The organism is Serratia sp. HMSC15F11, from assembly GCF_001808215.1.
GTDB lineage: Bacteria > Pseudomonadota > Gammaproteobacteria > Enterobacterales > Enterobacteriaceae > Serratia > Serratia nevei.
The window spans coordinates 1-54,113 of sequence record NZ_KV792402.1 but is presented as its reverse complement, the minus strand read 5'-3'; the positions used below and the strand labels follow the sequence as shown (position 1 = coordinate 54,113).

The window sequence follows — 54,113 nt, the reverse complement described above, 5'->3', positions numbered from 1 at the left end:
CCCGCCATTGCGTGGCGCGAAGTCAGCGAAGGCTGAAGCACGAGATGAAACGGGCTTTTCATGCAATATGCGATCTTTATCGCAAAATGAAATGTTTCTTCTGTAATGTGATTTTATGAAAAATATATTTGTTTATAATCGCTTCACGTTTCAGGTTGTCGACTTCGTGAGCAGCGGGCATCGCCTGCTCAAGATAATAGCTGCCGCCGCGTAACACAAACACGGGATTGTCGGCTCGGCGCGAGCCCTTTCCGGGGCGGCCCTCAATCTAAAGGGGGAGTAAATGGGCAAGATCAGGCTAACCATGGCGCAGGCGCTCGTCAGATTTCTCGATAACCAGTATCTGCTGGCCGACGGCGTGGAAACCAAATTCGTCGCGGGCATTTTCGCGATTTTCGGCCACGGCAACGTGCTGGGGCTGGGGCAAGCGCTGGAACAGGATAGCGGCGAGCTGCGGGTACATCAGGGCCGCAACGAGCAGGGCATGGCCCACGCGGCGATCGGCTTTGCCAAACAGAAGCTGCGCCGGCAGATCTACGCCTGCACCTCATCGGTCGGCCCCGGCGCCGCCAACATGATCACCGCCGCGGCCACCGCCACCGCCAACCGCATTCCTTTATTGCTGCTGCCGGGTGACGTTTACGCCTCCCGCCAGCCGGATCCGGTGCTGCAGCAAATCGAGCAGCCTTACGATCTCAGCATCAGCACCAACGACGCGTTCCGCGCGGTGAGCAAATACTGGGATCGCATTGTGCGGCCGGAGCAGCTGATGAGCGCCTGCATCAACGCGATGCGCGTGCTGACCGATCCGGCGGATACCGGCGCGGTGACGCTGTGCCTGCCGCAGGACGTGCAGGGTGAAGCCTACGACTATCCCGACTATTTCTTCCAAAAACGCGTGCATCGGCTCGATCGCCGCCCGGCGACCGACGGCATGTTGGCGGACGCGCTGGCGCTGCTGACCGCCAAGCGCAAACCGCTGCTGGTGTGCGGCGGCGGCGTGAAATACTCGCAGGCCGGGCGGGCGCTGCGCGAATTTGCCGAGCGCTTCGGCATTCCGTTTGCCGAAACCCAGGCTGGCAAAGGCACGGTGCCGAGCGACCATGAATTCAACCTCGGTGGCATCGGCGAAACCGGCTGCCTGGCGGCCAACACGTTGGCCCGGCAGGCCGATCTGGTGATCGGCGTCGGTACCCGTTACACCGATTTCACCACCTCGTCCAAATGGCTGTTCCAACACCCGGACGTCAGCTTCCTCAATATCAATGTCAGCGCCTTTGACGCCGGCAAGCTCGACGGCGTGCAGGTGCTGGCGGATGCCCGCGAGGCCCTGAACGCATTGGGCGCGCTGCTGGTGCAGGCTGACTACCGCGCCGGCTGGGGCGACGCCATCGCCGCGGCGCGCGGTGCCCAGCGTGAAGAGACCGCGCGTGTTTATGCGGTGGAATACGGCGGCGCGGGTTTTGTACCGGAGATCGACGATCACCTCGATCGCGAGCGGGTGTTCGCCGAATTTATCGCCCAGACCGATTCCGCGCTGACCCAGAGCCGCGTGCTGGGGGTGCTGAACCGCGAGCTGCCGGCGGACAGCGTGATCGTCGCCGCCGCCGGCAGCCTGCCGGGCGATCTGCAGCGGGTGTGGCACAACCGCGGCGAGCACGGCTACCACGTGGAATACGGCTACTCCTGCATGGGGTACGAGGTGAACGCCGCGCTGGGGGTCAAGCTGGCCGAGCCGCAGCGCGAGGTGTACGCAATGGTGGGCGACGGCGCGTTCATGATGCTGCATTCCGAACTGGTCACCTCGATTCAGGAAGGCTGCAAGATCAACGTGGTGCTGTTCGACAACATGACCAACGGCTGCATCAACAACCTGCAGATGGAACACGGCATGGACAGCTACACCACCGAATTCCGCTTCCGCAATCCAGAGGGCGGCAAGCTCGACGGCAAGCTGGTGCCGGTCGATTTTGCCATGCTGGCGGCGGCTTACGGCTGTAAAACCTATCGCGTCACCACCGAGCAGCAGCTGCTCGACGCGCTGGCCGACGCCCGCAGGCAAACCGTGTCCACGCTGCTGGACATCAAGGTGTTGCCGAAGACCATGGTGCACAAGTATCTCAGCTGGTGGCGCGTGGGCGGCGCTCAGGTGGCCGACAGCGAGAAAATCGTCGAAGTGGCGCGCAAGCTGCAGGAAAACATCGATAAGGCGCGCGATTACTGATTCGTTTTCATACATAAATCTCGAGGGTAGCGAAAATGACATTGAACATTGGGGTTATCGGCACCGGCGCCATCGGCCGCGATCATATCCGTCGCTGCAGCAAAGTGTTGCAGGGTGCCCGCGTGGTGGCGGTAAACGACATCAACCGCGACAACGCCGCCAAGGTGGTGAGCGATCTGCAGCTGGATGCGCGGGTGTATGACAACGGCCACGATCTGATCAAGGCCGCCGACGTGCAGGCGGTGCTGGTCACTTCCTGGGGGCCGAGCCACGAAGAGTTCGTGTTGGCGGCCATCGCCGCCGGCAAACCGGTGTTCTGCGAGAAGCCGCTGGCGGTGACCGCGCAGGGCTGCAAAAACATCGTCGATGCCGAAGCGAAACACGGCAAGCGGCTGGTGCAGGTCGGCTTTATGCGCCCTTATGACCAGGGCTATCGCGCGTTGAAACAGGTGCTGACCAGCGGCCAGATCGGCGAACCGCTGATGCTGCACTGCGCGCACCGCAACCCGACGGTCGGCGAGGCCTACACCACCGATATGGCGATCACCGATACCCTGATCCACGAAATCGACGTGCTGCGCTGGCTGCTCGATGATGACTACGTGTCGGTGCAGGTGGTGTTCCCGCGTAAGAGCCCGAAGGCGTTCCCGCACCTGAAAGATCCGCAGATTGTGCTGTTTGAAACCGCCAAGGGTACGCGCATCGACGTCGAAATCTTCGTCAACTGCCAGTACGGCTACGACATTCAGTGCGAAGTGGTGGGGGAAACCGGCATCGCCAAACTGCCGGAGCCGTCCTCGGTACAGATGCGCAGCGGCGCCCGCCTGTCGACCGAAATCCTGACCGACTGGAAAGATCGCTTTATCGACGCCTATGACGTCGAGCTGCAGGGTTTCATCAACGATGTGGCCGCGGGCAAGCTGACCGGGCCTTCCGCCTGGGACGGCTACGCCGCCGCGGTGACCGCCGACGCCTGCGTGGCGGCCCAGCTCAGCGGCGAGATTGTGCCGGTGACCTTGCCGGCGCGCCCGGTGTTCTACAACAAATAATTGGCTTGTCCCCCATACCTACGATTGCAGAGGAGTGACCATGAAGATCGCTTTTGATGTCGACGTTATACGGGATTTGGGCGTGACCAAAATGGTGCAGCAGGTGGCAGACTGGGGCTACAAATACATCGAGCAGTCGCCGCACCCGCAGATCAACCCGTTTTACAAGCATCCGAAGGCCAGCCGCGAAATCATGGCGGAGTATAAAAACGCCCTGAAAGCGGCCGGCGTGGAGATCTCCTCATTTATCGTGGTGTATCGCTGGTCCGGGCCGGGGGAAGATCGCCGCCAGGCGGCGGTCAAAAACTGGCGGCGGATGATCGAAATCGCGGTGGAAATGGGCGTGCAGGTGATTAACACCGAACTGGCGGGTAACCCCAACGAACCGGAGATCTGCGAGGAGCTGTGGTATCGCTCGATGGAGGAGCTGCTGCCGATCGTCGAGCGCGAGGGTATCCGTATGGAGATCCAGTCGCACCCGTGGGACTTCTGCGAGCTGAGCAACGAAACCGCCGATCTGGTGAAGTCGCTGCGCAGCGACCACGTCAAATACCTCTACAGCGTGCCGCATACCTTCTACTACGACAAGGGGCAGGGTGACGTGGCCGGCATGCTGCAGTACGCCGGGGACGATCTTTCCCACGTGCTGATCGCCGACACCATGAATCACACCAAGCATTGCCGTTATATCGTCAACCCGCCGGGCGTTGACGCCGCGGTACATCAGCACGTCGGCATCGGCGAAGGCGAGGTGAATTTCGACGCCCTGTTCCAGACGCTGCGCGACATGGAATTTGCCCACCGCAGCTTCAAGGTCGGCGGCGAATCGATCATCTGCACCTCGCTGTTCGGCTACCCGGAAAAGATGCCGAGCCAGGCGGTAGCGACCAGAGAGCGCATCGAAAGAGAGCTGTTGGGCAAATAATCTTATTCGGCTCGCCGGCGGCGTTTGCACCGGCGGCCCTCCAAGGACCGAGGCAGACCATGAATAAAGACAACGTGAAATTGGCCATTGCGCCAATCGGTTGGACCAACGACGACATGCCCGATCTGGGCAAGGAAAACACCTTCCAGCAGTGCGTCAGCGAAATGGCGTTGGCCGGCTTCACCGGCAGCGAAGTGGGCAGCAAATACCCGCGCGATCCGGCGGTGCTGAAACCGATGCTGGATATTCGCGGCATCCAGATCTGCAACGCCTGGTTCAGCACCTTTTTCGCCGACGGCCAGAAAGACAAAACCATCGATGAATTTATCAACCACATGAATTTCCTGCATGCCATGGGTGCCAGGGTGATCGGCTGCTCCGAGCAGAGCAAGAGCATTCAGGGCACCACCAAAGGCGTGTTCGAAGAGAAGCCGTACTTCAGCGATGAAGAGTGGCAGCGCGTGGCTGACGGTTACAACGAGCTGGCGAAGATCGCCGCCGGCAAAGACATGCAGGTGTGTCTGCACCACCACATGGGCACCGGCATTCAGAGCACGGCCGAAATCGATCGCTACATGAGCATGGTCAACGACGACGTCTACCTGCTGTTCGATACCGGCCACGCCTACTATTCGGAAGGCAGCCAGCAGGCGATGATGGCGATCCTGGAGAAGTATCTGCCGCGCATCAACCACGTCCATCTGAAGGACGTGCGCGATGAGGTGGTGGCGGAAGTGAAAGCCAACAAGCTGAGCTTCCTCGACGGCGTGAAGAAGGGCACCTTCACCGTGCCGGGTGATGGCGTGATCGACTTCAGGCCGGTGTTCAAGCTACTGGACGAGCGCGGTTACAAAGGGTGGATGGTGGTGGAGGCCGAGCAGGATCCGGCGCTGGCCAATCCGTTCGAGTATGCGGTAAAAGCGCGCCGTTATATTCGGGAAACCGCCGGCATTTAAGCGGCGAGGGTTAATCATGATTAAGGGGCGCCAGCGCCCCTTTTTTGTTTCACGATGACTCCAGCCCGGTAGTTCGCTGGACTGCGACGTAGCCCGATACAGCAGGTTTATCAATAGCTTACGCGCTTCCATCATATGCCGGTGCTTTCTGAAACTTGACCCGGTTCTCCCTCGCGCCGCTCCTATCTGGCTCCTGGAATCCGGGTCGTTCCAAGGAGTCATCATGGCAAAGATCAAGCTCACCAAGACCGCCGTAGAGTCGGCGCAACCCCAGGCGAAGGACATCGAACTACGGGATACCGTCGTGCCCGGCTTCCTTTGCAAGATTACCTCGACGGGACGCCGGGTGTTCATGCTCCAGTACCGCACGAACTCTGGCCAGCCCCGCAAGCCCTCGCTGGGACTCTACGGGGAGCTAACCGTCGAACAGGCGCGGGTCAAAGCGCAGGACTGGCTGGCCGAGGTTCGCCGGGGTGGTGATCCCGGCGGTGCCAAGGCCGAGGCGCGCAAGGCGCCCACGATGGCCGAGTTGTGCAAAAAGTTCATGGAGGACTACTCCAAGAAGCGCAACAAGGTCAGCACGCAGGACGGCTACCAGGGCGTCATCGACCGCAACATCATCCCGCTGCTGGGCCGCAAGAAGGTGCATGACGTGAAGCGGCCCGACATTGCGGGGCTCATGGAAAAGCTGGCCTACAAGCCGACCGAGGCCAACAAGACCTTCGGCGTGCTGCGCAAGATGTTCAACTTGGCCGAAGTCTGGGGCTTCCGCCCGGACGGCACGAATCCGTGCCGCCACGTCCCGATGTACCCGCCGGGCAAGGAAACCCGGCTCATCGTGGACGAGGAAATGGTGCGGATCTTCCGCCAGTTGGAGAAACTGGAGGCGGAGGGGCTGGAGAACTACGTCATCCCGTTGGCGATCCGGCTGCAATTCGAGTTTGCGGCGCGGCGCTCCGAAATCTGCCCGCTCGAATGGAGCTGGCTGGACTTCGAGAACCGGCGCGTGGTGTGGCCCGACAGCAAGGTTGGCGGCATTTCCAAGCCCATGAGCGAGGAAGCCTATCGGCTGCTTTCGACGGCGCCGCGTCTGGAAGGCTGCCCTTACGTCCTGCCGTCGCCGAACGACCCGGCCAAGCACCTGACCTTTGGCGAGCACTATGGCGGCTGGTGCCGGACGCTCAAGGCCGCCAGCGTGCCGCACGTAGGCACGCACGGCATCCGTCATCGCTCGACCACCGACATTGCCAATTCCGGTGTGCCGACCAAAGTGGGAATGAAGCTGACGGGCCACAAGACCGTGGCGATGTTCATGCACTACGTCCACACCGAGGACAAGCCGGTGCGCGAGGCGGCCGAGCTGGTGGCCAGCCGCCGCCAAGCCATCACGGGCGCGCGGCAGCTTGCGGAGGCGGTGGCATGAACGGGCGCCGGCCATCAGCAGCATCGCTCGCAGCGCCCGCGGCGCTGCTGGGCGACATTCGGGCACTGATCGAGGCGGCGCGCTTGCGCGCCGCCTCGACGGTGAATAGCGAGCTTACGATGCTCTACTGGCGCATCGGCCAACGCATCCACACGCAGGTCTTGGACAGGCGCCGGGGCGCCTACGGCAAGGAAGTTCTGCCCACCTTGGCTGCGCAGTTGGTGGAGGAGTACGGCAGCAGCTTTGCAGAGCAGAACTTGCGCCGCATGGTGCAGTTCGCCGCCACCTTCCCCGACGAGCGAATTCTCGTATCACTGATACGAGAATTGAGCTGGACGCACTTCATCGCCCTGATGCCGCTGAAAGACCCGCTCCAGCGGGACTACTACGCACAGATGGCCAGCACCCAACGCTGGAGCGTGCGGACGCTGCGCGAGCGTATCGACTCGATGCTGTACGAGCGCACGGCGCTTTCCCAAAAGCCGGAAGAAACCATAGCGCAGGAGTTGGCGACCCTGCGCGATGCGCAGCGCATGTCGCCGGCCCTGGTCATGCGCGACCCGTACATCCTCGACTTCCTGGGCCTGCGGGACACTTGGCAGGAAGGCGACTTGGAAGCGGCGATCATCCGTGAAATGGAGTCCTTCCTGCTGGAGCTGGGCGCGGGCTTCTCATTCGTCGCCCGGCAGAAGCGCATTCCGATCGACGACGAGGATTTCCACCTTGACCTTCTGTTCTACAACCGCAAGCTGCGGCGGCTGGTTGCGGTGGAGTTGAAGGTAGGTGACTTCAAGGCGGCCTACAAAGGGCAGATGGAGCTTTACCTTCGGTGGCTAGACAAGCACGAACGGGAGCCGGAGGAAGCCTCGCCGCTCGGGATCATCCTTTGCACCGGCAAGAAGCGCGAGCAGATCGAATTGCTGGAGCTGGACAAGTCCGGCATCCACGTTGCCGAGTATCTGACCGCCTTGCCGCCGAGGGGCGTGCTGGTGGAGCGGCTGCAACAGGCAACGCAACGGGCGCAGTTGCAAATCGAGCAGCGCAAGACGGACAACGAGTAGTCCTGTCCCAAGCAGTCGGGCGTCCCGGCGTGCCGCCGTCGCGCTGTCGTGCTGCGCATCGAGCTTCGCTGCGCGAGTCTCGCCCCTGTCGGGCTTCCATCACTGACGCCTCCGTCCCGGCTCGTTGATCCGGGCCTGCGCGCTCCGCTTGCCAAAAATCGACTCTGTGCAGTGGGCGGGTGTGGGCGGTCTTGCTGTTCCCTTCACCGTATCACGGCGTTCTCGCCGTCAAGGGCGGCGCGCGCCATGCGCGCTTGCGTCCTGGCGGCCGTCTGCGACCCCTGACTGCTTGCGCTGCGCCGTGCTGCCGCCGGTTCCGGGCAATTCCGCCCGAGCAACCGGAGCACGATCATGTCGCAACTGTCCTTTCCCTCGTTCGATTCCTGTCTGCTGGTGCGCGACGCGCACGGGCGCTATCTACCGGCATCGGCCGACGACATTCTGGAAGCTGCGCGCCAGGTCATTGACCGGAAAATGCGGCGCGGAGCAGAGTTCACTTCGCCGGCGGCGGTCAAGGAATACTTGCGTACAAAGTTGGCCAGCTTCGAGCATGAGGTGTTCGTAGTGCTGTTCATGGATACGCGCCATCGTCTGATCGAATACAGGGAGATGTTCCACGGCACTATTGACGGTGCGTCGGTGTATCCGCGCGAAGTGGTCAAGGAGGCGCTGCGGCTCAATGCGGCGGCGGTCGTCGTTTCGCACAACCATCCGAGCGGAAACCCCGAGCCGAGCGCGGCTGACCGGGCGCTGACCCAGCGGCTCAAGGAAGCGTTGGGTCTGGTGGACGTGCGCGTGCTCGATCACATCATCGTTGCGGGCAACGAAACGGCATCGTTCGCCGAGCATGGGCTGATCTAGCCCAAGGGGCTTCGGCCCCTTTTTGCTGCGCCTGGTGGCATAGCTATGGCCCTCGCGGCCTGATGCTCAGGCCGTCGCAACCTGAATCATCTCGTCGTAATGTTTCTTGTCCACCTCTTCCAGCCACTGGAAGATGTTCCCGATGACGCTGTGGCTTTCGCCTGCCAAGTTTTCTGCGGATTCCTCTGTTATCTCAATAACGTCGCTATGTGAATACTTATTGATAAAGCGGTAGATTTTTTCTTTAAGCTCTGGTGTCGTGATGGTGCAATCTTTTAGGCCAGCCTCCATCAATTGACTAATGTCGCTTCGACGCCTTGGATATTTGAAGGTGAAAAACGATTCAACAAGCTTTCGGGCGAGGTTGGCGGTCAAGAACGCCTCATCTCGATTGAGTGTTGTGTGCGCCCTATATTCGTAGAGCTTCTTGAAGATATAGTGGTACTCGGAACCGTAGTTCTTGAGTGAGTCGTCGGCATCCACAAGTAGGGAGTGACGAGGGGAGCCAGGTGGCGCATCCAGGCGATAAAAGAAGCAATTCTCGGCGTTGCCTTTTTTGACTCGATTCCTATTGGTGCCAGTGAACCAGTCTCTCACTAGCTTAAAGTAAGTGAAGTTGTGAGTCAGCACAAAAAGTTGCTTGGCTTCAGTGCATTGCGTTCTCAAAAACGAGTAGGCGTGAAACAAGTGATTAGAATCAAAGCTTGAGACCGGATCGTCAACGACGACGATCGTATCCTTGATGTTATTTCCATTTTCTTTGAGCTTCGTGATGAAATAGACAAATGCAATCGCAGTTTTCTCACCTTCGCTCAAATTCCCATCGTGCTCACCAACCCCGTTTCTGATGATCTCATAGCCTTTCTTCTTCTGATTGAAGTTCAGGCAAAGCTCAGAGCGGCCAATGAAGCGATGCAGGATGTCATTGAACTCCTTTGCCCCGACCGTTTCATTCGAGAGCGCCGCTTCTATGGCTCCGACCTCTAGACTAATTTTTTCAATTTCCTTATGGTCGTTCTTTGCTTCTGACTCAAGGTCATTGCACTTCTTCTCACTTCCAGCATAGTCAAACTCTTGCACCTCAGCCGCAGCAAAGTGAAGCTCCAGTGCCACCTTGCTTTTTGAGGTCTCAGATTTGAAATTTGAAGTCTTATTGTTGTGCTTTCCAACGAGAGCAACAATCGATTTCAGGATGTCATTGAAATTGGTGACATCGTCTTCAACCACATCCGAGATCTGAATGTCTGTCTTCCCAGGGTCTGTGATCTTGGCCTTCAGGGCTTCCCGCCAGGCGTCGATTTGCTGGTCGATCTTTTCAGCAGCAGTTGCGTAGTCCTTTTGAAGCTTCTCTGCCTCGGCCGATAGTTCTTTATAAAACTCGGTCGATGCGGGAAACTGATTAGCTGGAGCGCCTTGAGATTCAATCCATGTCGCCGCGTTCTGAAGTCGGCTCTGAAACTCCGTGAACTCCTTGCTGAAGTGGGCAGCAAGCGCCTCGGCACGAAGCTGGGCGAACGGAGAGCCGCAGAACTCGCAGGATTGCGAGTCGTGGTTTTTATGGATTTCCAAGCCTGCTTGAACCCATTCGCGGATTTCCGGGTTATCGGTCAGCCGCTGGATTGCTTGATTGACCGCCGTAGTCCCAATCAAATCTCTGATGCGGCCCGCCGCTTTCTTAAAGTAGTCCGGCTCAATGGCCGTTGAGGCGAAAGCAATGCTTGGAAGCTGATCTGGCTTGGCGGCATTCGTAAGGTCGATAACCCTCTCATCTGGAAGAACCGACTCCGCCTTGATAATTGTCTCGCCGTTATTCTGTATGAAGTTGAAGAGCTTGCGGCGGTCGTAATTCAAGTAATAACTGTCGCTCGTATCAATCGCCTGAAGTCCAAGCTTCATTTTCTTGGCAGCATTGGTCAGGAACTTCTCTAATGCCTCACGCTGCTTCTTGATATCGCTTTGCTTGTCGTCGTGAGCCTTCTTTTTCGACTGAAGCTCGCTCTTCAGCTTCTCCAGCTTCTGCAAGTCATCAATCTTCTCTTTCGCAATAAGAAGGATGCTCTTTACGGATTTGTCCCAATCAATGTTCTCATGCACGAAGCGTTGATTGAAAACATGAATATTCAATTGGGATGAGTGGAGTGTGGATTCCGTGATCGTTGAGCCATCCTCCAGAACTACTGAAAATTGGCCCGTGCTGAAGCGGGGAACCATCGAGCGAAGCTCAAAGCAAGAGAATAGATTCGATAACGTTGACTTGCCTGTTCCATTCCAACCATAGACCAGGTTGTACCGGCCGAACTTTTGGATCTTCGTTCCATTGAAGTCGCTGAAGATTCCGAACTGTTTGAGGCGGTTGATGCAGACAATCATCTCTATATCTCCGTGTTCTTGCTTTCCCATCATTTGCTTGCGAAACAAATGGTAAACGAAGAGTCCTCTTGCGTCTCCGCTTCGCGGATCGCGCTGCTCCAGGTTCGCTAGTCGCTCATCCCTGGCGGGACTGGCTTCGCCAGCCTTCCGCATCGCTGACGCCTACGGCCCGGCTTCCAGCTTCGGGCCTGCGCGCTTCGCTTGCGTGCGGTCAGCACAAAGGGATGGCCGTTGCCTTGTCCAGCCGTCTCCCCTGACTTCATCACCTTACCCGCGACCGTAGCCCGCGACCGTGTGCCGTCAAGGCGCGCAGGGCCGTGTCCTCGGCTGCGCCTGCGGGCCGCACCAACCCTGCGCTTGGCTCCTTGACGGCCCCCGTCCGCGCGCTCCTTTGGGCGCGGGCGATGAACTCAGGAAAGACGGTGGCAACAGGGCCAACCGGGTTCCTCGTGCCGACCGCACCAAACAGCCGAAAGGCTGGGCTCCGAATCTAGAAATCCGGTGTGCGGTGTGAACAGCAAACCTCTTTTGTCAGGAGAAAGACCATGCAACTCGCATCCCGTTTCGCTTTCCGCTCCCCCTCGCTGCGCAGCGATTACCCGCTGTCCGACGACCAGATTCACCGCGTGGCCCCGTCCATCTTCGCGGATGCCCCGCACGAGAGCCGTTCGCAGCGGTACGCCTATATCCCCACCGCCGCCGTGCTGACCGAGCTTCGCAAAGAAGGCTTCCAGCCTTTCATGGTGACGCAAACCCGCGTGCGCGACGAAGGCAAGCGCGAGCACACCAAACACATGATTCGCTTGCGCCATGCCAGCCAGATCAACGGCGCGGAGGCCAACGAAATCGTGCTGCTGAACTCGCACGACGGCACCAGCAGCTATCAGATGCTGGCCGGAATGTTCCGGTTCGTGTGCAGCAATGGCCTTGTCTGCGGCAACACCGTGGCCGATGTGCGAGTGCCCCATAAAGGCGACGTGGCCGGTCTGGTCATTGAGGGGGCTTACGAAGTCTTGAGCGGTTTCGATCGGGTGAAGGAATCGCGCGATGCCATGCGCGGCATCACCTTGGACGATGGCGAATCCGAAGTGTTCGCCCGCGCCGCGCTCGCCCTCAAGTACGACGACCCCGACAAGCCCGCGCCCATCACGGAATCGCAAATCCTGATGCCGCGCCGCTTCGACGACCGCCGCCCCGACCTGTGGAGCGTGTTCAACCGCACCCAAGAAAACCTGACCCAAGGCGGGCTGCGTGGCCGCAGCGCCAACGGGCGCCGACAGCAAACCCGCCCGGTGCAGGGCATCGACCAAAACATCCGACTAAATCGCGCCCTCTGGCTGCTGGCCGATGGCATGCGCCAGTTGAAAGCCTGAATCCCCACGCGGCAGGGGCAGGCAGCAGCCCTTGTCGCTTTCTTCGCTGCTGCATCCCTGAACCGATAGGAGTTATCACCATGAACGCCGTTACCCAAACCGAAGCCCGCGCCATCAACACCGCCGCCGCTATCCCGCTGGAAGCCGCTGATCCGACCAAGAACCTGATTCTGGTTCCGCTGTCGCGGCTGGTGTCGCGTCCCACTGGCCGCAACGTGCGCAAGACCCCGCGCATGTCCATTCCCGAACTCGCCGCCAGCATCCAGCGTGTCGGCCTGCTGCAAAACCTCATCGTGATTGCCGCCGCCGATGGCGAGCATTACGAGGTCGTGGCCGGTGACCGTCGCCTCGCAGCGTTGAAGCTGCTGGCGAAAAAGCACCGCATTAGCAAGGAATGGGAGGTGCCTTGCCTGCTGGTGGCCGATGGCACCGCCCGCACGGCCAGCCTCACCGAGAACGTGCAGCGCGAAGCCATGCACCCCGCCGACCAGTTCGAGGCGTTCGCCGCGCTCGTGGCCGAAGGCCGCAGCATCGAGGACATTGCAGCGGATTTCAGCGTCACGCCGCTGGTGGTGCAGCGCCGTCTGAAACTCGCCAACGTGTCGCCGCGCCTGCTGGCCGACTACCGGGCCGAGGCCGTGAGCCTTGACCAGTTGATGGCCCTCGCCATCACCGACGACCATGCTGCGCAGGAAGCCGCGTTCTACGATGCGCCCACATGGCAGCGCGGCCCGCACAACCTGCGCGACCGCCTGACCGAACGCGAAATCGACGCCTACCGGCATCCGCTGGTGCGCTTTGTCGGGCTGGACGGCTACGAGCAGGAAGGCGGTGGCATCCGCCGCGACCTGTTCGCGGAGGGCGACAAAGGCGTGTATCTGACCGATGCCGCACTGCTGGAACGGCTGGCGCAGGACAAGCTGGCAGGTATCGCCGCCAAGGTGCAGGCCGAGGGCTGGGCGTGGGTGGATGCCACGCCGGGCATGACCCATGCCGATCTGCAAGCCTTCCAGCGTGCGCCAAGGGAACGCCGCAGTCCGAACAAGCGCGACGCGCAGCGCATCGAGAAGCTGCAAACCAAGCTGCACGAACTGGCCGAGGCGGTGGATGCCGCGCTGGACGACGAGGACGAGGAAAAGGCCGATGCCTTGCAGGAAGAAGGCGAACGCCTGGGCGAGCAGTTGCAGGCGCTGGAAGATGGCTTGCTGGACTATGCGGCCAACGTGAAGGCCGCAGCCGGTGCCATTGTCACCATCGACCGCGACGGGCAGGCCGCGATTCATCGCGGGCTGCTGCGCGAAGCGGAGGCCAAGGCACTGCGCACGCTGGAGCGGCTGCGGCAGGGTTTCGGCAGCGAAGGCGAAGCCGCGAACGAGGACGCAGGCGAGGACGACGAGCAGCCCAAGACCGCCGCCATGTCTGACCGACTGGCGCAGCGGTTGAGCGCGCACCGTACCGCTGCGCTGCAAATCGAAGTTGCACGGCATCCGCAAGCAGCGCTGGCCGCCGTGGTGCATGGCATGGTGCAGACCGTCTTGCAGGAAAGGCACTACGGGCACGACCTGCCGCTGGGTGTGCGCCTCACGGTGCAAGACCGGCTGGAAGGCATGGCCCCGGACTGGCCGGAATCACCCGCCGCCGTGGCGCTGCGCGAACTGCAACAGGTGGCAGGCGAAACCTTGCCGGAGGACAGCGCCGAACTGTTCGCCGCGCTGCTGGCGAAATCACAGGATGAACTGGTGCGGCTGTTGGCCGTGTGCTTAGCTTCCACGGTGGACGTGGTGACGCCTCGCGCCACGCCGCACCAGCCCGGCGCGGAACTGGCGCAGGCCGTGGGGCTGGATATGGCCGCGTGGTGGCAGCCCACCAATGAGGGTTACTTCCGGCATGTGCCGAAGGCCGCGATTCTGGAAGCCGTTGGCGGGTTCGCGCCCTCGCACGTCACCCGACTGGCGAAGTTGAAGAAGGGCGACATTGCCAGCGAAGCCGAACGGCTGGCCGCTGGCACCGGCTGGATGCCCGCCATCTTCCGCTCCGAAGGCCCGCAGCAGACCGGGCAGGACGCGCCGGCGGATGGCGAAGCCGAAGCACAGGAAGAAGTGGCCGCCGTGGCGGATGACCAGCCGCAGGCCGAGGCTTTGGCCGCGTGACTTCGCACCGTAGATAGCGCCCCGGTTCCGGCCGGGGCGCTTCATGTTGAGGATGCCTGCCATGACCCACCAACCCGCAAACCGCCCCCGCATAGCTGCGACCTATGCCTCCGGCACGGTGCGCGCCCGCCGCTGGCACGGCGACGGCGACGTGCGCGGCTACCGTCCGCCGCGTGGCTGGACGGCCCGCGCCGACCTGACCGATCTGCATCCCCTCACGGGCCGCGCCTTGCCGCGCGCCGTGTGGTGGATCATCGAAACCAAGGAATAACGAGCCGCACCGGCCCCAAGCCGTGCCGCCTTGGGGCCGGTGGTCGAAAACTCCGGGCGCGGCGGTGGCCGCGCCCGGTTTCACTGCTCAAAGCCAAAACGCCCCATCGCCGCCTTCGGACAGGCGGCGATGGGGCCACGCACAAGGGCGCTCGTGCGCGAAATCCACGAAGCCAGCAAGTGTGGCGGCGCATCGCGCCGCCAACGATTCGACCGAGCCCCGCCGCAATGGGCGGGGCTGGTGTGGCTACGCCCCGGCTTGCTGCGGCAGGTTGCACGAAAGCGTGCCGTCCCCGACGCTGGCGGTTCGTTGTCTGTACGTCACGAAAGACGGTTCACCGACACGCCGCCCAGCCTCGCTTCTATGGAGCTTCCACACCACGCCTCAGTATGTGGCCGTGAGCTGCGGCAGGGGCGCTCTGGCCTTGTCGTCGGGGCATTGACCTGGCCCGCGTCAGGGCGCAAGCCGGTGCAGCCGTCACGCGGGGATGCCGAGTTGGCCACGTCTCCATTCGGGAGCGGGCGGCCTGTGCGTCCTTGTCTTGTTGTGAATCCTGGCGGTGGCGCGGCTGCGCCTTGTGCTTGATGGCCGCAACCTTGCAGCGAAAACAATTTCCCCTGCGCTGCGCGCATTCCTCGCGGGACAAATTCTTTTCGCTTCCAGGTTCTCCACGTTGTTGCGACCGCTGTGCGGTGCGACCAGCCCATCCCCCGCCGGCCGGATCACAACAAGGACGCACTGGCGCGACCTTGTTCAACCCGAAAGGAGAAACATCATGGCTAACATCGGCACCTTCACCGCAGAGAAAGACGGCTTCACCGGCACGCTTCGCACCCTGACGCTCAACGTCAAGGTCAAGCTGGTTCCCAACGACAAGGGCGACACCGAGAACGCCCCCGACTTCCACCTGCAAGCGGCTGGCCACGAAGTCGGCGCAGCGTGGAAGAAGACCAGCGAGGCCGGGCGGGAATACCTGTCCGTATCCATCGACGACCCTTCGTTCCCGGCGACGGTCTATGCCCGCCTGATCGAGAACGAGGACGGCACGCACGACCTGATCTGGTCGCGCAACAAGCCGAAGGCGGCCTGACAGCCGCTTACCGCGTCCCGCCCACTGCGGCGGGGCGCGATGCTGCTGATCGCAGCACCGCACGCGCAGGATTTCTGCTGCTGCCGCGTGCTGGATACGCCCGTCACGGCGGGCCTGCATGCGTGCCTTGTGGCTCGCAATCCGTGTCAACGAGCGGTGTGTGGCGTGTCGGCGCTGTAAGCGCCGCCGGGCTTTCGGGCTTCGCCCCGTGCCGGCAAGCCGTCACGGCCATCCGGCTTCAATCCCTCACGCCTTCGCGCCTGCGGCGCTGCGCGCTCCGCTTGCTGCAATTCAGTACCACACGCCAACGCGCTAAGGCGTGTCGGGCTCTTCCAATATCGCCCTGAGTTCCTGGCGCACCTGTGCCAGCAATTCATCAGCTTCGCGGGTGCTGTCACCGGCATAAGCCAATGTGAGCAGCGTGAGCGGATGCACTTCCATGACCTCGCACAGATCGGCCAGCTTCTGGATGGTTGGGCTTTTCAGGTCGCGCTCCAGCGTGCTCATGTAGGTGCGACTGGACACGTTGGAGAACGCTTCCTGGCTCAAACCACGCGCCTTCCTTACCGTCCGAATCGCCGCTGCCAATGAGTTCTTCGCTGCCACCTATGGTTTCCCCAAAAAACCAAGATGACAGCCCATTGCGCCCTATAGGACTACAATCTATAGTGTTCATTTGGTGGTGATGTTTTCCTTTTCCGTGCTTTTACGGAGATCCGCATCTGCGGATTTCCTCAGACCCAGGGAACCGCATCCGTGTCTTTCCTGACTTCCACCAATACGCCTTCGTGCCTCTCCGCTTTTGCGGCTTCGTGCGCTTGCGCATACGTGCATCCGTCCGCAGGCACAGATGCGCCTCGGCGATTGCGTGTGTTCGTGGAAGGGGCGCGGCCTTGACCACGCTTGTCACCGAGGAAGACCGGGTGCACCTACTGGCCCACGGCCTCACCCGCGCCGCAGGCCAGGAATGTGACCCGCTGCCCGTGGTGCGCCTGTTCACACCGGACGCACATGCGACCTGGCTATTGGCCGCGCTCGATCCGACCGATGGCGATACGGCCTACGGCCTGATCGACCTCGGGATCGGGATGCCTGCCCTGGCGACGGTGAAGCTGTCCGATCTGGCGTCCATCGTCGGGCCGCTCAAGCAGCCCGTGATACGAGATCGGTATTTCCAGCCGACGCGGCCGCTGTCGGAATACGTTCGACTGGCTCAGGAAAACGGTTCGATCACCGATTGACGCATTCCAGCGCGACCAGGCAAAAAGTATCGCATTGTGACTATTTCGGTCTTAGCCAAGACCTGGCAAGTCTTGATCCGCATGCTTGCACCAGGGTGGTGCGCTCCTGACCAAAACAGTCATGATGCCAGGCGCGAGATTCGGCACGGTGTTCAATGCTGCACCCCATTTCCGGGCGGTGCAGTCGTCGCATTTAGACGATTTCGGCAATGCACTGGAGCGAATCTGTCTTGACACCAGCAGTTAAAGCGTAACCCGAGTTTGATGACCACTTGATGGCGATTCGATAGCTCCCGCACAGCGGAATTGTGGCGACGTTCCCAGAAACAGGGAGGTTTCGCCATGACTGACCGCAGCAGCCAACACTGGTATCCCACGGCCGCGTATCTCTACACGCTGCACCTCGATGGCCCAGCGCTGGCTTGGGAGTATTTGCGCAGGAATCCAAGCTACCGGCGCGACTGGCTACGCCGGCGTCGCAAGCCTGATGCGGCGCAGGCCTGGGGCCTGCGCCTGCTGGAAGATCCCGGCCTGGATGCGCGCGACGCACATCCTGCTTGGTTCCCCGATCACGATGCCGTGGTGCAGCTATACCCCGACGCCGACCCACCACCCGATGCGCATACCTTCGAGTTCTGGCGCATTCCTGGGCGCAAGCAACTGACCCACGACGGCAAGCGCCTGGTGCTCGTATCGCATTGGCCAGGCTGCTGCGTTCGGCTGGCACTCGCACCCGACCTGGAAGATGGTTCGGCCTATCTCTACGCCACACGCGCCTGCGCCACGCCCTGTGCGCGCTACCGCACGCTCGCTGCGAAGCTGGATGCGCTATCTGCCGCAACCGTGGCCACGCCTGTGGCAACAGCCCGCTCCCGCCCCACGCCCGCCGCGCTGCTGGAACTGCATACCTTGCAAGCGCTCGACGCGACCCTCGCGGGAGCCTCCTTGCGCGAGGTGGGCGAAGGTCTGTTCGGCGCGGATGCCGTCGCGGCCGACTGGCACAAAGACAGTGCATTGCGTGCCCGCGTACGGCGGCTGGTACGCCGCGGCGATGAGCTGATGCACGGCGGCTACCGCCGACTAGCGCAGCTTCCAATGTTCCCGTCGCATTAGGGGGGACGTTTCTCGACCCGTGCGAATCGTCCCTTAGCAAGAAGCCTTGCTTTCTTGAGAGTGCCTCTATCCGGCCGCGTGGTGTGGCCGGGCTTGATGGAGGTACATCCCATGCGACCTGCTCCCTCGCGGCCTGCCGCCGCTGCCGTCACTGCGACCTCGCAGCCTCAACGCTACCTGACAAACGACGAAGCCGCCGACTACCTGCGGCTGTCGCCGCGCACGCTGGAGAAGCAGCGGGTGATCGGCGGCGGCCCCAAGTTCCGCAAGTTCGGCCGCCGCGTCATGTACGCGGTGTCCGACCTCGATGCCTGGGCCGACCAGCGCAGCTACGAGGCCACGTCCGATCCCGAATACGCCGAGCGCCACGCGGGCGACTACCGTGATGGCCGCTGATCGTCGGCGCGTGGGTGGCCTTCGCCATGTCCAGCCCGCCAGGGCAAGCCTTGCCGCAGCGCGAACAGCTCGATCTGTTCCGCGCGCTGCCGGGCGACATGGCGCCACGCGATTCCCAGGACTTGATGGCCTTTCCGTTCTTCTCGCTTGCCAAGTCGCGGCGCACGGCGCCGATCGACTTCCGCAGCGGGAACGTCACCATTCGCGTGGAAGGCACGCAGGAGCACGGCATCGCAACGATATGGGATGCCGACGTGCTGATATGGGCCGCCTCGCAGATCGTGGAGGCGCGCGACGCGGGCCTGCGCCCGTCGCGCTGGATACGCGCCACGCCTTACGAGATTTTGCGCTTCATCGGGCGCGGCACGTCCCTCAACGACTACCAGCGCCTGAAGGCCGCCCTCGACCGGCTGCAATCGACCACGGTGGCCACGTCCATCCGCGAAACCACGGGAAGGCGCTTGCATCGCTTCTCGTGGATCAACGAGTGGAAGGAACTCGCCGACGCCAGCGGCACCCCGCTGGGCATCGAGCTGATCTTGCCGGACTGGTTCTATGCCGGCGTGCTCGACGCCGCCCTGGTGCTGACCATCGACCCGGCCTATTTCCGCTTGAAGGGCGGTATCGAACGCTGGCTGTACCGCCTGGTGCGCAAGCATGGCGGGCGGCAGGAGCACGGCTGGCAATTCGACTTCCGACACCTGTACCGCAAATCCGGCAGCGCGGCCCGCTTCTCGGACTTCGCCTACGACGTGCGCGCCCTGGTGGCGCGGCAGTCGTTGCCCGGCTACGTCCTCGGCATCGAGCGGATGCCGGACGACAACACCGAGCTGCTGACCTTCCGGCCCGTGCCGCACGCGGCACGGGGATAACTGCGGGAGAACCTGTGGACGGCCTCGTGCTATCAGGAGTACCGGGTATCGTGCTATCAGGAGTACGACCCTCGTGCTATCAGGAGTACGAAAACGCCGGAAAGCCAACAACGGCGCGGGTTTGCGTTCCCTCTAACTTACCTAACAAGAAATACATAACTTTTAGTAGAAGCGCGCCGTTTCGGTGGACAACCACGAAACGGCACGGCCAGGCCGGCTTTCCAGCTCGGAGGGCCGCGCCATGATCTTCGCGTTTCTCAACCAGAAAGGCGGCGTCGGCAAGACCACGCTCGCCACGCACATCGCCGGCGAACTGGCGATGCGCGGCCTGCATGTCATCCTGCTGGATGCCGACCCGCAGGGGTCATCGCTCGACTGGACGCAGCGGCGTAGCCAGCAGGGCCTGCCCCGTCTGTTCAGCGCCGTGGGCCTTGCCCGCGAAACGCTGCATCAGGAAGCGCCAGAACTCGCCAGGCGGGCCGATCACATCATCATCGACGGCCCGCCGCGCATCGCCGCCCTCGCGCGTTCCGCGCTGCTGGCGGCCGAGCGCGTGCTGATCCCCGTGCAGCCCAGCCCCTACGACGTATGGGCTTCTGCCGAGATGGTCGCACTGATCCGCGAAGCACAGGTGTTCCGGCCAGCGCTGCGCGCGGCCTTCGTCATCAACCGGCGCGTCAGCACCACCATCATCGGCAGGGAGGCACGGCAATCGCTGGCCGAACAGCCGCTGCCCGCGCTGCGCTCGGAGATCCACCAGCGCATCGTCTTTGCCGACAGCGTAGCCGCTGGCCGGCTCGCCCGCGAAACCGCGCCCGACAGCGCCGCTGCCCGCGAGATCGCCGCGCTCACCGACGAACTGCTGCGGTGGCCGACATGACTGGGAAGCCACCACCACGCAGCAAGCGCGTCGGCATCGGTGCGCGTCCCCCAGCGAATCCGCACGCCGAAGCGTGGATTCGCCAGGGCGACGCAGATGCCGTGCAGAAAGGCGACCTCTACACCGCTCGACTGACGCTCGACATCACGCCCGCCATGCGGGCGCGCATCAAGGTGTCGGCCTTCACGCGAGGCGTGACCGTAGCCGAACTGCTGCGCGACCTGCTGGAGCGGGAGTTTCCCCCGGAGGGCACGCCGTGAACGCATCCGCTTCGACCGCCCACACCCCCAAAGCAAGTGCGCCCACGGCTGCGCCGCCGCCGGCGCCTTCGACACTCGCCGGCCAGGCCGGCAACGTGCCGCTGACGCGCGTGGCGCTGGCCTACATCGAACCGCGCTTCAAGCTCTACCTGCGCTTCGGCGAACCGGCGCGCACGCTCCAGCTCGACCGCTGGCGGCGCTGCGCCGTGTTCCTGCCGAACGCGGTTCTGTGCCGCATCCGTTGGCAGGCCAACGACTACGGCACGATCCGCTGGCAGCTCATGGTGATGCAGACCGCCACGCCGCTGGACGCCGTGCAGCGCATCCCCGGCGTGCAGCCGGGCGCGCGTCTGCTGCTGCACGCCGAAGGCGATGCCAACGTGCGCGCCGTGCTGGAACGCATCGACGGCATCGAGGCGCTGGGCATCGCAGCCGCAGACACATCGCCCGCGTACTGGCGCACGCTCGCGAACCGGCTCGCAGCGCGCTCGGCGCTACCCACATACACCGCAGAACGGCACGCCGCCTGGCTGGCCGGGAGGGCATTGCCATGACCACGATTTCCACGACCGGCCCCGTGCCGCATCCTCGCTCGCGCCTGCGCGCTCGCCTCGTGCTGGCAGGCTTCGCCACCGTCGGCCTCGCTGCGCTGGCCTGGGCGGCGTTCGTGCAGCCCCTGCCGCGAATGGCCTACAACCCGTCCGACAGCGTGGCGGTCGGTTGGTATCGCATCGAACCGTTCGACCCGCGCACCGCCTCGCGGCCACGTCCGCTGTCCGTGGACAGCATCGTGCTGATGCCGCTGCCCGACAGGGCCGCCATGCTGGCTGCGCAGCGCGGCTACCTGCCGACCCGCGTTCCGCTGCTCAAACGTGTGGGCGCAGTCGCGCCACAACACGTTTGCATCGTCGCCGGCCAGGTTCGCATCGACGGCGTGCCGGTGGCCGCCGCCCTGCCTGCCGACCGGCTGGGCCGGCCGCTGCCATCCTTGCAGCTTTGCCGCCGTCTCCAACCGGGCGAACTGTTCCTGTTGAGCGCGACCAACCCGGCGTCGTTCGACAGCCGCTATTTCGGGCCGGTCAGCGCGTTCGCCGTGATCGGCGTTGCGCATCCGATCTGGCTGGAGACACGTCCATGATGGCCGCCGATTCGCTGCACTTTGCCGCGCCTCTCATCGTGCCATCGGGCATGTCGTTCTACTGTTCGTCGCCGTGTCGTCGCGCGTGCAGTGCGGGTGCATTCGCACCGCACTTCGCGCTGCCTTCGGCGCAGCCGCCCAACGTGCAGGCGTCTTGCCTCGAACGCGCCTGGCCTGCGGCCATTGGCGTGTTCGCCGGCGGGCTGGCTGCTCGTGCAGCAGCGCCGCCGGGCCGCCGATGCCCGGAGCGGGAGCGAGGGGCAAAGGCGGAAGGCAAGACAAAAGGGTTCGGCACTCTGCCGCCCGCAAAGCCAGTCTGCACGTGGGGGTGGCGCGGCACGGCGCGGCTTCGCCGCCGTGCCGCGTGGGGCGCGAGGCACGCGCCGATGCAGGCATGTCCGCGTGCTTCGCACGCTCGGACACGCCGGAGCTTGCAGGGAGCACAGCCATGACCGACCGCGGCGACCATGATTTCTGGGTGCGCCCTGGCGCGCCGAAGAACCGAGGCAAAGGCCAGGGCCAGAGCTTCGTTTCCAAGGTGCTCAAGCAGGCTGGCAAGGCCAGCGGCGGCAAGTCGGCGGTGCGCCGTCCTACCGCTGGCGGGAGCGGCCAGCACGCCGGCCAGCGGCCCGGCTCACGGCTTGGACGCGGCCATACGGCGGCGCGCTTCGCAGGCGCAAAGCTGACCCCTATGTCACGGCGCGTGACCATCAAGACGCTGCTGGTCAACCAGCGCAACGCCAGTCCGCAGTCGCTCGCCAAGCACCTGCGCTACATCGAGCGCGACGGTGCCGGCCGGAACGGCGAGCCGGGCCGTGCCTACGGGCCGCAGACCGACGAAGCCGACCTCGATGCCTTCAAGGAACGCTGCCAGGACGACCGACATCATTTCCGCTTCATCGTCTCACCTGAAGACAGTGCGGAGCTGGACGACCTGCGCACCTACACCCGGCACCTGATGAACCGGATGGAGGCCGACCTGGGGACGCGGCTGGATTGGGTGGCGGTCGATCACTGGAACACCGACAACCCGCACACGCACCTGATCGTGCGCGGACGCGACGATACCGGCAAAGACCTCATCATCGCGGGCGACTACATCGCCCACGGCTTCCGCCATCGCGCCGCCGAGCTGGCGACGGAATGGCTGGGGCCGCGCACCGAACTGGAGATCCAGCAGACCTTGCAGCGCGAGGTGGAGCAAGAGCGGTGGACGAGCCTCGACCGCACGTTGCAGCGCGAGGCCGGCGAGGATGGCCGGGTGCAGATCGAACGCTTCAACGAACCCCGGCTGCAACGCCAGCGCCTGCTGCTGATCGGCCGCCTGCAACACTTGCAGCGCCTGGGCCTGGCCGACGAGGTGCAGCCCGGCACCTGGGCCGTCCATGCGGACGCGGAGAAGACCTTGCGTGCCCTGGGCGAGCGTGGCGACATCATCCGAACGATGCAGCGGGCCATGAGCGGCAAGCCTCGCGAGCTGGCGGTGTTCGAGCCGGGCGACGACGGCCGCACTATCGTCGGTCGCGTGGCTGCTAAGGGTCTGGCCGACGAGCTGCACGACCGCGGCTATCTGGTCATCGACGGGTTGGACGGCAAAGCCCACTACGTCGCGTTGGACGCCCGCGACGAGCTGGCGAACTATCCCATCGGCGCGGTGGTGGAGGTACGCGGTTCCGCCGAGGTGCGGGCGGCCGACAAGAACATCGCCACGCTGGCGAGCAATGGCCTGTACCGCACCGATCACCACCTGGCGATCGAGCAAGGCCGAGCCAAGCCCGGCCGCGACCCGCAAGAGGCTGTGGCGGCCCATATCCGCCGGCTGGAAGCCCTACGGCGGGCCGGCATCGTGGAGCGCGTGGCCGAGGGGTTATGGAAGGTGCCGGACGACTTGGCCGAGCGTGGCCGCCAGTACGACGCGCAGCGGCTGGGCGGCGTGGCGGTCGAACTGAAATCGCATCTGCCGATTGAACGGCAGGCCCGCGTCATCGGCGCGACCTGGCTGGATCAGCAGTTGATCGGCGGCGGCAAGGGACTGGGCGACCTGGGCTTTGGCGGCGATGCTAGGCAAGCCTTGCAGCAGCGCGCCGACTTCCTCGAAGAACAGGGGCTGGCCCAGCGGCGCGGGCAGCGGCTGATTCTCTCCCGGAATCTGCTGGAAACGCTGCGCAATCGGGAGCTGGCGCAGGCCGCCCAGCACATTGCCGCCGATAGCGGATTGGAGCATCGGCACGTCACAGACGGGCAGCGCGTAGCCGGCATCTACCGGCGCTCGGTCATGCTCGCCAGCGGTCGCTATGCGCTGCTCGATGACGGCATGGGATTCAGTCTGGTGCCTTGGCGGCCGATAATCGAGCCACGACTGGGGCAGCAGATCGCCGCGACTGTACGCGGCGGCGGTGTGTCATGGGAGGTTGGACGGCAAAGAGGTCCTGGGATTGGATCGGGGCCGTAGGCTGTCGTACCGAGTTAAGGTGTCGAGCAGCGTTTTGGCCCTAGCTTCTGTGCTCCGTTAAGACGACTAGTCTGTGCTTATCGACGACGCTGTGGGTGCATGGTTGCTTGCCAATTCCGGTGCAACTCGCAAACGCGCTGCCCCGACCTGAACTGCCCATTCAACGATCTGCCCGGCCAATATATCCGTGGCGACACCGAACGCGCTCACCACATCGGCCTCTCGCTTGCTGCCTGTGGCTTGGATTGCTTCGAAGCGTCTACTGGCAATAGCAGTCCGTTTGGCCGGATCGACCAGTTGCACATCGAGCCGAACCGCGGCGATCGCTTCAGTGCCGCGGTATTCGAGCTGGAACGCCCGCAGCGTACTGCGCAACTCCATATCGGCGCTCATTGGGGTGCTATCGGTAATCACGGAAGTCGACCGCCCATCGCGCATGAAGGCTTCGACGATTCGGTCACGCAGCAGCACCGGTGCGGGGTCGGCCCAACGCACTCCTTGCCAAGCCGACAAGCGACCATCGGGCTGCGCAATGAACAGCCGCTCCGAATCCAGGACGCGACTACTCTCAGGGGCGTAGACGCGCAGCGCCCCGGGTCCCGGAACGGCGCGCGGCGTACTCTCCGCCTGGGCGATGTGATAGTCGGGCAATTTGTAGGTGACCATTGGAGCTGCTTTGGGAAGCACACTGCACGCGGACAAGCCGAGTACTAGCGTCATAGTCACGGCAGCGACGGGAATCATCCTGGCGGAAGTGTTCACGGCTTGGTTTCCTCAATGTTCTCTCCACCGAGCAGGTATTGCGCCGGATTGCGATCCAGTCGGCGCAGCACGGTGTTTAGATTGGCCAGCGCCTGCTGGAGTTCGTGCATGGCAGGACCTGTGGCGGCCAAGCCCTGGTTCAGCGATTCCTGATTGTTTTGCAGTAGCGTCTCAACCCTGAAAGCGGCGCGTTCGAGGGATGCCGTTGCATCACGCGTGTTCACCATGATTTGCTTACCATCGTTATTTAGTAGCAGGTTGGCATCGCGAAGAGTGCTATTTGCTTGGCGCACGGCAGCTGTCGATTCTCTGCTTGCTTCGGTCAGATTGCTGATTAACGTCGCGATCTCGGCCCTCTGGTCAGCGACCGCGCCCGTGGTCTGTTCAAGATTCACCAGACTGCGGTGCACAAGAGCCAAATTCTCCTTCGACAGTAACTCCTGCGTGCGCAGCAAGATGCCGTTGAGTGTCGTCATGCTGTTCCCCTCACCGGAGACCAGGGATGCCATCGCCGAACGTGGTGCGAGGATCAACGGTTCCTCGTCCTCTCTCCGATCCAGCAATGGCACGTTTGGCCCACCGTCGCTCAACTCGATCACCGCGTTGCCGGTAATTCCCGTGATGACCAATTCAGCGCGGGTATCCTGCCGGACCGGGATGGTGGCATTGATGCGTACGCGCGCTATCGCCCGCCTTGGGTCTCGCGGTGAAAGAGAAAGTGCAACGACTTCGCCAATCGTGATTCCGCTGTACTGAACCTGGCTGCCGGGCGTAAGCCCGGTCACTGGCTCATCGAACATAATCCGGTAATACTGGTAATCGTGGTCGGAACGTGTGTCGCTGAGCCAAAGCGCGAAGCCAATACCAATCGCACCGAGCAGCACGACGAACAGACCAATGAATACATGATGGGCACGTGGTTCCATGATCAGACCACCTCGTTCTCAGAGTTTAAATATTGCGTGCGCCCAGCCCAATGCGTGCGCGACGGAAGAATGATGCAGATGCGGAGGGGTTTCATGGCTGCGTCTCTTGGCTGGAAGCACCAGTGGCCTGTGCGGCCGCACGGCCACGGGGGCCGTGAAAGTATTCCTGTATCCACGGGTGCTTGAAGCGCTCGACTGCCTCGATGCCGTCGTTGATGAGTACCTTCTGGTTCGCCAGGACCGCGACACGGTCGCATATGGTGTACAGCGTATCGAGGTCGTGGGTTACCAGAAACACCGTGAGGCCCAGTGCATTGCGCAGGGTCAGAATCAATTGGTCGAAAGATGCAGCCCCGATTGGATCCAGTCCTGCGGTGGGTTCGTCAAGAAACAGGATGTTCGCATCAAGCGCCAAGGCTCTCGCCAGTGCTGCTCGTTTCACCATGCCTCCGGACAACGAGGCCGGATACTTGTCTCCCGCTCCGGCAGGCAACCCCACCAAGCCCAGCTTGCTTCTTGCCAAACGCTCGGCAAGAGGCCGCGCCAGACCGACATGCTCGATCAAAGGAAGAGCGACGTTCTCCAAGACGGTCAGCGATGAATACAACGCGCCCTTCTGGAACAGAATGCCGAACCTTCGCTCCATACGCGCGCGCGCAAGCCATTGGGCTCGCAGTAGGTCGCGCCCCCCGATACGGACCACGCCCGAATGCGGCTTCTGCAGCCCGACGACGCTACGCAAGAGCACGGATTTCCCGGTGCCTGACCCTCCCACCACGCCAAGGATTTCCCCGCGCCGCACGTCCAGGTCTAGGTCCTGATGGACCTGCTGGGTTCCAAACCTGTTGTCCAGGCCGCGCACTTCAATAGCGTGTCGCACACCGTTGTCGGTGTCTTGCTTCACCGCGCTCACCAGCCCATCTCCATGAAGAACAGTGCAGCGATGGCGTCTATCAGGATCACCATGAAGATTGATTGCACGACACTAGACGTCGTGTGGTCGCCTACCGACTCAGCGCTACCGGCGACCTTGAACCCTTCATGGCAGCCGATAGCGGCGATCATCACCGCGAAGAGCGGGGACTTGCTCATTCCGACAAGAAAATGGCGCACCTCGATTTTTTCCTGCACGATGGCAAGGAACTGTGCGGGAGGAATTTCCAAGCTCAGTGCGCATACGGTGGCGCCGCCCGCAATGCCAGCCAAGATGCCTACTAAGGTGAGCAGTGGCAAGGACACAAGAAGCGCCAGCACGCGTGGCAGCACCAGTAACTCGATGGGGTCGAGCGCGTTGGAGCGAAGCGCATCGATCTCTTCATTTGCCTTCATCGAACCGATTTGGGCGGTGTACGCGCTTGCGGTACGGCCTGCAATCAATATGGCCGGGAGCAGCACTCCGAACTCGCGCATGAACGAGAAGGCGACCAGATGCACCGAGAAGATGCTCGCACCGAAGTTGGCCAGCACCGTTGCTCCCAGGAACGCCACCACCATTCCTACCATGAAGCTCAGTAGCGCCACGATGGGAATGGCGTCCACCGCTGATCGCTGGATTTGAGCGATCACCGAGGTCGCGCGCCAGCGACGCGGGTGACGAACGGTACGGCTCCATGTTTCGATGATCTGGCCCACGAACCCGGCCAGACCAAGACACGCACGACAGCCCTGTTCCAAGGTCAGGCCTATGCGTCCCAGACCGCGGAGCAGAGGATTCCCGCTCACCGCTGCTTTCTCCGTCTTCTGCTGATCGGTAGCAGCGGCGGCCAGCGCTCTCATTAGGGCGAGGCGATCCGAGGACAGATTTGGAGCTGCCTCCGGCCGGTCGAGTATCGAGTCTGGCCCGAGAATTTCCACCAGCAGAGCCGCGCCGGCGGTGTCCAGTCTCTGGACTTGCGTCCAGTCGAGTAAGGGAGTGGCGTACCCCTCGGCATGACTGATGCGGGCGGCGGACACGGATTTTGCCAGACTGGCGTAGTGCTCTATCGTCCAGTCGCCACCCGCCAGCCATTTGTGATCACCGCCGACCATGGCATCCTGCCGGAGCCAAGCCTGTGAAGCGTTGCTCATGGCTGCGTGTCCCGCCAAGCGCTGTCGATGCGCTCGATGCAGTTCGTGATCGCCGCTTTGGCATGACCCAGCAATGTGTACGAACCGGCGAACTCTTTAATGACGTTGCCGCGCTCGAAGCAACTGGCGGCAGCAACCCGGCGTCCCGTCCTTAAATCGACTGCTTCGAACTCTAGGCTGGCACCACCCGTCGTCACGGGTCCAACCAGCAGGGTCGTCATTGCATTGACTGCCCGATTCGGTGTCTGCAGTTCGGTGACCGCTACACGCACCCGAACCTGTCCCGCGCCACCTGGGGGGGCGGGACTTTTGCCTTCCTGGCGTTTCAGTTCGCTCGTCACATGGTCTAGCACTTCGCGCTGCTGCGCGTCATCGAGCCCATCGATGCGACCCGAGGCGGTCTTGATCTGCGCTTCTTCCACCACGACAGCGGCATAACGCTTGGGCTCGAATCCCGCTGCGCGGTACATCAGTACGTTCTCGTATCGTGTCGGCGATAACTTCTCGTAGTCGCCGAGAAATCCGGAGCGCGTCATGCTGTTGGTCGCGCATCCAGAGAGCGCGCCTGCTACGCAAAAAAAGATGCCGCCGCGGATCAATGCAGTTTTGCTCTTCATAATGGGTCTCCTTGATCAAACGAAACTAAGACAGGCAATGCCTGCTGCGATGAGGGCGGTGCCAGACCAGCGCGTTACCGATGCGACATCGCCTAGTAGGAGGGCGCCGACGCCCAAGTTTCCAAGTAGCCCGATTCCTGCCCAGGCTGCAGAGGCCGCGCTGATCGGAATCCGCTTGAGCGCGAACCACAAAAGTGCGCCGCTGGCCGCCATGCACGTCACTGCCACACAGAGGCCGACCCAGCGCATCGGACCGCCCGCCGTGATGGCCCGCAGGCCCAGTGGATAGCCCGCTCCTAGAACCCCTGCGGCAATGACAATCGACCAGGATTTCCAGATCAGCGGATGGGTGCTGAATCGCATAAGCCTAGCGAGACATACGCATGAAGCGTGGGTGCATACGAATTCTGAGAATGCGCAGCACGCGGCGGCTCGCAAGAGACTCATGAGCGATCTCCATGCGCGGTGGCGACACTCAGGTTCCACGGCCCAATTCGCTTGATTCCAAACAGGACTTCGTAAAGCAGCGGAATCAAGCCCAACGTCACCAGCGTTCCGAGTGCCAGCCCACCGATCATCGCGATCGCCATCCCTTTCCATAATGGTCCGGAGAAGAGCATGAGTGGCACCAGTCCCGAAATGCAGGTGACCTTGGTCATCACGATTGGACGAAGCCGTTGTATCGCGGCCCCAACCAAGGCTTCATGGCGTGGCAGGCCTTCCGCTAGCCCCTGGTCGATGCGTTCCAGCAAGAGCACGGCGTTGTTGACAATGATCCCGAACAGGGCCAGTACGCCGAAGGTCGCCATGAAGCTGAAAGGTGTGCCGGTCAGCTTCAGAGCCAATACCACGCCGATAAGCGTGAAAGGGATCGTCGCGAGGATCACACCGAGCTTGCGGAAAGAATTGAACTGCCATACGAACAGCATCAGCATCGCCAGAAATGCGAGGGGCATGTAGGTCGACAGCGCGGCGTTCGATTCGGCGGCTTCCTCGATCTCGCCGCCAAGTTCAACCGAGTAGCCCGCGGGCAGGTCCAGGGCAGCGACGCTAGGCGCCAGGCGGTTGATGATCTCCTGGGCGGTGTAAGAGGTGTTCTGTCCTTGCACGGTGATCGTGCGGATGAGATTGCGCCGTTGGATGACCGAGGGCTCGCTCGCGAGCGATACGTCTGCGACCTGAGCCAGCGTCACCGCTGGACCGCCGTTGGTGGGATAGATGAGCGTCGCGCCTACGTCTGCCGTGCTGCGACGCTCGCTTACGATACTGCGCAGGACGATCGGGACGGAGGTGTCACCGTCGCGAATAACCGAGATCGATCTGCCGCTGTAGCGGACATCCAGCCCGCCAGCGATGTCTTCAGTCGTCACGCCCGCCCGACGCGCGCGGTCCTGGTCGACCCGTACGTCGATGCGGCCAACGCGCGTATCCCAATCGTTCTTGACGTTGATGGTGCCGGGCAGCTTGCGCAGCGCTGCTTCGATTTTGGACGCGGCCCCCAACAATACCTCCTCATCCGGACCGCTGACGCGATAAATGGCAGTCCCTGACTCGGTCGCACCGAGCGAGAAACGCTTGGGCTCGGCGCGCACGTCGCCATGTGCTTGCGCAAAGTAGCTGCGGGTGCGGGCGAGGACGGCGTCGATGTCGCTCTTCGGCTTCAATGTGACAACGAAGTACGCGATGTTCGATGCCGGCAGTGGTGGATTCAGGCTAAGGATGAAGCGCGGGCCACCATCGGCGACGTAGCCGATGTGATCGGAGACTTCTGGATTGATGTTCGTGTCGCCCAGCCAACCACTGATCTGCTTCACGCGGGCGAGCGTTTCGCGCGAGTCGGTACCGGGGGCGAGCTGCACCGGAATCTGGAACTGAAGCCGGTCGGACTTGGGCATGAAATCGTACGGCAGGGTGGTGAAGCCATACAGCGCAATGGCAAGCGCCGCGATCATCGACGCTACATAGACCGCCTTATGGTGGAGCACCCACTCCAGTACGCGCCGGTAGCCACGGTAGAAGCGGGTGTCATAGGCGTCGCCCTGCTCCTGCTTGTGATGGGGTTTGGCGAAGTGGTAGCACAATAGGGGCGTGACAGTCAGGCACAGCAGCCACGAAGCGAACAACGTCAGTGCCAGCACGACCACGAGATTGTGCAGATACTCGCTCGTGGCGTTCTGGCCAAAAAAGAACGGCGAGAACACGATCACGATCACGAGCGAGGACGTGAGCAGCGGAATGGCGAGCGTGCGGCCCGCCTCGAGGCAGGCATGCTTACGATCTTCGCCACCGGCCAGGCGGCGTTCGATGTCTTCGGCAATCACAATGCCGTTGTCCACCAACAAGCCGAGCGCAATGATGATGGCGCCCATCGAGACGTTCTGAAGCTCGATGTTCATCGCGCGCATGACGATGAGTGCACTGAGGATCGTCAACGGCACGATCATGCCCACGATGATCCCGGTGCGCCAACCGAGAAATAGCACGACGACACCGAGGACGACGATGATCGTCTCCATCATGACGTGGTTCATTTTGCCCATCTCGTGCTTGACGACATCGGCCTGGAAAGTGACGTATGACAGATCGAAACCCGCCGGCAGCAGCTTCTCCTGGTCTGCAACCCGTGCTTTGAGCGCTTTTCCGAACTGCTCCACGTTCTGACCGGAGGCCATCGAAACCGCCATGACGACAGCGGGCTGGCCTTTGTAGATGGCAGCAGATTCCGGCGGATCGGCTGGCCGCACACTCACCTGCGCCAGTTCACCCAATGCGATCGTCGGCACGGGCGCCGTACTACTTTGCGGTCGTGGCAGCGCGATCGGCATTGCTCGCAGGGAGGGAGCGTCACGCACTTCGCCACTGACCGCCAAGGTTGCATTGATGCCGCCGACAACAATTTGTCCACCCGAAGCGACGACGTTCTGTTTGACGAGTTGGTCGATCACCCCCTGTGGTGTCAGCTCCAATCGCGCGAGCCTAGGCCGATCGAATTCGAGATAGACGCGCTCTTCCTGCAGGCCGTAGAAAGTGATGCGCTCAATACCAGGCACGGTGTACAGGCGGTCGCGCATCTGCTTGAGCGCGACGCGCATCTCGCTCATGGAGTAACCTGGTGCAGTGACCGCAATCGAGGCAACCGCGACGCGGCCGAAGTCTTCGTCGACGAAAGGCCCCATCGTGCTCTGTGGTAAGGCATCCTTCGAATCGGCGACCTTGGCCCGGACGCGCTGCCAGATCGGTGCCAAGTCGGTGTAGCGGTCCCAGATCGTGACCTGGATCATGGCGCTGCCTGCGCGCACGGTGCTCGTCACGCGCTTGACCTCTGCCAGTTCGCGCAAGCGCTCCTCGATCGGCCGGGCAATGAGTTGCTCAACGCGTTCGGCGGGCAGCCCCGGGTTCAACGCCGTGACCATCGCATCGCGGACCGTGACAGTCGGCTCCTCCTGAGAAGGAAAATTCAGGAAGGTCGCGATGCCGGCGACGAAAATGATGAGCGCTACAAAGTAGGTAAGTCGACTGGCGCGCAGCGCCATCTCGGTGATCTTCATGATGAAGTAACCTGGTGGATCGCGTTAGCGCTTGGTCAATTGAGTGGTGGCTTCCAGTGGTGTCACTGGCTGTCCATCGGTGAGCCATCCTCCTCCGGCGGCAACCACCGTCTCGCCGGGCTTGAGTCCAGCGAGGACGCGCGCGCTGTCTCCTTCCTGTACCGGCGTGAAGCGCACCGCGCGACGGTGCACCTTCTTATCTTCAGGGGTGTAGACGAAGACGGAAGCCTCGCCCGGCTTCGTGCCGAGCACCAGCGAGGCATAAGGTATGGATACAGTCTCGGGCCGAGAGGTCTTGGAGGTTGCCGCAGGTGCGTCGAGCACGACCTGTACGGGAATACCTGGCCGAAGTGCGCGCGCTTGCGCGTTATCTTCAGGCACTAGCACCACGGGTAGGAGCGAGCCATTTTCGGCGCGCAGACCGACACGACGTACCACCGCTCGGATTGGTTGTTCGGCTCCGCTCCAGCTCAGTTCTGCGCGTTGGCCGACATCTATGTGAGGTGCCTGTGTAGTAGACGCGTTCGCGATGATCTCAGTGCCACTGCGCACGCCGTCGACCTGAAATACCGGCGCACCAGCAGCAATGTCGGTGAACGCCAAAGCCAGCTTTTCCGCCACGACACCATCGAAAGGAGCGACGATCATCGTGCCACGTTGTGCTCGTTCGGCCAGGCCAAGCGCCGCCTTGGCAGTGCGCGCTTGACCCTCTGCGACCGCTAGCTGCGCCTTCGCGCTCTCGAACGCAGCAGGGGAGATGACTTCGCTTTCGAGCAACCGGCGCTGTTGATCTGTCTGTACACGTCGATCCATCAGGCCGGCTTCGGCGGCCGCCAGGGATGCTTGCGCTTGTGTCACGCGAAGCCGGTCAGGTTGCGCATCAAGTTCTGCCAGGACTTGGCCGCGGGAGAACCGTTCACCCACGTCGACGTTCAACTTGGCGATCCGTCCTCCTGTTTCAAATCCTAGGATGCTGCGCTCGGTTGCTCGCGCCGAGCCAGTCAATTCGATGCGAGAGCTATGCGGGAGATCCGACTGCGCGGCGGCGAGCTTCACTGCGCGCGGAGGCTCGGATACGGTGGATTGCGAGTTTCCGCACCCTGAGAGCAGAGTCGAAATGGATAGTGTGCAAGCAACCGCCAAGGAGCGCGGTGCGCACGCGGTCATGACACCGCTACGGACGCGACTCATGTGCGTCCTTTTGCCGGGACAAGTTCGAGATGGCCCGAGGCGAGATCCTGGAGCGCCCGAAAGAAATGCCGCCGCTCTGCGGGTGCGAGTATTGGCAAACCCAGAAGATCGGCGAACAGGGCGCCATCCAATGCCAGCATGATGAGTGCCGCGGTCTCGGTGCCACGCGGGGATCGACGCACGCGTTCGTACTGCACGCGGTACCACTCGCGCAGTGGGTCGAGAAGTGTTGGATCTTCCGCAGCTGCCGCGAGCAGCGCTGCGCCCATCTTCTGCATCTCGTCGTCGGGCATCGCTTCCACCTGGCTCGACAGCCAGGGGTCCGGATCTCCGGCAAACCTGCGCTCGTGATTGGCTTGTACCGCGTCGAACGCCCGGATCATCTCGTCGATCAGTGTCACGAACAAATCGCGTTTGGTCTTGAAGTGATAGAGAAACGCCCCTTTGCTCAACCCGGCCCGCACAACGACGGCGTCCAGTGTCAAGCGACTGGCACTTTCCTCCAGCACCAGTTCGCGGGCGGCCTGCAGGATGCGGTCGCGAGTTCGCTGGGCTCCTTGCTGGAGGCCGGGCTGCGCATCGGCGCTGCTATGGGCAGTGGACGGGGGGGGCAACTTTGTTTTCGCGCGGGGCGGCATGGTCGTGCTCCAAAAAAGCTTGAGTCATATACAGTCCAGACGGTATAGTAGAAGCCATACAACAGTCCGTCAAGACTTTTTCGGAACGCAAGGAGCTGCCATGTCTCAAATTCTTGAACGCTATCGCCTCATTGCCATGATTTCTCCGCTACTGCTTCTTGCGGCCTGCAGCCATGCCCCGCACTCTGCCGATCCACCTCGCCTGGATGTACCGGCCCATTTCTCAAATGAAGAGGGAGGTGAAGGCATCTTGGACAAATCGTCCCGCCGTACTCTTCCCGTCGATTGGTGGACGGCCTACGGCGATCCGCACCTCAATGCCTTGGTCCGGGCGGCGCTGGAGCGCAATACCGAACTGACGATTGCGCGAGCGCGCGTGGACGAGGCATCGGCCGCCACGCGGCGAGCACGGGCCTCCCTGCTCCCCTCGTTGTCCGCGGGCACGCAGGCAACTCGAGGACGCGACTATTCAGAGAACGTTGCAATCGGCAATGATGGCCGCGCCACGTTGTCCGCATCGTGGGAGGCAGACCTGTCGGGACGGCTTTCGCAGGCAGCAGAAGGTGCGCGCCTGGATGCGGTGGCAGGTCGCGTTTGAAACAGTGTCGGCGGCTGTGCAGCAGCGCCAAGCCAGTGAGCTCGAAGCGCTAGCCGCGGCGCGGCTGGCATCCGCAGAACGACTCGTCTTGCTGATGCAACGGAAGTTCGAGGCCGGACAAGCTACCGGCTTCGACATCGAGCGTACCCGCGCCGGCGTCGTCGCACTGCGCGTGGAGCAAGAGCAACTGCGGCGTGCGCGCGGCGAGGCGACGCATGCACTCGATGTACTAGTGGGACAAACGCCCGGAGCGCCTGCAGCTTCCCCAACTCTTGCGTCGCTCGCCGTCCCGGACTGGACACCGACACGCATACCTGCGGACCTGCTGAGTGAGCGGCCCGACGTGCGCGCCGCCGAAGCGAAGTTCGCCGCCGAAACCGCGCGCTGGAACGCAGCCGAAGGCGAACGCTTCCCCAGGCTGGTGTTGGACCTGAGCGGCGGACGGCAGCGCGTAGAGAGTGTGGGAACCCGCATCACTGGAAACATTTTTTCACTTGGGGCCGGGGTGTCGTTGCCGATCTTCGATGGTGGCGCGATCCGTGCCGGCATCGAGACCGGAGAGGCGCGCAGCCGAGCTGCCCGTGCGGAGTTCGAGCGCACTTTGTTGAGTGCTTTGCAGGACGTAGAGAACGCATATCTCGGTTGGCATACGCAGCACGCAGCACTGGAGCATCAGGCCGAGGGTGTCGCAGTCGCGGAGCGTCAGCTCGATCGCAGCCGACGTCTGTTCGAGGCGGGACAAGTGGACGCCACGGTGGTGGCCGAGGCTGAGGCCGGGGTGCTGTCAGCGCAGGCTTCGCTGATCCGCACGCGGGCCGAGACAGCCATGCAATGGGGCGTCCTGGCAAAAGCATTATCCGGCTCTCCTGTTTGATCGCAGAAACATGCTGGAGCAGCTTGCGAAGGCTAGCTAAATAGCGTGACGCAAGGCGAAGGTGGTGAGGCCTGAGTGATGAGGAATGCGAACATGGAAATTCGACACCTGCGCTACTTTCTGGCGGTGGCAGAGGAGCTGCACTTTGCCCGAGCCGCAGAGCGCCTCCACATAGAGACATCGCCGCTGTCGCGCGCCATCAAGGAACTTGAGGAAGAGTTGGGCGTAGCGCTATTTGCGAGAACCACTCGGAGCACCCGCTTGACTCGTGCGGGCAGGCTCTTCTTTGAGAGCGTGCCGCGTGTCTTCGCAGCTTTGCAGCAGGCGCGCGACAGTGTGAACGCCGCAGCCAATGGCTTTCATTGCCAGCTCCGTATTGCATTGTCTGATGGAATCACGCCATCGCGCCTGCCTGCGTTGTTGGCGCTCTGCCGGCAGGAAGAGCCGGAAGTGGAAGTTCGCTTCTTCGAGGTGCCTTTGGCACAGCAAATCAAGGGATTGTGTGGCGAACTGTACGATCTCGGCTTCGCTCAATCGGATGAAGTCGGCGAAGGCATCATCGCCGTGCCGGTGTGGAGTGACCCTCTGATGGTAGCTGTGCCCGCACGGCACCCCTTGCTATCCCACAAACAGATTCCCCTAGAAGAGCTGTTGCGGTATCCGCTGGTGCTCTGCGACGCGGTGGCGTGTGAGGGCCATGCTCGGCAAGTTGAACGGGTGCTACGTCGCGTGGACATAGAGCCACTGATTGCCGAACGCGTGACTTCCAGCGATCTAATGATGGTCCTGGTTTCGGCGGGACTTGCACTAGGCCTCACAGGAGGCGCGCATATCACAGCCAGCAGGGAACAGGGGGTGGTCGCACGGCCGCTGACTGGACGTTCGCCAATGCTCACGACCTATCTACTACGGCCGGCCAGCGAGCCGTCAGAAATGCTGACTCGCTTCATGGAACGCGTTCATTCGATCAAATCTCCAGATGCCAAAGGTCGGCGGTAAACCATCACACAATCTCCCAAAGAAAATTAACCATGAAGAAGATTGCTCTCATATTGCTTTCCTCGACATTGGCAGCCTGCAGCCCATCTGGGAAACCAGATAAAGCCAACCTTCCGACAGTCGATGAATTAGCGCTCAATCCTGAGCGTCTGAAAGAGTTGCGCAAGCAATGCAAGTTGGATCGACCAATGCTGGGCGACCAACTATGTAACCGGGTTGCCGAGGCTACGCGAAAGCGCTTTTACGAAGATGGCGATGTGCCCCACACCACGCCTAAAGAGCCGCCGAAGTTCTAAGCTGGTGGTCATGCCGGAGTATGTATGCCGGATATGAAAAATTTGAAGGAGAATCGCAATGGGTTGGATCTATCTTGTTTTGGCTGGATTGTTTGAAATCGGATGGCCGGTCGGGCTGAAAATGGCGCAAGAGCCAACATCGCGTTGGAGTGGGGTCGCAGTAGCCGTCTCTTTCATGACAATTAGCGGCGCCTTCCTATGGCTTGCTCAGCGTCAGATACCGATTGGGACTGCTTATGCGGTGTGGACGGGTATCGGAGCGGCGGGAACTTTCTTAGTCGGAATTCATTTCTATGGCGACCCAACCTCCCTGATGCGATACCTTGGCGTGGCGTTGATCATCCTGGGCGTTATCACGCTCAAGTTATCGAGTTGATCGCTAGCTCCATTGGTAGCGTAGTCGCTAGGCGACCCAGCTCCCAGAGTGGATCGGGCGCTGGGAACTCGTACGGTCACCTCCTCTCTCTAGTCGCTATGTGACGAGCTTGCCGGCGCCTCGGGAGAGTTCGAGCCAGTGCGCGTAAGGCGGTGGGAGCACCCATTCCGGGTGGCTCCACCTTCAGTGCCTGCGCCAAGGTGACCTGAGTACGAACTTTGTAGCCAGTCAGGCAGTGAGTTCGGAGGGGATGCTATCGGATTGGATCCAGTTGCGCCGGATCGTCGCCGGCGGTTTGTAAGCATGCGCGCTATGCGGCCGCTGCTCGTTGTAGAACTGTCGCCAACGTTCGATCAGCACCTTCGCTTCGGTCCGACTGCGGAACCATTCGCGGTTGAGCAGTTCGTCGCCCATCGTTGCCTGCGAAGTCAGGACCAGCAGAATCCTGAGGGGAGTTCTCATCATGGTTTTCTCCGTTCAGACGCTTGGGATCAAGCGGCCGGAGACCACTACGCCTGCTTGGCTTTGCGCGCTGCCTCGACCAAGCTGTCGAGCCAGTCCTGATGGCCGTTGATCATCGGGTTGGGTTTGGCGTTGTGCAGCTCCTCGGCCGGTTTGCCCTTCTGAGTTTCCTGCGTGAGGATGCGCACGCGCCTGCCGTCCAGGTTCTCAACCAGCCAGGCGTGATGCACATCCAGGCGCGTATCTGTGCCTTCCTCGCCGGACCAGCCGTGCCAGGCCACGCGGCCGGGTTGCCCATCCGCAGGTGGCACGTATTCGTTGCACTGCCCCTCTACCGGGAAGCCGAAGGTCTCGAAGTAAAACCGATCGCCGTCGGCCAGTACCGGGCCTTTGCCGTCATGAAAGCACACGTTAGCCGAGTTGGCGTAGTAGCTTGGCCACAGCGATGGTGTGACGAGTAGAGGCCATACGTCGGCCGCGCTCAAGCCGGCGGCGATGATCTCATTGGAGGCGAAATTCTCAGTAAAGCCCGGCGTGTAGCCTTCGGGCCAGAGGATGGCGTTCTGTTGCTTGCTCATATCGAAGCTCCTTCACAAAATGTCGATGACGCAACAGGGGTGGCTGCGTCATTCAAGTGGTCATGGAGCAAATCATGAGCCTCCATCTGCAATAAGTGAAATCCTAAGTTTCTATTTTTGATATCATAAAATATGATATCAAGGCCTAGGTTCTGCCATCCACCGACTAGGCTATCTCGCAGCGGCGCTACGAAAGGGCGCGTCTCCAATTGAGCCGACTGATTGCTTATTTGTAGTGCGAGGTAGAGTTGTGCTGAGCATGACGATAGGAGCGATCTTGCCTACTTGTTGTTAGCACAGGAAGTGAACAGCAGTGCTCGTATCCAGCGATGTGCTGGATCGTGATGGGTGCGTTCGTGCCAAGCAGCCGTCTTGGTGAACCCCGGTATCTTCACCGGCGGCAGGGAGATAGCCAGCTTGTCCATACCGGCGACCAAGCGGCTCGGCAAGATCGCAACCATGTCACTGGCACGCAGGATGTCTGGCAAGATCAGAAAGCTCTTGACCGACAGTGTGACGCTGCGTCGTTTGCCCAACTGTTCTAGCGCATCGTCGGTGACGCCGCGGAAACCTCCACCATCGTAGGAAACAAGCGCATGGTCGAGAGCACAGAACTGTTTAACGGTCAGCTTGCGCCCCATAGCCGCAGGATGGTCTTCCCGCAGGACACACACATAGTGTTCCTTGAACAGCTCTCGGGCATGCAGATTTGGCGGAGTGATCTCTGGCGTCAGGAGGGCTAAATCGATCTGACCGCGCTCAAGCTGGTTCTGTAGCTGCCCGCTCTCGACTGGCACTAATGAGACTCGTACACGCGGTGCGTGCCGTTTAAGTGCCGATAGAAATGGGACAGCAACGGCACGCAGCGCATAGTCCGTCGCGGCGATGGAGAAGGTCAGTTGTGCGGTGGCCGGATTGAAGGAAGGTGGCTGGAGCAGCGCGTCGATTTCGGCGAGCACCTGCTTGACAGGCATCCCTAGATCCAGCGCCCGCTGCGTTGGAACGATACCCCGCTGCGAGCGCGCGAAAAGCGGGTCACCGAAGCTCTCGCGCAACCGCGTCAGCATGCCACTCAAGGCCGGCTGGGTTAGTCCCAGACGGGCCGCCGCCCGTGTCACATTGCGTTCGTCTAACAATGCGTCCAGCGCCTTGAGCAAGTTGAGATCCATACTCTTGATATTTTTCATTTTTATTCCAATCTTAAATATCATCGTTTTTCATGATATCTAAATATTGCCTATGAGTGGAAGCAAGGCCCATTGACGGCTTTTTTTGGGTAACTTGCTTGGAACTCTGTATGCGCCGCAGTGCGCTTTCGCTTGCGGCGCTTTTCTTTGACTCGCCACCGCGCTCATTCTTTCTTTTCCCTCGACCATTGTGCTGCGAACGGTCTTTGACCGGCACTAGCCCAGAACCGATCCTGACGCCTGCGACACCCCCTGTGCAACGCTTTCAATGAGACACCAGCGCAGGAGAAATCGGAGGACAGGTCATGCAAGGGACGAACGTTCTGTTCGGCCAGATCGCTGTGGTAATCGGCATCGTGATCGCCGGCGTCTGGGGCGCCACACAATGGACAGCAGCGACCCTTGGCTATCAAGTACGCCTCGGATCGCCCTGGTTCGATCTTCTAGGTGTACCGGTTTATCACCCGTGGCGCTTGTTCGAATGGTGGTTCTTCTTTGATGCCTACGCGCCGCACGTCTTCGACACAGGCGGTGCGATTGCGGGTGGTAGCGGTTTGTTCGCTTTACTCGTCGCCATCGCCATGTCGGTATGGCGTTCTCGGCAGTCGCGGCTGGTTACGACTTATGGTTCGGCACGCTGGGCCGATGCCGTCGACATCCGCAAAGCTGGACTGACCCTCCCGGCGGGCGTCTTCCTCGGCCAACACGACGACCAATACCTCCGACATGAGGGGCCGGAACATGTCCTGAGCTTCGCACCCACGCGCTCGGGCAAGGGCGTGGGCTTGGTGGTGCCTACGTTGCTTTCGTGGCCGGCGTCCGCCGTCATTCACGACATTAAGGGAGAGAACTGGAAGATCACGGCGGGCTGGCGTTCGCGCTTTTCGCACTGCCTGCTTTTCAACCCCACCGATAGGCAGTCGGCCGCCTACAACCCGCTGCTTGAAGTCCGGCGCGGCGCACATGAAGTGCGCGACGTGCAGAACATCGCCGACATTCTGGTTGACCCTGAAGGTGCGTTAGAGAAGCGCAATCATTGGGAGAAGACCAGCCACGCGCTACTGGTCGGTGCAATCTTGCATGTTCTGTACGCAGGCGAGGACAAGACGCTGCGCGGCGTCGCCAACTTCCTCAGCGACCCGGCGTGTCCGTTCGAGCTGACGCTGCACCGGATGATGACGACGAAGCACCTGGGCGATGCGCCTCACCCGGTTGTCGCATCCGCTGCCCGCGAAGTGCTCAACAAGTCGGACAACGAGCGATCGGGCGTGCTCTCCACCGCCATGTCGTTTCTCGGCCTGTACCGCGACCCGACCGTGGCCGAAGTCACATCGCGCTGCGATTGGCGCATCGCCGACCTGATTTCCGCCGAGCACCCGGTATCGCTCTATCTGGTGGTGCCGCCCTCCGACATAAGCCGCACCAAGCCGCTGATCCGGCTCATCTTGAACCAGATCGGGCGGCGGCTGACCGAATCGCTCGACGGCAGCGATGGCATCGCGCGCCGGCACAAGCTGCTGCTGATGCTGGACGAGTTTCCGGCGCTGGGTCGCCTCGATTTTTTCGAGTCCGCGCTTGCCTTCATGGCCGGCTACGGCATCCGCAGCTTTCTCATCGCTCAAAGCCTGAACCAGATCGACAAGGCGTATGGGCAGAACCATTCCATCCTCGACAACTGCCATGTCCGGGTGACTTTCGCCACCAACGACGAAAGGACGGCGAAAAGGATTTCCGAAACCCTCGGCACCGCCACCGAGCTTCGCGCGCAGCGCAACTACGCGGGCCACCGCCTCGCTCCGTGGCTGGGGCACCTGATGGTGTCGCGTCAGGAAACTGCACGTCCGCTGCTGACGCCCGGCGAGGTGATGCAGCTTCCACCTGAGGACGCCGTAGTCATGGTGTCCAGCGTTGCCCCGATCCGCGCGAAGAAGCTGCGTTACTACGTCGACGCCAATTTCAAGGATCGCGTCCTGCCACCGCCCGTGCTCGCAGTCGGGAGGTACGCCGACGCGCCGCCAGCCCGCCCCGACGACTGGAGCGGCTTGGCGATCCCGGCCGTACCTACGGCGCCGACCTCGGTATCCGCCGATGGTCCGGGCGGCACCGATGACGGCGGCCCGCGCCGCCAGCTCGAACTCTCCGAAACCGTCGCCTACGAGCCCGAGTTGGACGCGTGTGCGAACGACCTGGAGCTGCTCGATGACGACGACCTGGCGCTCCCGCTTCCCGGCCAGCTCGACCCGGCCATGCAGCGCACGGCCCGGCTGGCTTCTCTCGACCCCAACGACGGAATCGACCTATGAGCCAATACCGCCTCAATCTTTTCATCCAGCCCGAGCACGCCAAGCGCCTGGATGAACTTGCCGCCAAGAAAGGCGTGTCCAAGTCCTCCATCGTCGCAGCGGCCTTGGCGTCCTGGCTGTCACCCGATGCGGGCGACCAGCGTGAGGCCGCCATTGCCAAGCGGCTGGATCGACTGTCGCGGCAGACCGAACGCATGGAGCGCGACCAGAACATCCAGATCGAAACGCTGGCGCTGTTCATCCGCTATTTCTTGACCATCAGCACGCCGGTGCCAGAAGCCCACAAGGACGCGGCCCGCGCCCAGGGCAAAGCGCGCTTCGAGCAGTTCGTCGAGCAGTTGGGTCGCCACCTGCTGCGTGGCCGCAGTCTGGTGCGCGACGTGGTGGAGGAACTGCACCCCGATCCGATGCGGATGGATGACGCAGCAGCGATGGCGTCCGCCGATGAGCGAGCTGCAGAGCGTGCGTCATGAGTGCCGTTCCGCAGATTCCGCCTGAATCTCGCTCATCCGCCGCGGCGTCCCAGGATCGCCGCATCCAGATGCTGCGCACGGCGATGGGGCCGCTGATCGCCGCTGCGCTCGAAGATCCGGATGTTGTGGAAATCATGCTCAACCCCGATCGCACCCTGTGGGTGGATCGGCTGTCGTCGGGTCGCTCGCCGCTGGGCGTGGAGATGCCCGAGGCCGATGGTGAACGCATCATCCGCCTGGTCGCCGCGCATGTCGGCGCGGAGGTGCATCGCGGCCAGCCGCTCTTGACCGCCGAGTTGCCGGAAACCGGCGAGCGTTTCGAGGGCATCCTGCCTCCGGCCGCCCCGGGGCCAGCCTTCGCGCTACGCAAGCGGGCCGTGAGCATCATCGGCCTGGATCGCTACGTGGCCGACGGCATCCTGACCGCCGGGCAGGCCGAGTTCCTGCGCCGCGCCGTGCGCGAGCGGCAGAACATCCTGATCGCCGGCGGCACCAGCACCGGCAAGACCACGCTGGCGAACGCGCTGCTGGCCGAGATCGCCGCCACAGGCGACCGCGTGCTGGTGCTCGAAGACACCATCGAGCTGCAATGCGCGGCCCGCGACCATGTGCCGCTGCGCACCCGCGCCGGCGTCGTCACAATGACCGAGCTGGTGCGGGCCACGATGCGCCTGCGGCCTGACCGCGTGATCGTCGGCGAAGTGCGTGGCGGCGAAGCCCTGGACTTGGTGAAGGTCTGGGGCACCGGCCACCCCGGCGGCATTGCCACCATCCATGCCGGCTCCGCCTTGGGCGCACTGCTGCGTCTGGAGCAACTGATCCTCGAAGTGGCAGTGAATCCGCCCCGCGCCCTGATCGCCGAGGCGGTCAACGTGGTGATTCACATCGCAGGCCGTGGCCGCAAACGTCACGTCGAAACCATCTCCCGTGTCGTCGGCTTCGACGGTGCGGGCTATCGCCTGACAGATGCGCTGGAAACGCCGTTTCCCGAGCTGCCGCCGGTTCCTCTTGCAGCCGCTGCCGCTGCGCCTTCCTCGACCCCTGACCAACCTGGAGAACTGCCATGACGCACGTTGATGCTTTCCGTCTTTCCGTAAATCCTATTTCTCGCCTGTCCAGCATGGCGCGGCTGCGCCACCTGGCCCGTCCCGCAGGGCAAGGGCTGCTGCTGGCCGCGCTGATGCTGTTGCTGGCGGGCACGGCGCAGGCCGCCGGTTCCTCGATGCCGTGGGAAGGGCCGCTGACCTCCATCCTCGAATCCATCCAAGGGCCAGTCGCCCGGATCGTGGCGGTGATCATCATCATCTCGACGGGGCTTGCGCTGGCGTTCGGTGATACCAGCGGCGGCTTTCGCAAGCTGATCCAGATCGTGTTCGGCCTGTCCATCGCGTTCGCCGCGTCCTCGTTCTTCCTGTCGTTCTTCAGCTTCTCCGGAGGGGCCGTCGTATGAGTAAGGCCACCGATCTTCCGGGCTTTGAAGTGCCGCTGCATCGCTCGCTGACCGAGCCGATCCTGCTGGGCGGTGCGCCGCGCACCGTGGCGATTGCCAACGGCACGCTAGCCGCCGCCGTCGGGCTGGGCCTGCAACTGTGGATTCCCGGCGTGGTGCTCTGGATCGTCGGCCACTCGCTGGCCGTATGGGGTGCGCGCGTCGATCCGCAGTTCATGCAGGTCTTCGCGCGGCATATCAAACACCGCCCGCTTCTGGACGTGTGAGGGGAGGACGCCATGCTGAACCTTGCCGAATATCGTCAGCGCCCGGCCTTGCTTGCCGACTGGCTGCCCTGGGCCGGGCTGGTCGCGCCGGGCGTTGTGCTGAACAAAGATGGTTCGTTTCAACGCACGTTCCAGTTTCGCGGCCCCGACTTGGACAGTGCGACACAGGGCGAGCTGATTGCCACGTCGGCGCGGCAGAACAACGCGCTTCGCCGTACCGGGTCTGGCTGGGCCTTCTATATCGAGGCCGAGCGGATGCGGGCATCGAGCTATCCGCAATCCTCCTTTCCCGAACCACTGTCCTGGCTGGTGGATGAGGAGCGACGCGCGGCGTTCGAGGAGTCGGATGGCCATTTCGAGAGCGTCTATCACTTCACGTTGCAACACCTACCGCCGCAAGAGTCTCGCGCCCGTGCGGCTGGGATGCTGTACGAGAACCGGCCCACTGAGGGTGTGGACTGGCGTGGTCGGCTTGATTCCTTCGTGGCAGAGACCGATCGCGTGTTCGACCTGCTCGATGGTGTGATGCCGGAGATTGCCTGGCTGGACGATAGCCAGACGCTGACCTACCTGCATGCCACAGTCTCCACGCGGCGCTATCGCGTCGGCGTGCCCGACGTGCCGTTCCATATCGACGCACTGCTGGCCGATGCCGCGCTGGTCGGCGGCCTGGCGCCCATGCTGGGCGATCAGCACCTGCGCGTGGTGTCGGTACGAGGCTTCCCGACCTCGACCTGGCCGGGGATCTTGGACGACCTCAACCGCCTGGGCTTTGCGTATCGCTGGAGTACGCGCTTCCTGTGCCTGGACAAAGCCGAGGCGGAACGGGAATTGGGGCGCTTGCGGCGCCAATGGTTCGCCAAGCGCAAGAACGTCATCGCGCTGCTGCGCGAAACGATCTTTCAGCAGGAAAGCCCGCTGGTCGATACCGATGCCAGCAACAAGGCCGCCGACGCCGATGCCGCCTTGCAGGAGCTGGGCAGCGATCAAGTCGCCTTCGGCTACCTCACCGCCACGGTGACGGTGCTCGACGCCGACCCGGCCGTGGCCGACGAGAAGCTGCGCATGGTGGAGCGCGTCATCCAGGGCCGGGGTTTCGTGACCATCCCCGAAACCCTCAACGCAGTCGATGCCTGGCTGTCGTCCGTCCCCGGCAACGCATACGCGAACGTGCGTCAGCCCATCGTTTCGACGCTGAACCTGGCGCACATGATGCCGATGTCAGCGGTATGGGCTGGGCCGGAGAAGAACGAACACCTCGATGGCCCGCCGCTGATCGTCACCCGCACCGATGGCGCGACGCCGTTCCGGCTGGTGACGCACATCGGCGACGTGGGGCACACCCTTGTCGCCGGGCCGACCGGCATGGGCAAGTCGGTGCTGCTCGCCATATTGGCCATGCAGTTCCGGCGCTACTTCGGCTCGCGGATCTTCGCCTTCGACATGGGGCGCTCGATGCGCGCCACCATCCTCGGCCTTGGCGGTGAGCACTACGACCTCGGTGCCGATGGCGGCATCGCCTTCCAGCCACTCGCGCGAATAGCCCACGAGGGCTACCGCACCTGGGCCGCCGAATGGGTGGAGGGCCGGCTGCTGCACGAAGGCGTGACGGTCGGCCCGGACGAGAAGGCTGCCATTTGGTCGGCGCTGCGAAGCCTTGCCGGTGCGCCAGTGGAGCAGCGCACCATGACCGGCTTGTCGGTGTTATTGCAGTCCAACGCGCTGCGCCAAGCGCTCGCGCCCTATGTGTTGGGCGGCGCCCACGGCAAGCTGCTGGACGCTGACCACGACCGGCTGGGCATGGCCGACGTGCAGGGCTTTGAGATGGAAGAACTGATGCACAGCCCCGCCGCCGTGCAAGCAGTGCTGCGCTACCTGTTCGCCCGCTTCGACGAACGTTTTGACGGCGCGCCCACGCTGCTGATCCTCGATGAAGCGTGGCTGTTCCTCGATGAGCCGTCCTTCGCGGCCCGCATCCGGCAATGGCTCAAGACGCTCAGAAAAAAGAACGTCAGCGTCATCTTTGCCACGCAGTCGCTGGCCGACATCAAGGACTCGACCATCGCGCCAGCCATCATCGAAAGCTGCGCGAGCAGGATCTTCTTACCTAACCCGCAGGCCACCGAGCCGCAGATTCGCACGATCTACGAAGGCTTCGGCTTGAACAGCCGCCAGATTGAGATCGTGGCGACCGCACAGCCCAAGCGCGATTACTACTACCAGTCGCGCCTCGGCAATCGCCTGTTCGACCTCGACCTGGGGCCTGTCGCGCTCGCATTCGCGGGCGCATCCACCCCTCAAGACCAACGCGATATTGACCGCGTGCTGACGCAGGCCGGCGCTCCCGGCTTCGCCGGCGCGTGGCTGCGCCATCGCGGCCTCGGCTGGGCCGCCGACCTGCTGCCGTCCGCTCCGGCGGCAGCTTCCTTTCTCGCTTCTCAACCGCTGGAGGTTTCACCATGAAGACCAAGCCCCGTTTGCTCTCTGTCTCACTCGCTGCCGTGCTGTCGGTATCGCTGCTGGCCGTGCAGCCCGCATCCGCGCTGACGGTGTTCGACCCGTCCAACTTCGTGCAGAACACGCTGACCGCCGTGCGCACGCTGGAACAGATCAACAACCAGATCAACCAGCTTCAGAACGAGGCGCAGATGTTGATGAACCAGGCCAGGAACCTGGCAAATCTCGACTTCAACATCGTCAACCGCCTGCGCTCGACGCTCGCCACCACCGAGCGCCTGATCGCCGAGGCGCGCGGCTTGGCCTACGACGTGCAGAGCATGGATGCCACGTTCGCCCGCCTGTACCCGGAACAGTACGCCGCCACCATCAGCGGCGACCGCATGGCACAGGACGCCCGCGAACGCTGGCAGAACACCTTGAACGGCTTGCACACCGCGATGCGGATGCAGGCGCAGGTGTCGCAGAACCTCGCCCAAGACGAAAGCGCGCTGGCCGATCTCGTGAGCCAGAGCCAGTCGGCCACCGGCGCGCTGCAAGCGATGCAGGCGACGAACCAGCTCCTGGCTTTGCAGGCCAAGCAGTCGATCCAGGCGCAGCAGCTCCAGATCACGCAAGACCGGGCCGCTTCACTGGAACTGGCGCGGCAAGCGGCGGCTATGGAGCGCGCCCGCGAAGTGCGGCGGCGCTTTCTGGGCACCGGCACGCCGTACACGCCGCAGTCCGTCAACTTCTATAACAACTGACCGGAGGCGGCCATGCGATGCGCTTCCGTCCTGATGGCCGTGCTGCTGACCGCGTGCGGCCAGCAGCCGGCCGAGAACCTGGCCGACGCCCTGGCCGCAGATCCGGTGCGGCTCAAGGCGTTGCGCGGGCAATGCGCGGCCGACCGGCAGGCCGTGGGCGAGGATGCCTGCCGCGCCGCCGCTGAAGCCTTCCGGCGGCGCTTCTTCGCCGGCCATACCGGGCCGGATGAATACAACTCGCTGGCTGAACTCCCGCCGATTCCGCCGAGCTTCGATACGCCCGCAGATGAATTGCCAGAGGGCGCCGTTCCGCTCACTCCGCCCGAGGATTCGCCATGAACGACGTGACCATCATCGACCGTTTCCTCGATACGTTCTCGCGCTACATCGACTCGGGCTTCGGCTTATTGCAGGGCGAAGTGGCATTTCTCACCGCCACGCTCATCGTCATCGACATGACGATCGCTGGCCTGTATTGGGCCATGAGCCACGCCACCGGCCAGGGCGACGACGTGATCGCCAAGCTGCTGCGCAAGGTGCTCTGTGTCGGCGCGTTCGCCTACATCATCGGCAACTTCAACTGGCTGGCGAGCATCGTGTTCCGCTCGTTCGCCGGCTTGGGAATTACCGCTACCGGCTCGGCCATCACGATGGAGAACTTCCTTCAGCCGGGCCGGCTGGCGAAGACCGGCATCGACGCAGCCGCGCCGATTCTGGAACAGATCGGGGACATGGCTGGGTTCCCCGAGGTGTTCGTGAACATCGACCCTATCGTGGTTCTGTTCATCGCCTGGCTGGTGGTGATCCTCTGCTTCTTCGTGCTGGCCGTACAGCTTTTCATCACGCTGATCGAGTTCAAACTGACTACGCTCGCCGGCTTCGTCTTGATCCCGTTTGCACTCTGGAACAAGACCTCGTTCCTCGCGGAAAAGGTGCTAGGCAACGTGGTGTCGTCAGGCATCAAGGTCTTGGTGCTGGCCGTCATCGTCGGCATCGGTTCAGGCCTGTTCGCCGAGTTCCAGGTGCATCCCGACGAACCATCCATCGACCACGCGCTGGTCGTGATGCTGGCCTCGCTCGCGCTGCTGGCGCTGGGCATTTTCGGCCCCGGTATCGCCACCGGCCTGGTGTCCGGTGCGCCACAGCTTGGTGCGGGCGCGATGGCTGGTGCTGCGGTCGGGGCTGTCGGCACCGGCGTTGCCATCGGCGCCGCCGTAACGGGCGTGGGCGGCGCCGTCATGGCCGGGGCACGAATGGCCCCGGCGGCCGCAAAGCTGGCCGGTGCCGGTGCGCGTGCCGCGACTTCGGCGGCCGGCAGTGCCCGATCGGCGTTCCAGGCCGGTTCCGCTGCGGCCGGCGGCGGTGCCAAGGGCGCGGCGGCTGGCCTCGGCAATGTCGCCAAGACTGGCGCACAAGCCGCAGGCCGCAGCGTCACCTCTGGTGCTTCCGCTGTTGGGCAGAAGGTGGCCGACTCCTTCCGCGCTGGCTGGAACGGCACAGAAGCCGGCAGCGACGGTGCTGGCCCCGGCCAGACCGCAGACGGCACCGCAGGCTCGCAGAAGCAAGAGCAACCGGCCTGGGCCAAGCGGATGCACCGCCGCCAGCAGGCTACCCATGCCGCGACCACTGCCGCCCACACGCTGCGCGGCGGCGACGGCGGCGGCTCCGGGCAAGGCCCGAGCCTGCGGGATTCCGATACCTAACCTTCAAGGAGAACACCCATGCGATTCAAACGACCGCAGGTGCGCTACGCCGATACGCCGCAGCCTGCCACCCCGTATCAAGCCGCCGCCCAGGTGTGGGACGACCGTATCGGCTCCGCCCGCGTGCAGGCGAAGAATTGGCGCCTGATGGCCTTCGGCTGCCTAGTGCTCGCGCTGTTGATGGCCGGCGGCCTGGTGTGGCGCTCGGCGCAGTCCATCGTGACGCCCTATGTCATCGAGGTCGATCAAGCCGGGCAGGTGCGCGCCGTGGGAGAGGCCGCCACGCCGTACCGGCCCGGCGACGCGCAGATCGCGCACCACCTGGCGCGCTTCGTGACGCTGGTTCGCTCGCTGTCCATCGACCCCATCGTGGTGCGGCAGAACTGGCTCGATGCCTACGACTACACCACCGACAAGGGCGCGGCGGTGCTCAACGACTACGCCCGCACCAATGACCCATTCGCCCGCATCGGCAAGGAATCGGTAACGGTGCAAATCACCAGCGTGGTTCGCGCGAGCGACACGTCTTTCAACGTGCGCTGGACAGAGCAGCGCTATGTCAACGGTGCGCCCGCCGGCACCGAACGCTGGAACGCCGTGCTTTCGACCGTCCTGCAAACCCCGCGTACTGAACAGCGCCTGCTCAAGAACCCATTGGGTATCTACGTCAACGGCCTGTCATGGAGCCGCGAACTGGATTCTTCCGAAGGAGCCAAACCATGAAACTTCGTTTCCGCCTTTACGTTGTTCCTTTGACGCTGCTGGCCCTCGCGGGCTGCGCCTCGCAGGGGAAGCCGCCGCCATCCATCTCGCTCGACGAGACGGTGCTGGCCCAGCCGTTGCCCGAACCGCCCAAGCCCGTCGAAGTCGTCGCCGTCCCTGAACCGCTGGCGCTGCCGGCGCAGTTGAAGCCCCTGCCGGAACTCGATGAGGCCCCCGTTGCGCCGGAGCCGGCCGACGAAAAGGTGCGCGTTTCCCGTGCCAATGCAGAAGCGCGTATCGCGCCTACCCGTGAGGGCTACGTCAACGCGATTCAGGTGTGGCCGTTCACCGATGGCGCGCTTTATCAGGTCTATGCGTCGCCGGGGCGCGTGACGGTGGTTTCGCTTCAACCGGGCGAGGAACTGGTAACGGTCGCCGCCGGCGATACCGTGCGCTGGATCGTGGGCGACACGTCCAGCGGCGGCGGGGCCGATCTGCGCGTCAATGTGCTGGTCAAGCCTATCCGCTCCGGTCTGAAAACCAATCTCGTCATCACCACCAGTCGGCGCACCTACCTGCTGGAGCTGACCTCGACCGAGAGGGCATGGATGGCGTCGGTGTCCTGGGACTATCCGAAAGACCGAATGCTCGCGTTGCAGCGCCAGGCGCAGGCAGCGCAGGCAACAACGCCTGTCGATACGGGCCTGTCGCTGGACAAGATCCGCTTCCGCTACGCGGTATCGGGCAGCAACCCGCCGTGGAAGCCTCTGCGCGCCTTCGATGATGGAGAGAAGGTCTATATCCAGTTCCCGCCGGGCATCGCCCAGGGCGAGCTGCCGCCGCTGTTTGTCATCGGCGCGCAGGGCGACGGGCAACTGGTGAACTACCGTTTTCGCTCGCCGTACTACGTCGTGGATCGCCTGTTCGGCGCGGCCGAACTGCGGCTGGGCGGCGATGGCGGCGACGTGGTGCGGATCGAGCGCACCGATGGTGTTGCACGGAGGAACTGACCATGAGCCAGGATGACACTCCCGACCTTGCCGCGCCGCAGGCGGACAAGGTGGCGCCGGAGGCAGTGGCGCTGCGCGCCCAGCCGCGTCCAGTCACACGCCTGAACCGGCGCTCGCTGGCCATCCTTGCCGGCGTCCTAGCGGTCGCCGTGCTCGGCGCGCTGATGTGGTCGCTGCAACCTCATCGACGCAGCACAGGCGAGCAGACCGAGCTTTACAACGTCGATCGCGTGTCAAAGTCGGAAGGACTGGATGCGCTGCCGACGGACTATTCCAAGCTGCCGCCGGCGTTGCTGCCTGCCGTTCCCGAACTAGGGCCACCGCTGCCGGGCGATCTTGGCCCGGCTATCGTGAAGTCGCAGCAACCGGCGACGGCTGCCTACGCGGCCCCCGGTCACGACCCGAACGATGCCCTGCGAAAAGAAGCCGAGGCGGCCGCGGCCTCGTCCGTGTTCTTCCGCTCGGGTGGGCAGAATGCGGCGCCGGTAGCGCAGACACAGGTGGCCGCTGCGCCGGGCTTCGCCGCCAATGCGGCGTTTGACCCGCTGGCGGCCGGGCCGGCCTCCACGGCGGCCCAACCTGCTGACCCGACAGCGGTGCAAAACCGGCAAGACCAGAAAGAGGCTTTCATGAAAGCTGGCCCCACTGAAACCCGTAATTCCGGCAATCTGACTCTGCCAATTTCGCCGTATCAGGTTATGGCCGGAACAGTGGTCGCAGGTGCCTTGGTGACGGGCATCAAGTCGGACTTGCCCGGCGACGTGATCGCCACGGTGACGGAGCCGGTCTATGACACAGCCACCGGGCGCTTCCTGCTGATTCCGCAGGGTTCGCGCATCCTGGGCAAATACAACAGCCAGGTCAGCTACGGGCAGAGCCGCGTTCAAGTCGTCTGGAACCGGATCATCCTGCCGGACACGTCTTCGCTCACGCTCGACAACCTGGCCGGCACCGACCCAGCCGGCTATGCCGGGCTGGAGGACGATGTGGACTACCACTGGGGCCGCATCTTTGCCGGTGCGGCACTCACCACGCTGCTGGGCGTCGGTGCCGAGCTGGCCGCGCCGGAGAACCGGCAGGATGGTGATCGCGTCATCATCGCTGGGCGCGACAGCGCGCAGGACAGCATCAATCAGGTCGGCCAGGAGATGACCCGGCGCAACCTCAACATCCAGCCGACCTTAACGCAACGGCCGGGCCTGCCGGTTCGCATCATCGTCAACCGGGATCTGGTGCTGCGGCCGTACCAGCCGCTGTTCTTCAACCGGGGGACTTCACGATGAGCACGACCAAGAAGCTGCGGCTCGGCCCGCTGCCGAAGACCGAGAGCACCAAGCTGACTTTCGTTTGCCCGACCAGCTTGAAAGTCGACCTCGACCGCTACGCCGCGCTACACGCGCAGGCGTATGGCGAGGCCGTTGATGCGGCGACGCTGATCCCGCATATGCTGGAAGCGTTCATGGCGGGGGATCGAGGATTCAGGAAGGGCACGGCGACCCGCAGCACACCACCGAAGCCGCCATGATTGCACCGCATGCTATTCAACGGCATCCATCGAACGCGCAGCCCAGGCTGCGCGTTCTTCATTCTGGATGCCGCCGAGCCTGTTGGGCTATGATGATGCGACAGGCCCGCCGTTCCTCGGCAATCCAGCACTACACAGTGCGATGCGGCTTTCTCTCCCAACGCTCCTATGTCGCTCCTAGCCGACAACGCCGCTCTTCTTCTAAGCGGCCCCGAAAGGAGCTAACCTACTGTCCCATATACGGTTTCAAGTCCTTCTTGATTTGCGCGAAAGAATTGACACCGGCACTTTTTTGGTGGCGGCGTGTTAGCCGCCGAGCGTTTGCCAGGTTGCGACCTGGCTGCCGGGCCACGGCGTGGCGGCATGTACGCCACGGGCGATCGCCCGGGCCAGGGTGTCCGCCGCCAGCGCGCCGATCTGCAGCACCGCCAGTTCGCGGCTGCCCTGAACCTCGCGTTGCCCGGTGGACAGGGCGAACACCACGTCGCCGTCAAACGGGCTGTGCAGCGGGCGGATGGCGCGCGCCATGCCGTCTTGCGCCATGATGGCCACCCGTTTCAACTCCACCCGCGTCAGCGCCAGGTCGGTGGCGATGCAGGCCAGGGTGGTGTTCTTTCTGCCGCCCTGCGGCTCTTGTTCCATCCAATCTTCGCCCTGCGCGCGCAGTTGCGCCAGCGCCGCTGCGCCGCCGTTGCCGAATTCACCGTCAATTTCATAGGGGGTCGCCCAGAAGGCGCGGGTGCCGGGCGCGACCACCGCACCCAAACTGTTGACCGCTACCAGTGCGCCGACGGTAGCGCCATTGGCGGCAATGATAGATGCCGAGCCGAGGCCGCCTTTCAGCTTACCCATGCCGGTCATGGCGCCATAGCCGGCGCCGACGGTGCCCAGCGGAAAGTCCAGCCCGGCCTTGCCGACCGCATCGATGCCCAGTTGGCGATACGGCGGCGTGAGCTGCCAGTTTTTGTCGCCACCGTTGGCCAGATCGTACAGGCAGGCGGTGGGCACGATAGGGGAGACAGGCACGCCGGGGGCCGGGCGCAGCGCGTAGCCTCGGCCCTGTTGCCCCAGCCAGGCCGCGACGCCATCCGCCGCCGCCAGGCCGTAAACCGAGCCGCCGCTGAACGTCAGCGCATCGACGGTCTGTACCAGATTGTCTTCACCCAGCGCGTCGGTTTCCCGGGTGGCGGGGCCGCCGCCGCGTACGTCTACGGCGGCGATCGCCGGGCTGTCCGGCAGGATAACCGTTGTGCCGGTACGCACCCGGCTGTCTTGCGCCGCGCCGACCTTCAGGCCCGGCACATCGGTAATCAGGTTGCGGGCGCCTGGGCGCCCGGCGGCGGAAGTTGGCATAGCGGCACCTAACGGGGTGAGAGGAGAGAATATGCCGACGGCGGCGGTCAGGCCGGCCAGCGCTTGTAAAAAGGTTCGGCGGTTGATGCACAGGGGCTGGCGCAGCGGCCCCTGTGGATGGGGACGATTACGCATCGCCGTGCGGCTGCCCGGAGCGCAAACGCGCCATATGGTAGGCGTCGACCAATACGCCGTCGCGCATGGCATAGGCGCGGCTGGTGCCCTCTATCTCGAAACCGAATTTGCGGTACAGCGCCATGGCCGCCGGGTTGTCGGTGAACACCGTCAGCTCGATGCGCTCGATGGCCGCCCAGTTGTCGCACAGGTCTATCATCGCCTGCATCAGGCGGCTACCGACGCCTTTGCCGTGGTAGCGCGGATCGACGCCGATGCCGAAGGTGGCCACGTGGCGGCGGCGCACGCGCTGGTTCAGCATGACGGCCAGCTGGCCGGCAAGCTGCCCGTCGATGAAGGCCGCCAGGTTATGCGTGCCTGGTTCGGGATTGGCGAGGCGCTTCTGCCAGGACTCGACGGACGGTAGCGGGAGCTGCAGCGTATCGCGATAGACGGGCGTCTGAGAATAAAGATGATGCAGGGCTTGCGCATCCGTAGTTTCCACGTGGCGTATCACGATCTCGCTCATCTCGCTGCTCCTGTTGTTTACCGGTTGAATAACCTCTGAATTTATCCGTTTACTGCCTTGAGTCAATATTATTTGAACGGGTCAAAAAAAACGCTTTACAGGTGCGAATGATAATGATTATTATTGCGATGCGTTCCGGGGAGGGCATCAACCCTTGATACTCTCGCTGCGAAGGCACGACATTGCTCACATTGCTTCCAGTGTTTACTTAGCCAGCTCGGGTGCTGGCTTTTTTTTGGTTCATCGCGCTTTACCGGG

54 protein-coding genes and 1 pseudogene are annotated in these 54,113 nt (G+C 62.9%); 39 read left to right on the top strand and 16 right to left on the bottom strand.

Annotated features, from left to right (window positions below; all coding sequences use genetic code 11):
- The first annotated feature begins 283 nt into the window (after positions 1 to 283).
- The 7 genes from iolD (at position 284) to radC (ending at position 8,499) form a co-directional block, all read left to right on the top strand.
- Positions 284 to 2,224 carry a 3D-(3,5/4)-trihydroxycyclohexane-1,2-dione acylhydrolase (decyclizing) gene (iolD, locus tag HMPREF3138_RS05865; protein ID WP_038871436.1) on the top strand — a complete coding sequence of 647 codons (1,941 nt, stop codon included), beginning with the start codon at positions 284 to 286 and terminating at the stop codon, positions 2,222 to 2,224.
- A 35-nt stretch (positions 2,225 to 2,259) separates the two neighbouring features.
- Positions 2,260 to 3,273, top strand: coding sequence for a bifunctional inositol 2-dehydrogenase/D-chiro-inositol 1-dehydrogenase (locus HMPREF3138_RS05860; RefSeq protein ID WP_038871433.1), 1,014 nt, complete (start codon positions 2,260 to 2,262; stop codon positions 3,271 to 3,273).
- Between the two features lie 40 nt (positions 3,274 to 3,313).
- Positions 3,314 to 4,198, top strand: a complete 885-nt coding sequence (locus tag HMPREF3138_RS05855; RefSeq protein ID WP_038871429.1) for a sugar phosphate isomerase/epimerase family protein — start codon at positions 3,314 to 3,316, stop codon at positions 4,196 to 4,198.
- Positions 4,199 to 4,257: 59 nt separating this feature from the next.
- Entirely contained in the window at positions 4,258 to 5,154 is an 897-nt protein-coding gene (gene iolE, locus HMPREF3138_RS05850; protein WP_038871426.1) for a myo-inosose-2 dehydratase, read from the top strand.
- 223 nt (positions 5,155 to 5,377) lie between these two features.
- Positions 5,378 to 6,577 carry a tyrosine-type recombinase/integrase gene (locus HMPREF3138_RS05845; protein ID WP_001062689.1) on the top strand — a complete coding sequence of 400 codons (1,200 nt, stop codon included), beginning with the start codon at positions 5,378 to 5,380 and terminating at the stop codon, positions 6,575 to 6,577.
- On the top strand, positions 6,574 to 7,638 hold the full coding sequence (locus tag HMPREF3138_RS05840; RefSeq protein ID WP_003092331.1) for a PDDEXK nuclease domain-containing protein: 1,065 nt from the start codon (positions 6,574 to 6,576) through the stop codon (positions 7,636 to 7,638). Before HMPREF3138_RS05845 ends, HMPREF3138_RS05840 begins: the two co-directional genes overlap by 4 nt.
- A 351-nt stretch (positions 7,639 to 7,989) precedes the next feature.
- Positions 7,990 to 8,499 (top strand): RadC family protein, encoded by a 510-nt coding sequence (gene radC / locus HMPREF3138_RS05835; protein ID WP_003092330.1) that lies wholly within the window; start codon positions 7,990 to 7,992, stop codon positions 8,497 to 8,499.
- A 66-nt stretch (positions 8,500 to 8,565) separates the two neighbouring features.
- Here radC and HMPREF3138_RS05830 read toward each other — a convergent pair whose 3' ends face one another.
- Complete coding sequence (locus tag HMPREF3138_RS05830) at positions 8,566 to 11,022, bottom strand: ATP-binding protein (RefSeq protein ID WP_001223964.1); 2,457 nt, start codon at positions 11,020 to 11,022, stop codon at positions 8,566 to 8,568.
- A 392-nt stretch (positions 11,023 to 11,414) separates the two neighbouring features.
- Between HMPREF3138_RS05830 and HMPREF3138_RS05825 the strand changes: the two genes are divergently transcribed.
- From HMPREF3138_RS05825 to HMPREF3138_RS26640, 5 genes are all read left to right on the top strand, one after another.
- Positions 11,415 to 12,242: a DUF932 domain-containing protein gene (locus HMPREF3138_RS05825; RefSeq protein WP_003092327.1), complete on the top strand. Its 828-nt coding sequence runs from the start codon at positions 11,415 to 11,417 to the stop codon at positions 12,240 to 12,242.
- An 80-nt stretch (positions 12,243 to 12,322) separates the two neighbouring features.
- A complete protein-coding gene (locus HMPREF3138_RS05820) occupies positions 12,323 to 14,392 on the top strand; it encodes a ParB/RepB/Spo0J family partition protein (RefSeq protein WP_000994919.1) in 2,070 nt (689 codons plus the stop codon).
- Positions 14,393 to 14,453: 61 nt separating this feature from the next.
- Positions 14,454 to 14,663 (top strand): hypothetical protein, encoded by a 210-nt coding sequence (locus tag HMPREF3138_RS05815; RefSeq protein WP_022580212.1) that lies wholly within the window; start codon positions 14,454 to 14,456, stop codon positions 14,661 to 14,663.
- 775 nt (positions 14,664 to 15,438) lie between these two features.
- Positions 15,439 to 15,753 carry a DUF736 domain-containing protein gene (locus HMPREF3138_RS05810; protein WP_001273857.1) on the top strand — a complete coding sequence of 105 codons (315 nt, stop codon included), beginning with the start codon at positions 15,439 to 15,441 and terminating at the stop codon, positions 15,751 to 15,753.
- A 39-nt stretch (positions 15,754 to 15,792) separates the two neighbouring features.
- Positions 15,793 to 15,933, top strand: coding sequence for a hypothetical protein (locus HMPREF3138_RS26640; protein WP_001641504.1), 141 nt, complete (start codon positions 15,793 to 15,795; stop codon positions 15,931 to 15,933).
- Positions 15,934 to 16,065: 132 nt separating this feature from the next.
- Here HMPREF3138_RS26640 and HMPREF3138_RS05805 read toward each other — a convergent pair whose 3' ends face one another.
- Positions 16,066 to 16,359, bottom strand: coding sequence for a helix-turn-helix domain-containing protein (locus HMPREF3138_RS05805; RefSeq protein ID WP_006379425.1), 294 nt, complete (start codon positions 16,357 to 16,359; stop codon positions 16,066 to 16,068).
- Between the two features lie 287 nt (positions 16,360 to 16,646).
- Here HMPREF3138_RS05805 and HMPREF3138_RS05800 point away from each other — a divergent pair, with 287 nt between their 5' ends.
- The 9 genes from HMPREF3138_RS05800 to HMPREF3138_RS05760 all read left to right on the top strand — a co-directional run bounded on the left by HMPREF3138_RS05800 (position 16,647) and on the right by HMPREF3138_RS05760 (position 24,105).
- Positions 16,647 to 16,994, top strand: coding sequence for a DUF2958 domain-containing protein (locus HMPREF3138_RS05800; RefSeq protein ID WP_016487838.1), 348 nt, complete (start codon positions 16,647 to 16,649; stop codon positions 16,992 to 16,994).
- A 342-nt stretch (positions 16,995 to 17,336) separates the two neighbouring features.
- Positions 17,337 to 18,107, top strand: a complete 771-nt coding sequence (locus tag HMPREF3138_RS05795) for a DUF2285 domain-containing protein (protein WP_003092318.1) — start codon at positions 17,337 to 17,339, stop codon at positions 18,105 to 18,107.
- Between the two features lie 111 nt (positions 18,108 to 18,218).
- Positions 18,219 to 18,503, top strand: coding sequence for a helix-turn-helix transcriptional regulator (locus tag HMPREF3138_RS05790; RefSeq protein WP_001247107.1), 285 nt, complete (start codon positions 18,219 to 18,221; stop codon positions 18,501 to 18,503).
- 26 nt (positions 18,504 to 18,529) lie between these two features.
- Complete coding sequence (locus HMPREF3138_RS05785) at positions 18,530 to 19,375, top strand: replication initiator protein A (protein WP_022652188.1); 846 nt, start codon at positions 18,530 to 18,532, stop codon at positions 19,373 to 19,375.
- A 241-nt stretch (positions 19,376 to 19,616) separates the two neighbouring features.
- Positions 19,617 to 20,255: a ParA family partition ATPase gene (gene parA, locus HMPREF3138_RS05780; RefSeq protein WP_003092312.1), complete on the top strand. Its 639-nt coding sequence runs from the start codon at positions 19,617 to 19,619 to the stop codon at positions 20,253 to 20,255.
- Positions 20,252 to 20,515, top strand: a complete 264-nt coding sequence (locus tag HMPREF3138_RS05775; protein WP_000147048.1) for a hypothetical protein — start codon at positions 20,252 to 20,254, stop codon at positions 20,513 to 20,515. Before parA ends, HMPREF3138_RS05775 begins: the two co-directional genes overlap by 4 nt.
- Positions 20,512 to 21,069 carry a DUF2840 domain-containing protein gene (locus tag HMPREF3138_RS05770; RefSeq protein WP_023093372.1) on the top strand — a complete coding sequence of 186 codons (558 nt, stop codon included), beginning with the start codon at positions 20,512 to 20,514 and terminating at the stop codon, positions 21,067 to 21,069. The genes HMPREF3138_RS05775 and HMPREF3138_RS05770 overlap by 4 nt, the downstream gene beginning before the upstream one ends.
- Positions 21,066 to 21,653, top strand: coding sequence for a S26 family signal peptidase (locus tag HMPREF3138_RS05765; RefSeq protein WP_003092304.1), 588 nt, complete (start codon positions 21,066 to 21,068; stop codon positions 21,651 to 21,653). Before HMPREF3138_RS05770 ends, HMPREF3138_RS05765 begins: the two co-directional genes overlap by 4 nt.
- A 448-nt stretch (positions 21,654 to 22,101) precedes the next feature.
- A complete protein-coding gene (locus tag HMPREF3138_RS05760) occupies positions 22,102 to 24,105 on the top strand; it encodes a relaxase/mobilization nuclease domain-containing protein (RefSeq protein ID WP_000132148.1) in 2,004 nt (667 codons plus the stop codon).
- Between the two features lie 66 nt (positions 24,106 to 24,171).
- Here HMPREF3138_RS05760 and HMPREF3138_RS05755 read toward each other — a convergent pair whose 3' ends face one another.
- The 9 genes from HMPREF3138_RS05755 to HMPREF3138_RS05715 all read right to left on the bottom strand — a co-directional run bounded on the left by HMPREF3138_RS05755 (position 24,172) and on the right by HMPREF3138_RS05715 (position 33,854).
- A complete protein-coding gene (locus HMPREF3138_RS05755) occupies positions 24,172 to 24,771 on the bottom strand; it encodes an ABC-type transport auxiliary lipoprotein family protein (protein WP_003124411.1) in 600 nt (199 codons plus the stop codon).
- A 92-nt stretch (positions 24,772 to 24,863) separates the two neighbouring features.
- A complete protein-coding gene (locus HMPREF3138_RS05750) occupies positions 24,864 to 25,793 on the bottom strand; it encodes an MlaD family protein (protein WP_000433686.1) in 930 nt (309 codons plus the stop codon).
- Positions 25,794 to 25,884: 91 nt separating this feature from the next.
- Positions 25,885 to 26,706: an ABC transporter ATP-binding protein gene (locus HMPREF3138_RS05745; protein WP_023093371.1), complete on the bottom strand. Its 822-nt coding sequence runs from the start codon at positions 26,704 to 26,706 to the stop codon at positions 25,885 to 25,887.
- Positions 26,703 to 27,860, bottom strand: a complete 1,158-nt coding sequence (locus HMPREF3138_RS05740; protein ID WP_000063629.1) for an MlaE family ABC transporter permease — start codon at positions 27,858 to 27,860, stop codon at positions 26,703 to 26,705. The genes HMPREF3138_RS05745 and HMPREF3138_RS05740 overlap by 4 nt, the downstream gene beginning before the upstream one ends.
- Positions 27,857 to 28,477 (bottom strand): DUF3313 family protein, encoded by a 621-nt coding sequence (locus HMPREF3138_RS05735; protein ID WP_000837791.1) that lies wholly within the window; start codon positions 28,475 to 28,477, stop codon positions 27,857 to 27,859. Before HMPREF3138_RS05735 ends, HMPREF3138_RS05740 begins: the two co-directional genes overlap by 4 nt.
- Positions 28,478 to 28,492: 15 nt before the next feature.
- Positions 28,493 to 28,840 carry a DMT family transporter gene (locus HMPREF3138_RS05730; protein WP_038421338.1) on the bottom strand — a complete coding sequence of 116 codons (348 nt, stop codon included), beginning with the start codon at positions 28,838 to 28,840 and terminating at the stop codon, positions 28,493 to 28,495.
- A gap of 80 nt (positions 28,841 to 28,920) precedes the next feature.
- Positions 28,921 to 32,025 carry an efflux RND transporter permease subunit gene (locus HMPREF3138_RS05725; protein ID WP_003092293.1) on the bottom strand — a complete coding sequence of 1,035 codons (3,105 nt, stop codon included), beginning with the start codon at positions 32,023 to 32,025 and terminating at the stop codon, positions 28,921 to 28,923.
- 24 nt (positions 32,026 to 32,049) lie between these two features.
- Positions 32,050 to 33,192, bottom strand: a complete 1,143-nt coding sequence (locus HMPREF3138_RS05720; RefSeq protein ID WP_223294861.1) for an efflux RND transporter periplasmic adaptor subunit — start codon at positions 33,190 to 33,192, stop codon at positions 32,050 to 32,052.
- Between the two features lie 20 nt (positions 33,193 to 33,212).
- A complete protein-coding gene (locus tag HMPREF3138_RS05715) occupies positions 33,213 to 33,854 on the bottom strand; it encodes a TetR/AcrR family transcriptional regulator (protein WP_070558827.1) in 642 nt (213 codons plus the stop codon).
- Positions 33,855 to 33,954: 100 nt separating this feature from the next.
- Between HMPREF3138_RS05715 and HMPREF3138_RS26975 the strand changes: the two genes are divergently transcribed.
- The 5 genes from HMPREF3138_RS26975 (at position 33,955) to HMPREF3138_RS05695 (ending at position 36,997) form a co-directional block, all read left to right on the top strand.
- Entirely contained in the window at positions 33,955 to 34,452 is a 498-nt protein-coding gene (locus HMPREF3138_RS26975) for a TolC family protein (protein ID WP_230122663.1), read from the top strand.
- Positions 34,430 to 35,326, top strand: coding sequence for a TolC family protein (locus HMPREF3138_RS26970; RefSeq protein ID WP_230122661.1), 897 nt, complete (start codon positions 34,430 to 34,432; stop codon positions 35,324 to 35,326). The genes HMPREF3138_RS26975 and HMPREF3138_RS26970 overlap by 23 nt, the downstream gene beginning before the upstream one ends.
- 93 nt (positions 35,327 to 35,419) lie before the next feature.
- Positions 35,420 to 36,325 carry a LysR family transcriptional regulator gene (locus HMPREF3138_RS05705; protein WP_000405670.1) on the top strand — a complete coding sequence of 302 codons (906 nt, stop codon included), beginning with the start codon at positions 35,420 to 35,422 and terminating at the stop codon, positions 36,323 to 36,325.
- A 32-nt stretch (positions 36,326 to 36,357) separates the two neighbouring features.
- On the top strand, positions 36,358 to 36,621 hold the full coding sequence (locus HMPREF3138_RS05700) for an EexN family lipoprotein (protein ID WP_000717310.1): 264 nt from the start codon (positions 36,358 to 36,360) through the stop codon (positions 36,619 to 36,621).
- 58 nt (positions 36,622 to 36,679) lie between these two features.
- Positions 36,680 to 36,997 carry a DMT family transporter gene (locus HMPREF3138_RS05695; RefSeq protein WP_000539741.1) on the top strand — a complete coding sequence of 106 codons (318 nt, stop codon included), beginning with the start codon at positions 36,680 to 36,682 and terminating at the stop codon, positions 36,995 to 36,997.
- A gap of 228 nt (positions 36,998 to 37,225) precedes the next feature.
- On the opposite strand, the pseudogene HMPREF3138_RS05690 reads toward HMPREF3138_RS05695, so the two are convergent.
- The 3 genes and pseudogenes from HMPREF3138_RS05690 to HMPREF3138_RS05680 form a co-directional block, all read right to left on the bottom strand.
- Positions 37,226 to 37,405 (bottom strand): annotated as a pseudogene (locus HMPREF3138_RS05690) (integrase core domain-containing protein); the annotation flags it as partial.
- A gap of 101 nt (positions 37,406 to 37,506) precedes the next feature.
- On the bottom strand, positions 37,507 to 38,037 hold the full coding sequence (locus HMPREF3138_RS05685) for an SRPBCC family protein (protein ID WP_000043569.1): 531 nt from the start codon (positions 38,035 to 38,037) through the stop codon (positions 37,507 to 37,509).
- 281 nt (positions 38,038 to 38,318) lie between these two features.
- Positions 38,319 to 39,224, bottom strand: a complete 906-nt coding sequence (locus tag HMPREF3138_RS05680) for a LysR family transcriptional regulator (protein WP_023093368.1) — start codon at positions 39,222 to 39,224, stop codon at positions 38,319 to 38,321.
- A 305-nt stretch (positions 39,225 to 39,529) separates the two neighbouring features.
- On the opposite strand from HMPREF3138_RS05680, the gene HMPREF3138_RS05675 reads away from it, so the two are divergent.
- The 13 genes from HMPREF3138_RS05675 to HMPREF3138_RS05615 are packed head-to-tail and all read left to right on the top strand — an operon-like array spanning position 39,530 to position 51,859.
- Positions 39,530 to 41,527 carry a conjugal transfer protein TraG gene (locus HMPREF3138_RS05675; RefSeq protein WP_001163195.1) on the top strand — a complete coding sequence of 666 codons (1,998 nt, stop codon included), beginning with the start codon at positions 39,530 to 39,532 and terminating at the stop codon, positions 41,525 to 41,527.
- Positions 41,524 to 42,000, top strand: a complete 477-nt coding sequence (locus HMPREF3138_RS05670; protein ID WP_000085131.1) for a ribbon-helix-helix protein, CopG family — start codon at positions 41,524 to 41,526, stop codon at positions 41,998 to 42,000. The genes HMPREF3138_RS05675 and HMPREF3138_RS05670 overlap by 4 nt, the downstream gene beginning before the upstream one ends.
- Positions 41,997 to 43,067, top strand: coding sequence for a P-type conjugative transfer ATPase TrbB (gene trbB / locus HMPREF3138_RS05665; RefSeq protein ID WP_023093367.1), 1,071 nt, complete (start codon positions 41,997 to 41,999; stop codon positions 43,065 to 43,067). The genes HMPREF3138_RS05670 and trbB overlap by 4 nt, the downstream gene beginning before the upstream one ends.
- Complete coding sequence (locus HMPREF3138_RS05660) at positions 43,064 to 43,450, top strand: TrbC/VirB2 family type IV secretion system protein (RefSeq protein WP_000150010.1); 387 nt, start codon at positions 43,064 to 43,066, stop codon at positions 43,448 to 43,450. Before trbB ends, HMPREF3138_RS05660 begins: the two co-directional genes overlap by 4 nt.
- Positions 43,447 to 43,716: a VirB3 family type IV secretion system protein gene (locus HMPREF3138_RS05655; RefSeq protein WP_003092280.1), complete on the top strand. Its 270-nt coding sequence runs from the start codon at positions 43,447 to 43,449 to the stop codon at positions 43,714 to 43,716. The genes HMPREF3138_RS05660 and HMPREF3138_RS05655 overlap by 4 nt, the downstream gene beginning before the upstream one ends.
- A 12-nt stretch (positions 43,717 to 43,728) precedes the next feature.
- Entirely contained in the window at positions 43,729 to 46,179 is a 2,451-nt protein-coding gene (trbE, locus tag HMPREF3138_RS05650; RefSeq protein WP_000933135.1) for a conjugal transfer protein TrbE, read from the top strand.
- A complete protein-coding gene (gene trbJ / locus HMPREF3138_RS05645) occupies positions 46,176 to 46,919 on the top strand; it encodes a P-type conjugative transfer protein TrbJ (RefSeq protein WP_003092277.1) in 744 nt (247 codons plus the stop codon). Before trbE ends, trbJ begins: the two co-directional genes overlap by 4 nt.
- 12 nt (positions 46,920 to 46,931) lie before the next feature.
- Positions 46,932 to 47,258, top strand: a complete 327-nt coding sequence (locus HMPREF3138_RS05640) for a hypothetical protein (protein ID WP_014603538.1) — start codon at positions 46,932 to 46,934, stop codon at positions 47,256 to 47,258.
- On the top strand, positions 47,255 to 48,622 hold the full coding sequence (trbL, locus tag HMPREF3138_RS05635; protein ID WP_001000746.1) for a P-type conjugative transfer protein TrbL: 1,368 nt from the start codon (positions 47,255 to 47,257) through the stop codon (positions 48,620 to 48,622). The genes HMPREF3138_RS05640 and trbL overlap by 4 nt, the downstream gene beginning before the upstream one ends.
- A gap of 18 nt (positions 48,623 to 48,640) precedes the next feature.
- On the top strand, positions 48,641 to 49,345 hold the full coding sequence (trbF, locus tag HMPREF3138_RS05630) for a conjugal transfer protein TrbF (protein WP_001211312.1): 705 nt from the start codon (positions 48,641 to 48,643) through the stop codon (positions 49,343 to 49,345).
- A complete protein-coding gene (gene trbG, locus HMPREF3138_RS05625; protein ID WP_000776560.1) occupies positions 49,342 to 50,334 on the top strand; it encodes a P-type conjugative transfer protein TrbG in 993 nt (330 codons plus the stop codon). The genes trbF and trbG overlap by 4 nt, the downstream gene beginning before the upstream one ends.
- A 2-nt stretch (positions 50,335 to 50,336) precedes the next feature.
- On the top strand, positions 50,337 to 51,617 hold the full coding sequence (locus HMPREF3138_RS05620) for a TraB/TrbI/VirB10 family type IV secretion system protein (RefSeq protein WP_003092274.1): 1,281 nt from the start codon (positions 50,337 to 50,339) through the stop codon (positions 51,615 to 51,617).
- Complete coding sequence (locus tag HMPREF3138_RS05615; protein ID WP_000108283.1) at positions 51,614 to 51,859, top strand: DUF2274 domain-containing protein; 246 nt, start codon at positions 51,614 to 51,616, stop codon at positions 51,857 to 51,859. Before HMPREF3138_RS05620 ends, HMPREF3138_RS05615 begins: the two co-directional genes overlap by 4 nt.
- A 306-nt stretch (positions 51,860 to 52,165) precedes the next feature.
- Here the strand turns inward: HMPREF3138_RS05615 and HMPREF3138_RS05610 are convergent, their stop codons facing one another.
- Complete coding sequence (locus HMPREF3138_RS05610) at positions 52,166 to 53,347, bottom strand: P1 family peptidase (protein ID WP_038871423.1); 1,182 nt, start codon at positions 53,345 to 53,347, stop codon at positions 52,166 to 52,168.
- Positions 53,340 to 53,855 carry a GNAT family N-acetyltransferase gene (locus HMPREF3138_RS05605; protein WP_038871421.1) on the bottom strand — a complete coding sequence of 172 codons (516 nt, stop codon included), beginning with the start codon at positions 53,853 to 53,855 and terminating at the stop codon, positions 53,340 to 53,342. Before HMPREF3138_RS05605 ends, HMPREF3138_RS05610 begins: the two co-directional genes overlap by 8 nt.
- Between the last annotated feature and the right edge of the window lie 258 nt (positions 53,856 to 54,113).

Bases quoted from the DNA above. Each gene is read 5' to 3' on its own strand.
- HMPREF3138_RS26975 (WP_230122663.1), top strand. From the start codon at position 33,955: ATGTCTCAAATTCTTGAACGCTATCGCCTCATTGCCATGATTTCTCCG.
- HMPREF3138_RS05705 (WP_000405670.1), top strand. From the start codon at position 35,420: ATGGAAATTCGACACCTGCGCTACTTTCTGGCGGTGGCAGAGGAGCTG.
- HMPREF3138_RS05670 (WP_000085131.1), top strand. From the start codon at position 41,524: ATGAGCCAATACCGCCTCAATCTTTTCATCCAGCCCGAGCACGCCAAG.
- trbG (WP_000776560.1), top strand. From the start codon at position 49,342: ATGAAACTTCGTTTCCGCCTTTACGTTGTTCCTTTGACGCTGCTGGCC.
- HMPREF3138_RS05855 (WP_038871429.1), top strand. From the start codon at position 3,314: ATGAAGATCGCTTTTGATGTCGACGTTATACGGGATTTGGGCGTGACC.
- HMPREF3138_RS05845 (WP_001062689.1), top strand. From the start codon at position 5,378: ATGGCAAAGATCAAGCTCACCAAGACCGCCGTAGAGTCGGCGCAACCC.
- trbF (WP_001211312.1), top strand. From the start codon at position 48,641: ATGCGATTCAAACGACCGCAGGTGCGCTACGCCGATACGCCGCAGCCT.
- HMPREF3138_RS05825 (WP_003092327.1), top strand. From the start codon at position 11,415: ATGCAACTCGCATCCCGTTTCGCTTTCCGCTCCCCCTCGCTGCGCAGC.
- trbE (WP_000933135.1), top strand. From the start codon at position 43,729: ATGCTGAACCTTGCCGAATATCGTCAGCGCCCGGCCTTGCTTGCCGAC.
- HMPREF3138_RS05820 (WP_000994919.1), top strand. From the start codon at position 12,323: ATGAACGCCGTTACCCAAACCGAAGCCCGCGCCATCAACACCGCCGCC.
- HMPREF3138_RS05760 (WP_000132148.1), top strand. From the start codon at position 22,102: ATGACCGACCGCGGCGACCATGATTTCTGGGTGCGCCCTGGCGCGCCG.
- HMPREF3138_RS05605 (WP_038871421.1), bottom strand. From the start codon at position 53,855: ATGAGCGAGATCGTGATACGCCACGTGGAAACTACGGATGCGCAAGCC.
- HMPREF3138_RS05765 (WP_003092304.1), top strand. From the start codon at position 21,066: ATGACCACGATTTCCACGACCGGCCCCGTGCCGCATCCTCGCTCGCGC.
- HMPREF3138_RS05680 (WP_023093368.1), bottom strand. From the start codon at position 39,224: ATGAAAAATATCAAGAGTATGGATCTCAACTTGCTCAAGGCGCTGGAC.
- HMPREF3138_RS05610 (WP_038871423.1), bottom strand. From the start codon at position 53,347: ATGCGTAATCGTCCCCATCCACAGGGGCCGCTGCGCCAGCCCCTGTGC.
- HMPREF3138_RS05740 (WP_000063629.1), bottom strand. From the start codon at position 27,860: ATGAGCAACGCTTCACAGGCTTGGCTCCGGCAGGATGCCATGGTCGGC.
- HMPREF3138_RS05730 (WP_038421338.1), bottom strand. From the start codon at position 28,840: ATGCGATTCAGCACCCATCCGCTGATCTGGAAATCCTGGTCGATTGTC.
- HMPREF3138_RS05715 (WP_070558827.1), bottom strand. From the start codon at position 33,854: ATGCCGCCCCGCGCGAAAACAAAGTTGCCCCCCCCGTCCACTGCCCAT.
- HMPREF3138_RS05795 (WP_003092318.1), top strand. From the start codon at position 17,337: ATGACTGACCGCAGCAGCCAACACTGGTATCCCACGGCCGCGTATCTC.
- HMPREF3138_RS05640 (WP_014603538.1), top strand. From the start codon at position 46,932: ATGCGATGCGCTTCCGTCCTGATGGCCGTGCTGCTGACCGCGTGCGGC.
- trbL (WP_001000746.1), top strand. From the start codon at position 47,255: ATGAACGACGTGACCATCATCGACCGTTTCCTCGATACGTTCTCGCGC.
- HMPREF3138_RS05675 (WP_001163195.1), top strand. From the start codon at position 39,530: ATGCAAGGGACGAACGTTCTGTTCGGCCAGATCGCTGTGGTAATCGGC.
- HMPREF3138_RS05735 (WP_000837791.1), bottom strand. From the start codon at position 28,477: ATGAAGAGCAAAACTGCATTGATCCGCGGCGGCATCTTTTTTTGCGTA.
- HMPREF3138_RS26970 (WP_230122661.1), top strand. From the start codon at position 34,430: ATGCGGTGGCAGGTCGCGTTTGAAACAGTGTCGGCGGCTGTGCAGCAG.
- HMPREF3138_RS05810 (WP_001273857.1), top strand. From the start codon at position 15,439: ATGGCTAACATCGGCACCTTCACCGCAGAGAAAGACGGCTTCACCGGC.
- HMPREF3138_RS05660 (WP_000150010.1), top strand. From the start codon at position 43,064: ATGACGCACGTTGATGCTTTCCGTCTTTCCGTAAATCCTATTTCTCGC.
- iolD (WP_038871436.1), top strand. From the start codon at position 284: ATGGGCAAGATCAGGCTAACCATGGCGCAGGCGCTCGTCAGATTTCTC.
- HMPREF3138_RS05860 (WP_038871433.1), top strand. From the start codon at position 2,260: ATGACATTGAACATTGGGGTTATCGGCACCGGCGCCATCGGCCGCGAT.
- HMPREF3138_RS05655 (WP_003092280.1), top strand. From the start codon at position 43,447: ATGAGTAAGGCCACCGATCTTCCGGGCTTTGAAGTGCCGCTGCATCGC.
- HMPREF3138_RS05840 (WP_003092331.1), top strand. From the start codon at position 6,574: ATGAACGGGCGCCGGCCATCAGCAGCATCGCTCGCAGCGCCCGCGGCG.
- HMPREF3138_RS05790 (WP_001247107.1), top strand. From the start codon at position 18,219: ATGCGACCTGCTCCCTCGCGGCCTGCCGCCGCTGCCGTCACTGCGACC.
- HMPREF3138_RS05695 (WP_000539741.1), top strand. From the start codon at position 36,680: ATGGGTTGGATCTATCTTGTTTTGGCTGGATTGTTTGAAATCGGATGG.
- parA (WP_003092312.1), top strand. From the start codon at position 19,617: ATGATCTTCGCGTTTCTCAACCAGAAAGGCGGCGTCGGCAAGACCACG.
- HMPREF3138_RS05685 (WP_000043569.1), bottom strand. From the start codon at position 38,037: ATGAGCAAGCAACAGAACGCCATCCTCTGGCCCGAAGGCTACACGCCG.
- HMPREF3138_RS05750 (WP_000433686.1), bottom strand. From the start codon at position 25,793: ATGGAACCACGTGCCCATCATGTATTCATTGGTCTGTTCGTCGTGCTG.
- HMPREF3138_RS05620 (WP_003092274.1), top strand. From the start codon at position 50,337: ATGAGCCAGGATGACACTCCCGACCTTGCCGCGCCGCAGGCGGACAAG.
- trbB (WP_023093367.1), top strand. From the start codon at position 41,997: ATGAGTGCCGTTCCGCAGATTCCGCCTGAATCTCGCTCATCCGCCGCG.
- HMPREF3138_RS05700 (WP_000717310.1), top strand. From the start codon at position 36,358: ATGAAGAAGATTGCTCTCATATTGCTTTCCTCGACATTGGCAGCCTGC.
- radC (WP_003092330.1), top strand. From the start codon at position 7,990: ATGTCGCAACTGTCCTTTCCCTCGTTCGATTCCTGTCTGCTGGTGCGC.
- HMPREF3138_RS05775 (WP_000147048.1), top strand. From the start codon at position 20,252: ATGACTGGGAAGCCACCACCACGCAGCAAGCGCGTCGGCATCGGTGCG.
- trbJ (WP_003092277.1), top strand. From the start codon at position 46,176: ATGAAGACCAAGCCCCGTTTGCTCTCTGTCTCACTCGCTGCCGTGCTG.
- HMPREF3138_RS05785 (WP_022652188.1), top strand. From the start codon at position 18,530: ATGTCCAGCCCGCCAGGGCAAGCCTTGCCGCAGCGCGAACAGCTCGAT.
- HMPREF3138_RS05720 (WP_223294861.1), bottom strand. From the start codon at position 33,192: ATGACCGCGTGCGCACCGCGCTCCTTGGCGGTTGCTTGCACACTATCC.
- HMPREF3138_RS05755 (WP_003124411.1), bottom strand. From the start codon at position 24,771: ATGGTCACCTACAAATTGCCCGACTATCACATCGCCCAGGCGGAGAGT.
- HMPREF3138_RS05615 (WP_000108283.1), top strand. From the start codon at position 51,614: ATGAGCACGACCAAGAAGCTGCGGCTCGGCCCGCTGCCGAAGACCGAG.
- HMPREF3138_RS05830 (WP_001223964.1), bottom strand. From the start codon at position 11,022: ATGCGGAAGGCTGGCGAAGCCAGTCCCGCCAGGGATGAGCGACTAGCG.
- HMPREF3138_RS26640 (WP_001641504.1), top strand. From the start codon at position 15,793: ATGCTGCTGATCGCAGCACCGCACGCGCAGGATTTCTGCTGCTGCCGC.
- HMPREF3138_RS05815 (WP_022580212.1), top strand. From the start codon at position 14,454: ATGACCCACCAACCCGCAAACCGCCCCCGCATAGCTGCGACCTATGCC.
- iolE (WP_038871426.1), top strand. From the start codon at position 4,258: ATGAATAAAGACAACGTGAAATTGGCCATTGCGCCAATCGGTTGGACC.
- HMPREF3138_RS05725 (WP_003092293.1), bottom strand. From the start codon at position 32,025: ATGAAGATCACCGAGATGGCGCTGCGCGCCAGTCGACTTACCTACTTT.